This is a genomic window from Sphingopyxis sp. MG (genome assembly GCF_002953155.1).
GTDB classification, from domain to species: Bacteria; Pseudomonadota; Alphaproteobacteria; order Sphingomonadales; family Sphingomonadaceae; genus Sphingopyxis; species Sphingopyxis granuli.
This window is the reverse complement of sequence record NZ_CP026381.1, coordinates 4,013,620-4,071,290: the sequence shown is the minus strand read 5'-3', so window position 1 is coordinate 4,071,290 and position 57,671 is coordinate 4,013,620. Positions and strand designations below refer to the sequence as shown.

Here is a 57,671-nt window from a genome sequence, read left to right as displayed (position 1 = left end):
GGGAACGGGTACTGTTATAGTTCGCTGGCAGGCAGCAATCGATCCACAGCTGCCCGTCAAAGCGCTTCGAACGGGATTCGCACAGAGGCGCGGAGATCTCAAAGGGGTATGGAACTCACCCCTTTGAGATCTCCGCGCCTCTGTGCGAATTTTCTGGAATGCCGGGTTTCGCCGGAAGGCGCCATTGTCTCCCCTCCCGCAGGCGGGAGGGGAGACCGGTGCATCGCTCAGACGACCGTTTCCCACTCCAAAGCCCGCGTCACCGAAATATGCGAAGCCGCTCAAAAGAAAGGGGCCGGGTTTCCCCGGCCCCAGGTCCAGTGCTCCCTGCAGGGATCAGAATTTGAACTGGACGCCCGTCTTGACCGAGTAGCCGTAGCGTTCGACTTCGTCGGTCCGCGACGAAATGCCCTGGAAGACGCGATAGGGTTCGTCGTTGAGGTTCGATCCTTCGAGGAAGATCGTCACATTCTTGACGATGTCGTAGCCGATGCGCGCGTCCCACTGGTTGAACGAGCCGACATACAGATCGGTGTCGGTATCCTCGCCGGGTTCGAGCAGATAGGCCGAGCGGTGGGTATAGGCGATGCGCGCCGACAGCCCGCCCTTCTCATAGGAGAGGAAGGCCGATGCCACCCGGTTCGACTGGCTGGCGAGCGGCAGCCGCTCGTTACCGCGGCCCGGGATACCCTTCGCGCGCGATTTCACGAAGGTGATGCTGCCGCCGATGCTGAAGCCGTCGAGCGGCGCGGGCAGGAAGCTGAGCTCGGTCTGGGCGTTGATCTCGACCCCCTTCACGAACGCGCTGTCGGCATTGACCGGCATCGTCACCTGCGCATCGACGAGCGCCTGTCCGGCAAAGGTGCCGCTCTGCTCGGTGGTCGCCGAATAGATCGGATTCTGGATCGTCTTGTAGAAGCCGGCGATGCTGACGATGCCCTTGCGCCCGATATAATATTCGCCCGCGAGGTCGTAGTTGGTCGAGGTAAGCGGCTTCAGGTTCGGATTGCCCATCGAGACTTCATTGTCGCTGGTGTTGACGACCGTCGTCGGCGCGAGCTGTTCATAGTTCGCCCGCCCGATCGCGCGCGTCACCGCGGCACGCAGGACGAGCGACGGCGTCGCATTCCAGCGCAGGTTGAGACCCGGGAAGAAATCGGTGTAGCTCTGCGACCCGAAGCTATCGTAATCCTTGCCGAGGTCAGCGACGGTCGTCGTGTCGAGAATGTCCTTCGCCGCATAATTGCTCTTCGTCCTTTCCATGCGGACGCCGGGGATCGCGGTAAAGGTGCCGAACTTCAGCGTCGCCATCGCATAGGCGGCGAAAATCTTTTCGCGGATCAGATAGTCGCCGGCAAGGCTATCGCCGACGGTGCCTTCCTCATCCAGCTCAAACCCGGCAAGGTTCGACTGGAAAAAGCTGTCGGCGCTCGGACGGCTGATCGTTGCGCCGAACGGATAGCGACCCTTGAAGATGCTGTCGATCGGCGCGCCCTCAACCTGGTCGAGCGTGAAGTCGTCGTCATAGCCGCCATAAATGACTGATTCTTCGTCGTTGGTCTTGCGCCGCTGCGTATATTTGGTGCCGATCTGAATCGTGCTGTCGTCGCCGATGCCGATCGGGGTGCGGAAATCGGCGCGCGCCTGATAAAGATCCTCGCGCGCGCGGCGATGTTCATAGCTTGTTTCGTCGAATTTATACTGGGTCGGGTCGAACGCCGGCGGATCGGATTGATAGAGCGGGATCGATCCCGACAGGTCGTACGACCCGGTCATCTTCTTGGCCGCGAAGATGATCTCGTCGCGATGCGGGTCGCGCTTGTTGGCCTGGGTATAGCTGCCCTCGACGCGCAGCCAACTCGGGCCGAGATCGAATTCACCGCCGAACGACGAGGTGAATGTGTCCGAATTTTCCTCGCGCGAGCGCAGAGCACGCTTGGCCTTGGCGGCGGCGAAATCGCCGCTGGTCGCGGTTTGGTTGGTGATCTCGTCCTCGTCGAGGTCGACCTGGAAGCCCGGACGCGATTCCTTGTCCTTATATTTGGAATAGAGGAAGCGCGCGAAGACCTTCACCTCGTCGGTCGGGCGCCAGTCGAAATTGGCGACCGCGCCATAGCGCTGACGGCGGGTGTGATAGTCGCGCAGAGTCTGGCGCAGCGGCACGAATTCACCGCCCACCTCCTCCCATTTGCCGCCTGACTGGATGTTCTGCGCCTCGAACTCGCGGTTCGAATAGTTGAGCGCGAAGACGAAGCCGAACTGACGGTCGGGGCCGAAGCGCGACCCGATCGATGCGTCGAACTCATAGGGATGCTTGCCGTTCAGATCATATTTGCCATAGGCGGCGCGCAGGCTGCCGAAGGTGCCCGGCCGGTCGAAAGCGGTCACGGTTTCGATATTGGCGGCGCCCGCGATCGCATTGGCGTCCATGTCGGGGGTCAGCGTCTTCGACACCGTCACTGCGCCGATCAGCGCCGACGGGATGTCGTCGAGCTTCACCTGACGCGAGTCGGGTTCGGGAGCGGCGGCGGTCTGACCGTTCAAGGTCACGTTGAGCAGGTCGGGCGACACGCCGCGGACGGTCAGATAGCGCCCTTCGCCCATGTCGTTCGCGACGCTGAGGCCCGGCAGGCGGCGCAGCGTTTCGGCGACATTCTGGTCGGGCAACCGTCCGACGTCGTCGGCGCGGACTTCGTCGACCTGCGTGTCGGTGTTTCGCTTCGTTTCTAGCGCCGCGCGGTCGGCGGCGCGTCGGCCGGTGACGACGATCGCATCGCCCTGCTCCGCCGCATCCGACGCATCCTGGGCCCAGGCACTCGCCATCGGAACCACCAGACATGTCGTGATCAAAAGCGCCCGTCCGAACCGCCGTGTCATTATGGACTCTCCTCCCCCGGCACGGCTCCCTGCCGCGCTCGTTCGGGCAGCATAATGGCACAATTATTCTATATTGCAAGACAAATAGAATATATCTTGCACAATAGCTTGCGGAGACGCGCGGCAACGGGCGGCGCGGCGCGCGATCTGACACCGGGCTGACGGAAGGATCAGGCGGATAGCGCCCAGCCGACGCGGACTTCAAGCCCGCCGAGCGGCGAGCGCGAGAGAGACAGGTCGCCGCCCGACGCCTCGGCCAGTTCGCGCGCGATGGCGAGGCCGAGCCCGTGGCCTTCGTCGCCCGAATCGAGGCGCGCGCCGCGCAGGATCGCTTCCTCGCGCTGCGCATCATCAAGACCGGGTCCGTCGTCGCCGACGACCAGCATCCGCCGCTCGCCGGTCGCTTCGACCGCGACACGGACGAGGCGGCGCGCATGGCGCGCGGCATTCTCAAGCAGGGGGCCGAGCAGTTCGGCGGCATCGTCGCTCGCGAGCGGCAACGTCGCGCTTTCGTCACAGGCCAGCGAAAAAGCCACGCGCTCGCCTGCCTCGGTCTGCTCGATCACCGCGACGAGCCGCTCGATCAGCGGCAGCGCGATCGTGCTGCGCCCTTCGGGAACGAGGCTGATCCGCGTCCGCGCCAGTTCGCCGCCGATCGCCGCGCGCATCGCCGCGATCGACGAATCGAGACCATCGGCCATCGCCGTCGCTCCGCTCTCGCGCACCCTTGCACTTTGCGCGGCAAGCGCGGCAAGCGGCGTCTTGAGTCCGTGCGCAAGGTCGGCGGCGCGGCGGCGGGCGCGCACCAGATCGGCTTCGCGCGCGTCGGCCAGTGCATCGATCGATTCGGTGAGCGGCGCCAGCTCACGGGGATAGGCGCCGCCCAGACGCGCCCCGGCATCGCGACGCAGCCGCTCGACCTCCTGTCCGACGCGCCGCAGCGGGCGGAGGCCCAGCCCAACCTGCGCCCAGGCCGCAAGCGCGAGGACGGTCCACAGCAATGCGAGGAACAGCGCCATCTCGCGCCCGAACTCGCGCTGCGCCGGAGCCAGCTTGGCGAGGTCGTAGCCGAGCTGAACGATCACCGGCGATTCCCGCGATTGCAGGCGAATCGCGCGTTCCATCAACAGCAGCTGCTGGCCAAAGGGGCCGTCAGCGCGGCGAGTCCGCCACCGGTCGGCGGGCGCCGACACGGTGGTCGGCAGATGACTGTCCCAAAGCGAAATCGAGCGGATCGCGCCGGCAGCGGTCGACGCCTGCCAGTAGAGACCACCGGCTGGAACCGCGAAGCGCGGATCGGCGGGCTCGGACCCCGCAACCGGCACACCATGGGCCAATTGCAGATCGGCGAGGAGCGGCCGCACCTGAACCAGCAGTTCGTCCTCGACGCGCCGCTCGACATGGCCATTGAACAGCCAGGTCATCGCGAACCAGGCGACGATCAGCGCCAGGGCGATCGCCACACCGGCCCCCGTGATCAACCGAAGCCGGAGCGAGCGTCGCGTCACGCGGCGGCGGCCGGCAGGACGTAACCGAAGCCGCGCCGGGTCTGGATGGTGTCGGCGCCGAGCTTGCGCCGCAGTCGCGCGATCAGCGCCTCGATCGCGTTGGCGTTTTCGGTATCGGCGTCGCCATAGAGATGATCGGAAAGTTCGGTTGCGGGCACCGCGCGGCCGGCATGATGGGCGAGATAGTCGAGAAGCCGATACTCAAGCGGCGAGAGCTTGACGAGCGCGCCGTCGAGCGTCGCGGTCATCCGGTGGGTATCGATGCGCAGCGGCCCCGCCTCGATCATCGGGCTCGACCGTCCGGCGGCGCGGCGGATCAGTCCGCGAACGCGCGCCACCAGTTCCTCCATCGCCCACGGCTTTGCCATATAATCGTCGGCGCCCGCCTCGATCCCGGCAACCTTGTCGGTCCATTCACCCCGCGCCGACAGGATCAGGACCGGGAAATTCCGTCCCGCCTCGCGCCAGCGCCGGACCACCGACAGCCCGTCGAGCCGCGGCAGGCCGAGGTCGACGATCGCGACGTCATAATCCTCGACATCGCCGTTGAACCACGCCTGCTGGCCGTCACCCGCAAGGTCGACGACGAATCCCGCCGCGGTCATCCCGCGGACGAGTTCGGAAGCGACGACCGGGTCGTCCTCGACCACCAATGCGCGCATCAATCATCCTCGATCTTGATCACCCGGCCGGTCCTGGCGTCGATTTCGACCTCGCGCACCCTGCCGCCGCCGGTCAGGATTTTCACCTCATATTTGAACCCGAAGGATTCGCGTTCCAGCTTGACCTTGAGCACGTCGCCCGGGACGCGCTCGGTCGCGATCGCCAGGACGCGGGTGATCGGCAGGATTTCGCCGCGCGCCAGCGCGGCGCTCGCCGCGCGTTGGTCGGCCTTGTCATCCTTGTCCTTTGCGGAGATCGCGACGGGGACGGTGAGAGCGGTCACAGCGACCGCAAGGAGAAGTGTCTTTTTCATACGCCCTTCCTGCCACAAGGCCGCTGATAGGAAGCTGACATCACCGACCGCACGGGCGGATCGGCAAATGGCATTGATGAAATAAATTTTCCTATTTATATAGTGTCGATAAATTTATTCCACAATGGAGAGGCCCGTGAAGCGCATCCTGCTGTTATCCACCGCACTGCTGGCGGCCTGCGCCGCGCCCGGGCCGGGCGCCGATACGCCACCCGCCAGCCAGCCATCGCTGAAGCTGGAGAAGGTCGTAATGCTGATGCGGCACGGCATCCGTCCGCCGACGAAGCCCGCCGTCGTCCCGCCGGGCTATTCGTCCGAGACATGGTCCGGCTGGCCCGTCGATTTCGGCCTGCTGACGCCGCGCGGCGCGGCGGGTGTCAAGCTTCTCGGCGAAAGCGACCGCGCCTATTTCGGCGCCCGCGGCCTGTTCCCCGGCGGATGCCCCGCGCCCGGCACGATCGCCCTGAAGGCGAGTTACAAGGAGCGCACGATCGAAACGGCGCGAAGCTGGGCGGCGGGCTTCATGCCCGGCTGCGCCGCGGCGATATCCCACCCCGCCGGTTCCGACGACGACGCGATCTTTCACGGTCTCGACAGCGGCCCGGCGTCGTTCGACGGGAATCGCGCCTATGACGCGGCGCTGGCGCAAGCGCCCGAAGGCGGACTCGCCGCCGAGACCGAACGCCACCGCGGCGAACTGACGCTGCTCGCGAAAGTGCTGAATTGCGCGGTGCCGGCCTGTCCGCTCATCGCCGAACCCAGCCGGCTGGTCGCGCAGCCGCACGATCGCCCCGATCTCGAAGGCCCGCTCGCCGTCGCATCGACGGCCAGCCAGACGCTGCTGCTCGAATATCTGGAGGGCAAGCCGATGGCCGAAGTCGGCTGGGGCCGCGTGAGCCGCGCCGAGATCGAGCAATTGCTGCGCTTCCACCCGCTCAAGTTCCGTTATTCGAACCGTCCCGGCTATATCGCTGCTGCCGCTGCCGCGCCCATCGTGCACGAGATCGTCACGGCGCTCGGTGATCGGAGCCCGGCGCGGCTGACGTTGCTCGCCGGACACGACACCAACGTCGCCGACCTCGGCGGCTTCTTCGACCTGCACTGGCAGGTGCCGAGCTACCCCGCCGACGAAGTTCCACCCGGCAGCGCGCTGGGGTTCGAACTGGTCAGCACGGCCGGGGGCGACCGCTATGTCCGCGCTTTCTATCGCGCGCAGACGATGGACCAGCTGAGGAACCTCGAACCGCTGGGATCGGACGATGCCCTGTTCCGCCGCTATCTCCCCATTCCGGGGTGTGGCGATTCGGTCGCGGCGACCGCGTGCAGCTGGAGCGATTTCGCCCGGATCGCCGCGCCGCGCGGATAGGGCCTATCCGCCGAAGCTGCGCTGGACGGTCAACCCGATAGAGCGGCCGCTGCGCAGCACCCGCAGTTCGCGATAGCGCAGCGCGGCGTCGCCGCGGACGCCGGCATAGATGTCGCGCGTCCGCGTCGCGGCGCTGTCGGTCAGATTCCGGCCGAACAGGCGAAGCGTCCAGCGCGCATCGGGGCGATATTCGATGAACAGATCGAGCCGCCCGGCCAGACGATCGGCCTCGACCTCCTCGACCTTGAACGCGGTCTCGGTGCGCGCGAAGGCATAGCCGCCGCCCCAGCGCAGCTTCCACGCCGGAATGTCATGGGTCAACGCCACCCGCGCCTCGACCGGAAGGTCGCCCGAGATGGGCCGCCGCTCGCCGGTCGCGGGATCGGTCGCCCGGCCGCGCCGCGCGACGAGATCGGCAGTCACCACGACTCCCCTGGCGCCGAACGCGTCCAGCGGCCATTTGAGCGACGCTTCGACGGTATCGCGGCGTGCCGCGCCGATATTGCCGACCGCGTCGTACAGGGTCCCATCGACGACGACGGGAAGCTGGTCGACCAGATCGGATATCCATTCGCGGCGCGCGGCAACGGTGACGGATCCGGCGCCGAAGCGGCGTTCGTAGCTCAGCTCGATGCGCCAGAGGCTGTCGGGCTCCAGATCGGCATTGCCGGCGCTGATCGTTCCGCTGGTCAAGGACGCGGCGCCGACGAAATCGTCGAAATCGAGCTGGCCGACCGCGCGCTCGGCCAGCAGGCGAAACGTCCGGTTCGGCGTCGGCGTCCAGACGAGCCGCGCGCGCGGTTTCCAGAAGGCGAAGGATTTGACGAGGTCGATGTCGCCCGTCTGCGACAGGCGGGACATTTCGTATCTGATGCCGAACTCCGCGACGGTCCGCGCGCCGAGCGGACGGCTGGCGGTCACGAACAATTCGGCGCGGCGTTCGGCAACCCGGACGTTGGCCTGGGGCAGCGGAACCGGCTCGCCGTCCTCTATCAACGCATTCCGGCCATCGAGACTGTTAACCGCGCCCTCGGCGCCGATCTCGATCGTCGCGCCGCCCCGGTGGTGGCGGAGCGCGGCGCGCAGAATCGCTTCGCTGGCGTTCGACCGCTCGTCCGAGACGCTGCTTTCCGACGCGGTGGATTCGCGATCGAGGCCGACCGTCGCCACCGACCGATAGCTTCCGACCAGCTCGAGATCGTCCGCGGGACCGAGCGCGCGTTCGTAGCGCACGCCCGCTTCATAGGTTTGCGCATGCTTGCGCTCGCTGCCGACGATGGCATCGGGCGCGGGGAAAGTGACGGCATGGGCGATATCGGCGAATTTGCGTTTGTCCTGGATCAGCCCGTTGAGACGAAGCGTCCCGCCGAGCAGCGGCTGGCGATAGGCGAGCGTCGCCTGCGCGATGTCGGCGCCCTCGGGCTGCGCATAATCGACGAGGCGCAGCGGCGTGCCGTCGCTCGCAAAGCGGTTGCGGACGCCGAAACCATGCTCGTCATCGATCTCGCGATAGACGGTGGCGAAGAGGTCGATCACCCGCCCGCGCCCGTCGAACGTCGCCTGCGCCGAAATGCGCGGCGCGCGCAGGCCGTGCCGGTAGAGCGCCTGCTCTGCCTCGATCCGGCCGCCGATCGTGCCCGTCTTCACCAGGATGATGTTGGCGAGCAGCGCATAGCCCTGCATGTCGTAGCCCGCCGTCCCGGCGCGTATCAGTTCGATGCGGGCGACGCGCGCCGCTGGAAGCCGCTTCAGGACCGCTTCGAGCGTGTCGGTCTTTCCGGCGGGGCGCTGTCCGTCGATCAGGACATTGCCCGCAACGCCCGAATAGCCGCGCACGTCCGCATTGCCTTCGGCGATCGTGAAGGCCGGAAGCAGCGCCACCATCTCGTAAGCGTTCGAGGGTTGCGTCCGGTCGAAGAAGCGCTGGTCGTAAACCGGGCTGCCAGCGTCCCCGCCGTCCTGCCCCGCCGCCGGCGCGATGGCGCCGGACCCGGCCCACAGAAGCAGCGCGATGCGAATGCCATGACCCATGCGGCGCCGATCCTCCGACAGGCGGCCACCTCGCCCGCCCTCGTAAGGTCCATTGCACCCGTCCCGCTGACATCTGCTCGTCGGTCCATGTCAGTTCGGCGTCAGTTTCAGAAATCCTGGGCCTCAGTAACCTGGCCAGCCCAGGTCCGTAGCCGTGGCCCGTCGGTGATCCGCGTTCAGCCAGCGGGCTGCGACGCGCGGCCGTCGAAATAGCGGCGGACCTCTTTCCGGAATTCCTCGGTCAGGCGCGACGGGCGCGATACGTTCGACACGGCGAAGGCATATTCGTGCGTGATCGGCGGATCGAAGGGGCGCGTGACCAGCGCCGGGTCCAGATAGGGCTTCACGAGCAGTGCATTCAGGATCGCCATGCCGTTGCCGCGCGCCGCGAGCGCGCACGCCGATCCGTGGGTGTGCGTTTCGATGGCGACCACCGGGCGCAGCCCGAAAGCCGCGAAGGCGGCATCGACCTGCGTGCGCCAATAGCGGCCGGCGCCGAGCAGGATCAGCGGATGCTGGCCGATGTCGGCGGGCGTGACGGCGGCGAGCCCCGCCAGCGGATGATCGCGGCGCATCACGCACACCGAACCGTTCGCCACGATCCGCTCGACCGCCAGATCGCTCTCGTCGATCGGCAGCTTCACGAAGCCGCAGTCGACGTAGCGCATCGCGATCATCGTCCGCGCGGTTTCGACACTGCGCGAATCGATGTTGAATTCGACCCCCGGAAAGCGCTCGCGAAAGCGGGAGACGATGTCGGGCAGCACCCCTTCGGCAAAGCTCGGCGGCGCGACGATGCGAACGGTTCCGGCCGAATAGCCCGCGATGTCGCGCACCAGGCTGTTGAAGCGGTCGAGGCTGGCGAGCGTCAGTTCGACCTCCTGCAGCAGCTTGACGCCGTCGGCGGTGGGAACCAGCTTGCCGCGGTCGCGATAGAAGAGGTCGAAGCCCACCTGCGCCTCAAGCTGCGCGATCAGGCGGCTGACCGCGGGCTGCGACAGCGAAAGCCGCTTGCCGGCGGCGGTCGCCGAACCGGTTCGCATGATCTCGGCAAAGACGCGCAGCGCGCGGAAGCTGACATCCTTGTCGGGCTCGACCCCCGCGGGTGCCAGCGGCTTGCGCACCCTCAGCCCGCCCTTGCAGGGACGACGGGCAGCAGGAGGCGCGATCCCGCGCGCGGCCCCAGATGCACGCTGTTTTCGGCCGCGACCGGCGACAGGCCGGGCACGCGCCAGTCGACATTGGGGTTGATGTCGAAATGCGGGAAATTGCTGCCCGCGATCTCGACGCGGATGCGATGCCCCTTCGCGAACAGGTTACTCATCGGGAAAGAGGCGATCCGCACGCGATAGACCTTTCCGGGCTCCATCGGTTCGGGCGCCTCGAACGAATCCCGGAACCGCATCCGCAAGATGCCGTGCGCGATATTGAGCGCATAGCCGTCCGGATAGTCGGCGCTCGACGGATAAACATCAACGATTTTGATCGTAATGTCGGTGTCGGCGGCGGTCGAGCTCACGAACAGATCGGCGACCGCCTGTCCCGTCAGTTCGACGTCGGTATCGAGCGCCGGGGTTTCGAAGACGAGCAGATCGGACCGCTCGGCGAGCGGCCGCCATGGTTCGCGGGCGCCGAAGAAGGCCGGACCCTCGCGCTGATCGTAGCCGCCCGCCTCCATCACCGGCGCGCCCGACGCGATGGCGCCGCCGATCGTCGGCACTGGATGACGCGGATTGTGGACGAAGCTGCGGCGGCCCGGCTCGGCCGGAGGCTGTGCGCGGAGGCCGCCGTCGGGATGCAGGTGGAAGGGCGTCATCGCCATGTCGGGCGGCGGCCATGCCGGCGCGGTGCGCCAGCGCCCGCCGTGGTCGAGCCGCCCGCTCGGCAGCCGCCGCCCCGACCCGCCGCCCATGGTGAACAGATAGACGGGTTCGGGCAGCGGATCGGCGCCCTCCCGTTTCAGGTGGCGGTCGAACCAGCGCCGGCGCAGCGCGACATAGTCGCCGAACAGATGATCGAGCGTCGATTGCGGGCCGAAATCGGCATCGCCGGACCAGGTGAGCGAGCGCTTGCCGTGGGTCCACGGCCCCATGATCAGCTTCACCAGGCCGCGCTTGCGCTGCGACAGCCCGACGAAATTCTCGACCGCGGTCAGCGCGTAGGGATCGTACCAGCTCGACATGTGCACCATCGGCACGTCGGCGAAGGCGTCGTACCAGCCGCGGGCATAGATGCCGCGCTGTTTCCAGAAGTCGGAGAACCCCTCCTCATTCCATTGTTCGAGAATGAAATCCTCATATTCGGGGGCGGCGCTGATCGGCGAATGGCCGGGCCGCCATTTCTCGACCCCGATCCACCGGCGGATGTCGACGGCCTCGAGCGCCGCGCGGCGCGCGGGATCGGCCATCGTCTCGGGCGCGAGCTGCGCGTGTTTCAGCGCCCAGGTGAGCTGCTTGAGCTCATAGGCGCCGCCCTGACGGATGCCGCTGTGATAGGCGCTCGAAAAGCCGCCCGAATCGAGGAACATCGCGGCGAGACCGGGCGGGTCGAGCGTCGCAAGCGCCGCCTGGACATGCGCGCTGTAGGACAGGCCGAGCGTGCCGATCCGGCCGTTGCACCACGGTTGGCGCATGATCCAGGCGAGCGTGTCGGCGCCGTCCTCCGCCTCCGACAGATATTTGCGGAACATGCCTTCGGAGGCATAGCGGCCGCGGCAGTCCTGAAGCACGAAGGCATAGCCGTTCGCCGCGAAGATCCGCGCGATCTCCGGCTTCGAAAGCGGCACTTCGTCGGCGACGGAGAAGTCGGCATGGTTGGTGCCGCGCTTGTCATAGGGGGTGCGTTCGAGCAGCACCGGCAGCGGGGCGTCGATCGCGCCATCGGGAAGATAGACGTCGGTGGCGAGACGGACGCCGTCGCGCATCGGCACCATGACGTTCGGGATGAGGACGCCGGTCACGGAAGCGGCATCGCATAAGTGGCCGGAGCGCCCGGCCCGACCGGCAGTTCGAGGCCGGTCCACAGGCCGACGAGACACAGTCCTGTCAGCCCGATGGCGATCGAGAAGGGCAGCATCAGCGCGATCAGCGACCCGACGCCGAAATCGGCGCGCCAGCGCTGGGCGAGGACCAGCACCAGCACGAAGTTCGACGCGACGGGGGTGACGATGTTGAAGATCGAATCGCCCATCCGATAGGCCGCGGTCGTCATCTCGGGCGAGACGCCGAGCAGCATCAGCATCGGCACGACGATCGGTGCCATCGCGCTCCACTTCGCCGACGCCGACCCGATGACGAGGTCGAACACCGACGACATCAGCAGCAGCAGGATCAGCATCACAGGCGTCGCGAGCTGCTGCGCGCGCAGCCAGTCGGCGCCGTTGATCGCCATCACCGGGCCGAGGTTCGACCAGGCGAACATCGCGATGAAATGGGCGGCGAAGAAGGCGATGACGAGGAACGGGGTCATCGTCGCCAGCCCGCCGGTCATCATCTTCACGACGTCGCGGTGCGAGCGGACCGTGCCGACCGCGGCGCCATAAATCCAGCCGCAGACGAGAAAGAGCAGCATGAAGCCCGCGACGAGCGAGGAATAGAAGGGTTCGAGGCGCGCCGGCCCCGTCGCACCCGCATCGATCAGTGGGCTATAGCCAGGCCACAGCGCCAGCGCCGCGAAGGCAAGGGCGATGACGAGCGCCGCGATCCCGGCGCGGCGCAGGCCCTTTCGCTGGCTCGCTGGGTCGGCCGCATCCTCCATGTCGCCTTCGGGCGGCGGATCGGTCCAGACGCCGAGCCGCGGTTCGACGATGCGGTCGTTCACCAGCCAGGTGATCGGGATCAGGATCAGGCCGAGCGCCGCGGTGAAATACCAGTTGCCGAGCGGATTGAGCATCGGGGCCGGGCCCAGCAGCGCCGCCGCCGATTTGGTGATCCCCAGCATCAGCACGTCGAATTGTCCCGGCAGCAGATTGGCGGCGAAGGCGCCCGAAATGCCGGCATAGGCGATCGCGATGCCCGCGAACGGATGCCGCCCCGCCGCCGCGAAGATGATCGCCGCGAGCGGGATCAGCACGACATAGGCGGCGTCGGCCGCCTGATGCGACAGCAGGCCGATCAGGAAGATGGCGGGGCTGAGGAAGCGGTTCGACACGCCCCGCATCGCGCGCGTCATCAGCGCGGTGAACAGCCCCGACCGCTCGGCGACCGCCGCGCCGAGCATGACGACCAGGATCAGCCCCAGCGGCGGGAAATCCGCCATCGTCTCGGGCATCAGGGTCAGCAGCTTGCGGACATTTTCGGCCGACAGCAGGCTGCTGGCGGTCAGGGTCGCGCCCGTGACCGGGTGGACCGCACTCCAGCCCAGCTGTGCCGCCGCGACCGACACCGCGACGAGCAGCGCGATCAGGCCGAGGAAGATGAAGACCGGGTCGGGAAGGGCATTGCCCCAGCGCTCGACCCGGTCGAGCCATTTCTGCGTCTTGCTGTTCGCTGGCATCGCCGACCCGCCCCGCAATCCCGTTCCGGTGGCCGCGCCGGGGTTCCGGCGCGGCCGTCCGATCACATCTTCACCGAGAAGCTGGCGTAGAGGAAGCGGCCACGCGCGTCATAGGTATAGATGTCGTAGTTGATCGGTGCATTGGCGTAGGAAGCCGGCGGCGCCTTGTCGAACAGGTTGTTGACCCCCAGGCTGAACCGCGCCGCGTCGTCGGCGATGGCGAAGCCGATTTCGAGGTCGGTGTAGACGATCGACCGCGTCCGCGCATCCTTGACCGCGTTCACGACGTCGGTGGTCGGGCCGATGTAGCGCGCGCGCAGCGTCGCGTCGGCAGTGTCGCCGGTCCAGCCGAGCGAGGCCTGTCCCTTCCAGTGCGGATAGGTCGCGCGCGGCGAATCGCCACGCCCCGCGCGTTCGTCGACGATCGGGGCGCCGCCCGCCGGATTGGGCGCGGTCGTCTTGAACGAATGGAGCCAGGAGGCGTCGACCACCGCCGAGATGCGCCCGATGCCCGTGCTGAAATCGTAGCGCAGCGTCGCGTCGACCCCGTCGGTGGTGATCGAGTTGAGGTTCTGCGCGCCCTGCAGCAGTTCGAGGATCGCGCCGGTTCCCGCGTCGCGGCTGACGAGGTCGCAGAAGACGCCGCCGCGCACCGCGCAAAGCTGCATGATCTGGGTCGGCGTCTGCGACGCGATCGCGTCCTTGATCTTGATCTTGTAGTAATCGACCGTCAGCGACAGCCCGCGCACGCCGCGCGGTGAGATGGCGACCCCGGCGCTGAACGTATCGGCGGTTTCGGGCTTCAGGCTGGTGTTGCCGCTGATCACGCCGGGAATCAGGCCGTTGAGATTATAGTTGATCTGGTTGTAGCCCGCCGGCACGCCCGCGCAGCCGGGCAGCCCCGGATTGGCCGCCGCGCCGCCGTTGCAGGGATCGTTGCCCTGGAAGCTCGTCTGGCGCGCGCCCTGATAGAGTTCGAGGATCGACGGCGCGCGGAAGCCCTGCGAATAGGTGCCGCGGAACAATATGTCCTCGATCGGACGATAGCCGACGCCGGCCTTCAGCGTCACCTTGTTGCCGACGGTCGAATAGTCCGAATAGCGGCCGGCCAGGCTCAGTTCGAGGCTTTCGGCGAAGGGCTGGTCGCGGAAGATCGGCACGTTGAGCTCGGCATAGGCCTCGTGCAGGTCATAGCTGCCGACCGTCGCGGTGCGCGTCTGCGAGGTTGTCGTCGCATATTGCGACGCCAGGAAACGCGACGCGGCGTTGACGTAGGCGTCGGGGGCGTCGAAGCCGCGGTTCTGGCGATATTCGTAGCCGACCGCGAGCGCGACGGGCCCCGCGGGCAGGTCGAACAGGTTGCCGGTGACGTTGAAGGCGGCGTTGTAGAGTTCGGTGCGGTTATACTCGCGCGTCGTATAGCGGATATAGGCCGCCTGCGCCTCGGTCATCGGGGCGAAGAGGTTGATCGGCACGCAGCCCGCCGTCGCGGCGCAGGTCGCTGGCGAGCCGAGGCCGAGGAACAGATTATCGTAGTTGATGCCGTTTTCCGCCATCGTGTGGATGCTGTTCTTCGCATAGGAACCGAAGACGTCCCAGCGCCATTCGCCGCCGCCGATCGCGACGCTGCCGTCGACGCCGACCGACAGACGAATCGTCTCGACATCCTGCACATTGTTACGGTTGCCGACGTCGGTCATCACCTTGCGGATGCGCCACGCGCTGTTGGCGCCGAAGGCGAGCGCATTGGCGGCCGGCACGCCGTTGGCGGTGCCGAAGGGATTATACGCCTGATTGTTCGGGATCGCGAAGCCGCGCACCGTTCCCGCGGTGCCGCCGACGTCGAGCAGGACGGGCGAGAAAAGCTGGTTCGACTTGCGCCGGTTGTAGACACCGTCGATCCGGATCGTGACGTCGTCGGCCAGTTCATAGTCGAAGCGGCCATAGACGCCGTAGCGTTCCGACGGCCCCGCCGAATAGATGCCCTGCGCCTGCGTGTTGTAGGCGTCGCCCGGCAGCGCGCCGACGTGAAAGGCATTGTCGGCCAGATTGCCCGCGCCGATCGCCGCGCCCGGATTGAGCACGATCGGATTGGCGGAGCTGGCGAATCCCGCCGCGGTGCCGAAATAGCCGTTGTTCGCGAGACCGGGCAGGATGAACAGGCCGTTGGGATTGTTGCCGACCGCGGTCTGCGGCACCAGCGTCCGCGTCGTCAGCTTGCGCGCGTCGGTGCGGATCGCGCGCGTCCGGGAATAGCTGCCCGACAGGATGATCGAGGCGCGGTCCCATGTCTTGCCGACCGTCAGCTTGCCCCCCAGTTCGGCGCCGTCGCCATGGCTGGTGATTCCGGCGCGGACCGACCCGCGCAACCCGTCGAACGGCTGCACCGTCTTGATGTTGACGACGCCCGCGATCGCGTCGGCGCCGTAGATCGCCGAGGCGCCGTCCTTCAATATCTCGATGCCGTCGATCATCCCCTGCGGCATGGTGTTGAGATCGACGAAGTCGCGGAAGCCGCGCTGGCCGACGCCGTCGACCCAGCGATGGCCGTCGACGAGCACGAGGACGCGATTGCCGCTGCCCTCCGCGCCGCCCAGATAGCGCAGGTTGATCGAGCTTGCGCCGTAGGAGGTGCCCTGCGTGCCGTTCGAATTGAGGCTGACCCCCGCCGACGGCAGCTTCTGGAGCAGGTCGCCGATCGACGAGGTGCCCGACTTGATGATGTCCTCCGACGTCAGCGTCAGGATCGGCCCGACCGAATCGGCATCCTTGCGCCCGATGCGCGACCCGGTGACGATGATGTCGCCGCCGCCCGATGCCGTGGCGGCTTCATCGCCCGATGCCTGCGCCTGCGCGAGCGTCGGCCAGGCCAGGGCGCCGAGGCTGATTCCAGCGGCGGCGGCCAGTTTGGCCAGATGACGGCGCCGAGCGAAGCGAGCGGATGCGATGATCATGATGTCCCCCAGGTTTGTGATTCGTGCATCGGCTTAGGAGGAAGCGCGGCGGCGAAAAATATTATGACACTCGCGGATGCAGTCATAACGAAAGTGCATGAGATTGCCCCGATCCAAACAATCTTTGTATGGCTGATATCAAAGGGGGACGAGTCATGGGGTCGACCGGTTTCGATACGCCAACGCGGCGGCGGCTGCTGAAGGCAGGTTTTCCCCTGATATTCCTGCCGGTCGTGGCGGGAGCCGGGCGTCGCCCGCTGCGCATCAGTCTGCTCGGCCAATCGCTGATCAAGACCGATCTGCGTCGGATCGGCTGGCGGGGCCTGGGCGAATTCCGGCGGATACTGGCGGGACGCGATTTGGTCTTCACCGACCTCGAAACGGTGATCGGCGGACCGCTGGCCGGCCGGTCGACGCGCCCGGCGGACAGCGAGGTGCTCCATGTCGCCGAACCGGAGGTGATCGACTGCCTGCAGGCGATCGGCGTCAATATCGTCGCGACATCGAACAACCATGCCTGGGACCTCGACACCGGCGGCATCGTGTCGACGATCGAGGCGTTGCGGGCGCGCGGGCTGGCCTTTGCCGGGACGGGCCGCGACCTGGCGCAGGCCAGCGCGCCGGGCGTCGCGGGGCGGGTCGCGCTGGTCGCGGCGGCGGCGGGCGCGATCCGCGACGGCGCCGCGGCGACCGCGACGCGGCCGGGCGTCAACGAGTTGCGGCGCGAACTAGGCGGGGCGCTGTTCGCGGCCGACGTCGAACGCTATCTCGGCGCCATCCGCTTCGCCGCGAGCGGCGGCGCGACGGTGATCGCCTATCTTCACAATCATTATTGGGAGCCGCGCAAGTCGGACACGCCGGCGTGGCAGCGCGATCTGGCGCGGCGCGCCGTCGACGCGGGCGCCGCGACCTTCGTCGCGCACGGCGTTCCCGAACTGCAAGGCATGGAATTTCATCGCGGCGTGCCGCTGTTCCACGGACTGTCGTCCTTCATATTCCAGTCCGAAAAGCCCGACGGCGCCTATGGTCCCGAGGCGTGGCAATCGGCGATCGCCGAACTCGACCTTGTCGGCGGCCGGGTCGCGGCGACGCGGCTGGTCCCGGTCCAGCTCGACGCCCACGGGCTCGTCCACGCGGGGCGGCGCGTGCGGGGCAGCCCGCGGCTGGCATCCGCCGCGTCGGCGCGGTCGATCGCCGAGCGGCTGGAGGCGCTCAGCGACCGGCTCGGCGCATCGGCACGCTTCGCGCCGCCCCAGCGGTCGCGCCGCGGCGGCTGGACCGTCAAGGTCGATCCGTCCTAGCGCGCGCCGCGCTCAGGCGGCGGGGGGCGGAAAGACAGGCGCCTTGCTGACCATCGCGGGCAGCGGCCGGCCCATCACGCCGGTGAACCAGCCCGCCGCCTCGACCGCTCCCGGCAGCGCGAGCCCGGTCGCGACGCCGCTGCGTTCGAGCATATAGGCGACATCCTCGGTCGCGACATTGCCCGCCGCGCCCGGCGCGAAGGGGCAGCCGCCGAGGCCGCCGAGCGCCGCGTCGACGCTCGCCGCGCCCTCGCCGACCGCCGCCCAGACATTGGCGAGCCCCGATCCCCGCGTATTGTGGAAATGCACGCGCACCGGCAGCGGCGCGATCGCCTCGCGCACCCGGCCCACCAGTTCGGCGACCTGCGCCGGGACGCCGACGCCGATCGTGTCGGCGAGCGCGACCTCGCGCGGCGCCGCGTCGGCGGCGCGCTTCGCCATCTCGACGACGCGCGCCGCGGCGATCTCGCCCTCGAACGGGCAGCCGAAGGCGGTCGCGATGGTGATCTGGCCGCCGCGCCCCGCCGCTTTCGCCAGCCCGACGATCTCGGCCGCCGCCGCCAGCGATTCGGCCGAACTCTGTCCCTGGTTGCGGATTCCGAACGTATCGCTCGTCACGCACACCGCGCCCAGCTCGTCGATCCGCCCGGTCGCCAGCGCGCGCTCGGCGCCGCGCCGGTTGAGCACCAACCCGATGTAGGTGACGTCGTCGCGGTCGGGGAGCAGCGCCACCAGTTCCTCGGCGTCGGCGAGCTGCGGCACCTTCTTCGGGTTGACGAAGCTCGTCACCTCGATGCGCCGCACCCCATAGGCCAGTGCGCGGCGGACGAGTTCGGCCTTGTCGGCGGTCGCGACCACCGCCGCCTCGTTCTGCAGCCCGTCGCGCGGCCCGACCTCGACCATCTCGACCTTGCGAAACCCCGTCATCGTCTGCCCTTTCCGCATTCGCCATCCCATTGGCGGTTGAAAAATACATAGCACTCTAAGTATATCGAGGCCAAGGGGGGACGACGGATCGCGTCCGGCGTCCTATCATGAAGCGACATCGATGCCGAAAGGAAGATCATGACTGCAACGGGGAAGAGCAAGGGGCCGCTCGACGGCATTCGCGTCGTCGAGATGGGACAGCTGATCGCGGGTCCCTTCTGCGGCCAGCTGCTCGGCGACATGGGGGCCGAGATCGTCAAGCTCGAACCCCCCGGGACCGGCGACCCGATGCGCCACTGGGGCCAGGGCGACAAGCCGAGCTGGTGGCGGGTGATCGCGCGCAACAAATATTCGGTCGCCTGCGACCTGCGGTCGGACGAGGGGCAGCAGCTGGCGCGCGACCTGACCGCCCGCGCCGACATATTGATCGAGAATTTCAAGCCCGGCACGCTCGAGAAATGGAATCTCGACCCCGCCGACCTGCGCGCCGCAAACCCGCGGCTGATCGTCGTGCGCGTGTCGGGTTACGGTCAGACCGGCCCCTATGCGGCGCGCGCCGGCTTCGGCGGCATCGGCGAGGCGATGGGCGGGTGGCGCGCCATCGTCGGCTATCCCGACCGGCCGCCCGCGCGCATGGGCGTCTCGATCGGCGACACCCTCGCCGCGACCTACGGCTGCATGGGCGCGCTCGCCGCGCTCCACCACCGCGAGCGGACGGGCGAGGGCCAGATCGTCGATTCGGCGCTCTACGAAGCCGTGCTGCAGGTGATGGAATCGACCGTGTCCGACTATTCGGTCAGCGGCACCCGGCGCCGGCGCACCGGTTCGACCCTGCCGGGGATCGCGCCGTCGAACGTCTATCCGTGCCGCGACGGCGAATATCTGATCGGCGCCAACGGCGACGCCATCTTCGCGCGCCTCGCCACGGCGATGGGGCGGCCCGAACTTGCGGCCGACCCGCGCTACGCGACCCATCTCGCGCGCGGCGCGCATCAGGAGGAACTCGACGCGCTGATCACCGAATGGACCGCGACGCTGACCGTCGCCGAACTCGAAGCGAAGATGATCGAGTCGAGCGTCCCCGCCGGGCGCATCTATGACGCCGAGGAGATGATGGCCGACCCGCATTTCGCCGCGCGCGAGGCGCTGGTCACGGTGCCCGACGCCGAGTTCGGGGCCGTCACCATGCAGGGCGTCTTTCCGAAGCTGTCGGCGACGCCGGGCAGCATCCGCCGCCCCGCCCCGGTCGCGGTCGGACAGGACACCGACGCAGTGCTCGAACGCTGGCTGGGGCGCGAGGGGTAGGACGCTGGCGCATCGTCATCGCGAATTGAGCGAGGGATAAGGCGCCCCCAAACGACCCGTCATTGCGAGCGGCGGAGCCGCGCGGCAATCCAGAGTGGACTTATGCCGCCCTGGATTGCTTCGCTCCGCTCGCAATGACGCAAGCGGGTCCATTCAAAATCCTCACGCGCCGGAACGGCGGAACCGTCACCCGATCTCGTAGAAGACGTGTCGCACGCCGAAGCCGGTGACCTCGCCTACCCCGACCGCGAGGGTGCCGTTGAGCCAGCCGTAGGTCTCGCTCGCGGTCTCGAACACCGCGGCGATGCGCAGATAATAGCGCGACGGATCGACCGGCGGCTTCGCGGGGTCAGCGAACAGCGCCCGGACGTCGTCGGGGATCAGGCTGCGTCCCGTATAGGTCAGGTAGATGAGGTCGCCCTCGTCCGTCTTCCACACCGCGCGCGCGTCGAAGGTGCCCACCGCCGCATCGCCGATCCGGCCCGAGCGCGGCCAGTTGCCGCCGCCCGGCAGCACTTCGCCGGTGATTCGCGGCCCCAGGATGCGCCCGCCGGTGACATAGCCGACGCGCTGCTCGCCAAAGGGCGACGCCCCGATCGCGATGATGCCGCCGCCGACATCGAACTCCACCGTGCACAGGTGGCGGCTTTCGAGTCCCGCCGGAACCGGCGCCTTATCCTGCTGCGTCATGCTGAATCCTCCTGCCAAAGCTATGGACAGTATAAAACCATTAGTATACTAAGGGTCAATCAGATTGACGGACCCCGAAGGCTATCGGGATGCCGGAACAACGAAAAGGGAGGGTGCATATGAAGTTTCTTCATCCGATTCTGCTATCCGGCGTGGCCCTGGCCGCGATGACCGCGGGCGCGGCACCGGCGATGGCGCAGGCCGCGGATGCCGCCGACACCGCCGCGACCGGTAGCGAGATCATCGTCACCGCACAGAAGCGCGCGCAGAATCTGCAGGATGTGCCGATCTCGATGGAAGTGGTCAGCGGCGAACGCATCGCCGACTTTGCCGCCGTCGATTTCAAGGCGGTACAGAATTACGTCCCCAACGTCTTCGTGCAGCAGACCAACGGCAACGACACCATCTATATCCGCGGCTTCGGCTCGCCGCCGCAGAATTTCTCGTTCGACCAGGCGGTCAGCGTCTATATGGACGGCGTCTATGCGGGCAAGATGCGCCAGGCGCTCAATCCCTTCTTCGACGTCGCGCGCGTCGAGGTGATGCGCGGCCCGCAGGGTGCGCTCTATGGCAAGAACACGCCGGCGGGCGCGGTCAGCGTCGTCAGCGCCGGTCCGACCTCTTCGTTCGAGGGCGGCGTCACCGGCACCTATAATTTCGACCTCGAAGGCTATGACCTGACCGGCTATGTCTCCGGCCCGGTCAGCGACACGCTGAGCCTGCGCGTCGCGACGCGGCTCCAGAATCAGGAAGGCTATATCAAGAATCTCGCCACGGGCCGCGACGACCCGCGCAACAAGTTGCAGCTGTTCCGCGTCAGCGCGCTGTGGGAACCCAGCGACAGCTTCGACATGTCGGCGAAGCTCGAAATATCGAACTACGACCGCATCGGCGGGCTCGGCGTGTCGAGCCCCGTCAATACCAGGCAGCGCCCGAAGCTCGAGCGCTATACCGAGGAATATCCGCTCGGCCGGGAAGGCTACAGCAATCGCTCGGTGCTCGGTTCGGTCATCGCCAATCTCAAGGTCGGCGACCACACGCTGACCTCGATCACCGGCTATTCGTGGTTCAACGGCGACGTCACCAACTATTTCGACCAGCAGACGCCCGCTGGTCCGGTCGTCGAAAATTCGGTCGCCAACAAATATCCCGAGAATTTCCACCAGTTCTCGCAGGAACTCCGCCTGCTGTCGCCGACCGGCGGCACGATCGAATATGTCGTGGGCGCCTATTACGACACCGCGCGCTACAATGTGGATCCCTTTCTCTACTACGACCTGCGCGCCTATAATCTGGTCTCGCTGAACCAGCTCTATTTCCACCAGAAATCGCGCACCCTGTCGGTATTCGGTCAGGCGACCGTGCGTCCGGTCGAAGGCGTGCGAATCATCGGCAGCCTGCGCTACACCAACACGCACAAGGACGGGACGTTCAGCGGCAAGCTGCTCGACGGCCAGATGTTCCGGCCGCTGACCACAGCCAGCGGTTCGATCAGCGAAGGCCTCACCGATCCGTCGATCACGGTCCAGTACGACCTTTCGCGCGACCTGATGGTCTATGCGGTCTATGGCCGCGGGTCGAAGTCGGGCGGCTTCGTGTCGAACACCTTCGGCACCACCGACGCGACCTTCGTCTACAAGCCCGAACGCTCGCGCAACTGGGAGGCGGGCATCAAGTCGACGCTGTGGGACGGCCGCGCGACGCTGAACCTGTCGGTCTACGACACCAAGTTCACCAACCTCCAGACCTCAGGCTACGACCCCGATTCCTCGTCCTACATCACCAAGAACGCGGCATCGGCGACGGCGAAGGGCGTCGAGGCCTCGCTGCGCATCGCGCCGAGCCGCTATTTCGACATCACGGCGTCGGCCGCCTATCAGGACATCAAATATGATCGCTATCCGGACGCCCCCTGCCTGGCCGGCATGACGGGCCCGATCTGCGATCTCAGCGGGCGCCGCCTGCCCTATACTTCGAAGTTCACCGGCAACGTCGCGGTCCACGGCCGCGTCGACGTCAGCGACTACAAGCTCGACGGCACGGCGGTGCTCGGCGGCCGCTCGGGCTTCTTCGACTCCGACGACCAGAGCCCGCTCTATGGCTATCAGGGCGGCTATGCGAAGCTCGACCTGCGCCTGCAATTCGCGCCGCAGGACGACAGCTGGCACATCGCGCTGGTCGGCAAGAACCTGACCGACAAGCTGACCACCGGCAGCGCCTTCCGCCTGCCGGTCCCCATCACCACCTCGGAACGTTCGATCCTGTTCGTCGAACCGCCGCGCAACATCGCGATCGAGGCCGGGGTGAAATTCTAAAACAGGGGGCAGTCCCTGGGGTGAAGGCGGCCCCCTCCGCATCTGCGGAGGGGGCCGTTTTCTATAGAGTGTTCGGTTTTGATTGGATCAAAACCGGCGCTCCGGATTGTCGTCTTGCCGTATTTTCGGAGTCGGCGGGCGGTGAAGACACTCTATGCCGCCGGCGTGTCGTGCCCCCACTGCCGCGTGACGACGCCCTGCTCGCGCCGCACCGCGACCCAGTCACCGCCCGCTAGATCGTCGTCCTCGATCAGGTCGATCACCGCCGCGGCGATGTCTTCGGGCTGGCAGCGGTCGTTGTTGGCGAGGATCGGGGCCATCCAGTCGGCGGCGCGGTCGCCGCCGGTCGTGTGGAGGATCGGCGTGTCGGTGAGACCGGGGAGCACTCCCATGACGCGGACGTTCCAGTCGGCCTTCAGCGCCGCGCAGCAGCGCGTGAACATCATCGCCCCCGCCTTGGTCGTCGCATACATCGCATCGCGAAAGCCGGGGCCGAGCGCGACGGTCGACACGGTGTTGACGATCACCCCGCCGCCGCGCGCCCGCATCGCCCGCGCCGCGATCTGCGTCGCGACGACCAGCGAGGTCAGGTTGACGTCGACGATCCAGCCGATCCGGTCGACGGGCATTTCGGGAAAGGCGTCGGGCCCCGACACGACCCCGGCATTGTTGTGCAGGATGTCGGCATCGCCCTGCGCACCGAACCACGCCGCGACCGCCGCGAGGTCGGCGAGGTCGAGTCGATGCGGAATCGCGTGCGCGCCCAACGCCGCGACCTGCCGCGCGCTGTCCTCCAGCCCCGCGCCGTCGATATCGACGAGCGCGATCTCCGCCGCGCCGCGCCCGGCGAGCATCAGCGCGGTCGCGCGGCCGATGCCCGACGCCGCCCCGGTGACGATCGCGCGTTTTCCCTTGATGTCCATGTATATCTCTCCCGCTGCCGCGCCCGGTCGACCGTAAAGCGCGTTGACAGATAAACTTAAATACCTAAGCATTCCGGCGAAGCAAGAATCACGTTTCGGGGAGAGCCATGACGCAAGCCACCGCGCTGGAAGCAGGCGCCGCGCCGCCCGATCGCGGCCTCGGCCTTCGCCGAACCGTCGCGCTCGCGATGCTGTTCCTCGTCGGGACGATCAACTTCCTCGACCGCCAGCTCCTCTCTGTGCTCGTCGAGCCGATCCGCGCCGAGATGCAGTTCAGCGACACCCAGTTCGGGCTGCTCACCGGCCTTGCCTTCGCGCTCTTCTATGCCGCGATGGGCGTGCCGGTGGCGATGATCGCCGACCGCTGGAACCGCGTGAAGCTGGTCGGCATCGCCTGCGTGATATGGAGCGTCTTCACCGCCGCGTGCGGCATGGTGTCGAATTTCTGGCAACTGGCGGTGATGCGCTTCGGCGTCGGCACCGGAGAGGCGGGCGGGACCGCGCCGTCGCTGTCGGTGCTCGCCGACTATTATCCGCCGGCGCAGCGGCCGTTCGTGTCGGGTCTCTTCACCCTCAACGGGCCGTTCGGGGTCTTTCTCGGCACGGCCTTCGGCGCGTGGGCAGCCGCGCACATCGGCTGGCGCCAGGCCTTTTTCGCGGTCGGGCTCGTCGGGCTCGTCGTCGCCCCGCTGCTCGTCTGGCTGGTGCGCGAGCCGCCGCGCGGGCAGATGGACGCGCCGGCGCGCGTGCCGGCGGACGCCGGGACGGCCACCGACGCCAGCCCGACCTTCGCCCAATGCTTCGCCGCCTTCGTCCGCCGCCCCTCGCTGCGGATGGTGCTGGTCGGCAGCGGGCTCGCCGCCTTCGTCAGCTATGGCATGCTCAACTGGATTCCCGCCTTCCTGATGCGGACGCAGAAGATGCCGCTCGAGGCGATGGCGACCTGGTATGCGAGCGCCGCGGGACTCACCTTCGGCATCGGCATCCTCGGCGGCGGCTGGCTGGTCAGCCGCTTCGCGCGCCGCTCGACGCGGGCCTATGGCACGATCCCGGCGCTCGCGACGCTGATCCTCGTCCCGACGCTGGCGGCGGCGCTGCTGGTCGACGACTGGCGGCTGTCGCTGGCGCTGATGCTGCTGCCGATGGCGGCCTGCACCGTCTATGTGGCGCCCGCGCTGGCGCTGGTCCAGAACCTGACCCCGCCGGGTTCGCGCGCGACATCGGTGGCCCTGCTGCTGCTGATGTTCAACATCGTCGGGCTGGGGCTCGGCCCGCTGTTCGTGGGCATGGTCAGCGACGCGCTGAAGGCGGTGCATGGCGACGAGAGCCTGCGCTGGGCGCTGCTGAGCATCCTGCCCTTCGCCGCCGCGGCCGGGGTCGCGCAATATGCGATGGCCCGCCACCTCGAGGGCGATTTCGCCGAGTGACCCTATTTTCAGGAAACGATCGGGAGACGATGATGGCAGAACAGGACGATATCCGGGCGATGGCCCAGCGCTTCTTCGACGCGATCGAGGCCGGCGACATAGAGACGATGAAGGCCAGCTTCGCCCCCGGTGCCGAGATCTGGCACAACAGCGACGAGGCGATCGTCACCCCCGAGCAGACCGCCGCGACGCTGACCGGCATGGTCGCGCGGATCAAGGACCGCGCCTATGCCGAACGCCAACTCCACGTCTTTCCCGGCGGCTTCGTCCAGCAGCATGTGCTGAAGGGCCGGCGGGTGCACGACGACGTCGCGGTGCGGCTGCCCTGCGCGATCGTCTGCCGCGTCGAGGACGGCAAGATCGCGCGGCTCGACGAATATTTCGATTCGGCGCATGTTGCCGCATTCCGCAAATATGCCGACGCCTGAGGAGGACGCCATGCCCGTGCTGCGCCAGGTCCCCCGGTCCGAAGTGACCGACGAGACCGTCATCGCCTATTACAACCGCCTGTTCGGCGATCGCGACCCGGTCGCCGAGCCGGGCACCGCGACCGGCACGCCCGGCGACTGGTGGACCGTCTATGCGCTCGCGCCCGACATCTTCAAGCATGCGGTCGACGGCTTCGCGGTCTATCGCCATCCGGCGCGCAAGATCGACCCGGTGCTGCGCGAGCTCGGCCAGACGCGCGCGGGCTGGGTGAAGGGCAGCCAGTTCGTCTTTTCGCAGCATTGCAAGTCGCTGCGCGGGCTCGGCGTGTCCGACGAGAAGATCGCCGCCATCCCGCATTGGGCGGTCGCCGACTGCTTCGACGAGCAGGAACGCGCCGTGCTCGCCTATGCCGACTGCCTCAGCCAGGCGGGCGGCCGCGTCCCGCTCGCGGTGTTCGACAAGCTCAAGAGCTTCTGGGACGACGAGCAGATCTTCGAATTCACCTACATCACCTGCCTTTACGACATGCACGCGGTGATCACCCGCGCGCTGCGCATGGAATATGACGCGCGCGAGGAGCCGATCGTCGAGATCGCGGCGCCCGAGGGCTTCAACGCCGCCGACTTCCTGAGCGCCCCGGCGCGCAAGCCCGAATGACCGGGCGAAAGGGTCGTACGAAGAGACGCGGAGCCAACCGTCAAGTTAATTGACGGTTGGCTCCGAACATGCTAGGAATCGTGCCGAGAGGATGGCGATGCAATTCTATAATTCGGTCGGCCCCAACCCCCGCGTCGTGACCCTGTTCATGGCGGAAAAGGGGATCGACATCCCCACGGTCGAGGTCGACCTGCGCGGCGGCGAGAACCGGCGCGCGCCCTATAACAGCGCGGTGAACCCCGCCGGGCAGACCCCCGCGCTCGCGCTCGACGACGGCTCGGTGCTGACCGAGATCACCGCGATCTGCGAATATCTGGAGGAGCTGTTTCCCGCGCCGCCGCTGATCGGCACCACGGCCGAGGAACGCGCACGCACGCGCATGTGGGTGCGCCGCGTCGACCTCAAGATCTGCGAGCCGCTCGCCAACGGCTTCCGCTTCGCCGAAGGGCTGCCGCTGTTCGAATCGCGGATGCGCTGCGTGCCGGAGGCGGCGCCGGGGCTGAAGGCGATCGCCCAGGACGGGCTGCGCTGGCTCGATCCACTGATCGCCGGGCGCGACTTCATCGCCGGCGACCGGCTGAGCCTCGCCGACCTGCTGCTTTTCGCCTTTCTCGATTTCGGTGCCACGGTGGGTCAGCCGCTCGACCCCGCCTGCGCCAACATCGCGCGCTGGTTCGCGGGGATGAAGGCCCGCCCCGGCGCCAACCCGAACTGACTACAGCCGATTGCACGAAGGAGACGGATCATGGCTGCAACCAATAAGGAATTCGAATTTCGCGGCGTCAACCACCTGGCGCTGGTATGCAAGGACATGGCGAAGACGGTCGAATTCTATCGCGACGTCCTCGGCATGCCGCTCGTCAAGACGCTCGACCTGCCGGGCGGGCGCGGACAGCATTTCTTCTTCGACCTCGGCAACGGCGACAGCCTCGCCTTCTTCTGGTTCCCCGAAGCGCCCGAGGCGGCGCCCGGCATCGCGGCGCCCGAGGCGCTGCCGACCCGCGGCAACTTCATGTCGGCGCACGGGTCGATGAACCACATCGCCTTCAACGTGCCCGCCGAGAAGTTCGAGGAATATCACCAGCGGCTGATCGACAAGGGCATCGACGTCACGCCGATCCTCAACCACGACAATTCGGAAACGCAGGTCGCCGACAGCTTCGACGACAGCGTCTATGTCCGCTCGATCTATTTCTTCGACCCCGACGGCGTCTGCCTCGAATTCGCGGCGTGGACGATGGCGAACGGCGAGTTCACCGACGCCGACGTCGCGCACGACCCGCGCCAGGCCGACGGCACCCGGCGCGAGGGATTCGTCCTGCGCAACAAGGCGCTGGCGGCGAACGACGCGGCGCTGGCCGGCGAGATGACGCCCGCCGAATAGGCCCCGTCGATTTGGGAATCCCCTGTGGCCCGGCCGCGCGCCGGGCCCTTTTTTTTTGGCGATTATATCGTTTGCAAATATGAGGCAGGCGTCCCGCCCTCCCCAGCCTTCGTCATGCTGAACTCGTTTTCAGCATCCATGGCCGGATATCTCCTTGTACGCCGCGCTCGCTTCGGGGGCAGGCCAATGGCCCCCCGGATCGGGTCCGGGGCAGGCTCTGAAACAAGTTCGCAATCATCCCCTTCCGACACGTGAGCGTTCCCCGGCGAAAGCCGGGGTCCAGATGGCACAGCGCTGCCTCGCATGGACCCCGGCTTTCGCCGGGGATCACCAGCGTCCCTGTCTCAGGGGTATAAACGCCAAACAAGTTCTGGGTGACGAAGTGAGGAGAATAGTTCCTCGGTATTGGCAAAACGATATAAACACTTTTTTGGGTGGCCATCGAACGCCAAATCGTCGCCCCCGCGAAGCCTGAAGGCTGACGCCGGCGCGATGGCGGCCCCGGCTTTCGCCGGGACGACGGAAATCGGTCCCCGCCATGACGCCGTCAGGGTCGGAAAGCCTTTATCCCACCGCGCGGTCGCGGCCTTCCCAATAGGGCGCGCGCAGTTCGCGGCGCAGCACCTTGCCCGACGGGTTGCGCGGCAGCGCGTCGATGATGTCGACGCTTTTTGGCGCCTTGTAGGCGGCGATGCGCTCGCGCGCCCAGGCGATGACGTCGTCGGCCGCCACCTCGGCGCCGGGCGCCGGGACGATCAGCGCCTTCACCGCCTCGCCCCACCTGGCGTCGGGAACCCCGATCACCGCGACGTCGGCGACGCCGGGGCAGCCCATGATCGCGCTTTCCACCTCGGCCGGATAGACATTCTCGCCGCCCGAGACGATCATGTCCTTGATCCGGTCGTGGACGAAATAATAGCCGTCGGCGTCGCGATAGCCGACGTCGCCGGTGTGCAGCCAGCCGTCGACGACCGTCTCGGCGGTCGCTTCGGGCCGGTTCCAATATTCCTTCATCACGATGTCGCCGCGGATCGCGATCTCGCCGATCTCGCCGTCGCCGAGCGGCCGGCCCTCGCCGTCGAGGATCGCCATCTCGGCCCCCGGCCACGGCTGGCCGCAGGAGGTCAGCTTGCCCGGCAGGTCGTGCGCCGCGGGCGACAGATAGGAGCCGCCCCCCGCCGATTCGGTCATGCCGTAGAATTGCACGAAGTCGCAGCCGAAGACGGCGCGCGCGCGGCGCAGCACATCCTCGGCGATCGGCGAGGCGCCATAGGCGATCGAGCGCAGCCGCGCATAGTCGCCCGTCTCCGCCCCCGGCTGCTGCAGCATCATCTGGATCATCGCGGGCGCGAGGAAGGCGTGCGCGACGCGTTCCTCGCTCAGCATCGCGATCGCATCGCCCGCGGCGAAATCCTTGACCAGCACCAGCCGCCCGCCCTGCGCGAGGCCGGAGAAGCTGACGTTCGTCCCCGCGACATGGAACAGCGGCATGACGATCATCACCGTCTCGTCCTCGTCATAGGCGAAGCCGTCGATCTCGGTCGCCATCTCGAGGAAGCGGCGATAGGTCCGGTTCGCCAGCACCACGCCCTTCGGCCGCCCGGTCGTGCCGCTGGTATAGAGCTGGAGCACGTCGTCGCCGAGCTGCGGCTCGTCGGCGGGTGGCGTCGCGGGCGCGTCGCCGATCCAGGCGTCGAGCGATTCGAACGCCGGATGCGCGCCATAGAGCGCGACGAGGCGCGGCGGGTTCGGCAGTCCGGCGACCGCCGCCAGCGCGGTGTCGAAGAAATCCTCGCCGACGAACAGCAGCTTCGGCCCGGCATCACCCAGGATGAATTCGATCTCGCCCGCCGCGAGCCGGCAGTTGATCGGCGCAAGGCAGGCGCGCGCCCGCGCGGTGCCGAAGAAGAGCGGATACCAGGCGTCGTGATTCTTGGTCAGCACCGACACGCGGTCGCCCGGCACGACCCCTGCGGCGATCAGCGCGTGCGCCACGCGGTTCGACTGCGCGTCGAGTTCGGCGAAGCGGGTCTCGCGGTCGCCGAACTTCACCGCGACCGCGTCGCCGCGCTTGCGCGCCTGCGCCGCCGGTATGTCGGCCAGCGTGCGGATGGCATCCAGGTCAATCATTTCGCTCTCCCACCGTCACTTTGATCTTGAGTTAGATAGAATACTAAGTAAATATTTGACTAGTCCAAAAAGAGAGGATTTGCCTTGGTCGATCACCCCATCCTGCCGACAACCATCGTCGGAAGCTACCCCCAGCCGGACTGGTTGATCGACCGCGAGCGGCTCAAGGCCAGCCTGCCGCCGCGTGTGCGCGCCGAAACGCTGTGGCGCATCCCCGATCCGTGGCTCGCCGACGCGCAGGAAGCCGCGACGCTGATGGCGATCCGCGACCAGGAGGAAGTCGGCATCGACATCGTCGGCGACGGCGAGATGCGGCGCGAAAGCTATTCGAACCGGCTCGCGACCGCGCTGTCGGGGATCGACCGCGAACGGCACGGCACCGCGATCGACCGCACCGGCAACGCGAATCCGGTGCCGCTCGTCTCCGGCCCGATCCGCCGCGTCGCGCCGATCGAGGCACAGGACGCCGCCTTCCTGCGCCGCCATTCGACGAAGCCGGTGAAGCTGACCCTCCCCGGCCCCTTCACCATGACCCAGCAGGCCGAGAACGGCTATTATCCCGACGCGCGGTCGCTGGCGATGGACTATGCCGACGCGGTCAATGCCGAGGTGCGCGACCTGTTCGCCGCCGGGGTCGATGTCGTCCAGCTCGACGAACCCTATCTCCAAGCGCGCGCGGGCGAAGCGCAGGGCTATGCGATCGAGGCGATCAACCGCGCGCTCGACGGGGTCGAGGGCATGACCGCGCTCCACATCTGCTTCGGCTATGCGATGGTCCACCACGGCGCGGGGGCGACCGGACCCAAGCCGAAGGCCTATGATTTCCTCGCCGAGCTCGAAGCCTCCGACATCGACGTCATCTCGATCGAGGCGGCGCAGCCGGGGCTCGACCCCGCGATCCTCGCCGAGCTGCCGTCCAAGACGATCATGTATGGCGTCCTCGACCTCTCGATTCCCGAGGTCGAGACCCCGGAGGTCGTCGCCGGCCGCATCCGCGAGGCGCTGCGCTACGTCGACGCCGACCGGCTGTGGATCGCCCCCGACTGCGGGATGAAATATCACAGCCGCGAGCATTCGCTGGCCAAGCTCAAGGCGATGGTCGACGGCACGGCGCTGGCGCGCGCGGAACTGAAATAGCTTTGCCGTTCCCGCGAAAGCGGGAATCCAGGGTTGGATCAGCCGACGCGCACCCTGGATCCCCGCTTTCGCGGGGATGACAAGGCGTTATTGCGCCGCAAATCACCCGTCGACGAATTCCGTCAGCAGCGGCACCACCACCTCGGGCGCCTCGATCGTGGTCAGATGCCCCGCGCCGGGCACCACCGCCAGCCGCGCGCCGGGAATCGCATCGGCGATCTCCTGATGATGCGCGCGGCTGGTGATGCCGTCCTTCTCGCCCCAGACCAGCAGCGTCGGCACCGCGATCTCGCCGAGCCGCGGGCGGCTGTCGATGCGCGCCATGATCGCGCGCTGCTGCGCGAGGAAGGTGTCGGCGCCGGTGTCGGCCGCCATCCGCCGCGCGATACCGAGCAGCCGCTCGTCGCCGCGCTTCTCCTCGGGGAAGAGGATCGGGATGCGTTCCTCGACCACCTGGTCGAAGCGCCCGCTTTCCACCAGGTCGATATAGCCCTGCCGCCGCGCCGTCTGCGCCGGGCCGTCGGCCGAGGCGAGCGTCGACAGCAGCGCGAGCCGGGCGACGCGTTCGGGCGCGCGGCGCATCACCTCGAAGGCGACGAAGCCGCCCATCGCGTGCGCGATCAGCGCGAAGCGCGGCGGGGCGTTGTCGAGCAGCCGCTGCGCGAAATCCTCGATCCGGTCGTCGCTGCGATTGTCGGCGAGGATGACCTCGCGGTCGGCCCACGCGCCCAGCAGCGGCTGCCAGACGGCGTCGGTCAGAAGCTGGCCGGTGATGAGGACGATGGGGAGAGTCATGGTCTGAATTCCTGAAGCATCGGGGTTCATACCACCCGATGCAGCAACGCTTCACCCGCGCCGAGCCGGCGGATATTCTCGTGCGCGACCGACAGGCTGCGCACCAGCGTCTCGGGCGTCAGCCACGCGATATGCGGCGCGAGCACGACGTTGGGCAGCGCCAGCAGTGGATCGCCCGGCGCCACCGGCTCGCGGTCGAACACGTCGAGCCCGGCGCCGCGCAGATGCCCCGAGGCAAGCGCCTCGACCAGCCGCGCCGCATCGACCAGCTCGCCGCGCGCGGTGTTCACCAGCACCGCGCCTTTCTTCATCGCCAGCGGATCGACGGCGCCGCGCGTCTCGTCGGTCAGCGGCATGTGCAGCGAGACGATGTCGGCCTCGGCGACGATGCGCTCCAGCGGCCAATAGTCGTAGGGCGCGTCGCGGCGGCTGCGCGCCGTGTAGACGACCCTGGCGCCCAGCGCCGCGAGCACCGGCGCTAGCAACTGCGCCGAATGGCCGAAACCGACCAGCCCGACCGTGCGCCCCGCCACCTCGCCGACGCTGTCGAGTTCGGCCGGGTCGGCGCTCCACCCCTCCCCGGCGCGCGTCCGCGCGTCGAAGAAGCAGGTGCGGCGCAGCACCGCCATCATCAGCGACAGCGCCATCTCGGCGACCGCCTGGCTGTTGGTGCCGGGCATGTTGCACACCGCGACGCCGTGGCCCTGCGCCGCGTCGAGCGCGATCGTGTTGACGCCGACCCCCAGCTTCTGGATCAGCTTCAGCTTCGGCGCCGAGGCAATGAAGTCGGGCGTGACGGGAGTCAGGACGTGGAGCAGCGCGGTGATGTCGGGCGCCACCGCGCCGAGCGGTGCCGCCTCGTCGACATGCACCACGACGCCGGGGCCAAAGACCGCGTCGACCGCGTCGCGGAATCCGGGGCTGGGGCGCGCGTGGAGGACGATCATGCCGCGACGGTCCCGATCGGCGCGGCAAAGGCGCCGAAGCCCGCGAACACCGCGTCGGCGCCCATCGCCTCCTCGATCCGCAGCATCTCGTTCCACTTCGCCATGCGTTCGGAACGGGTGAAGCTGCCGACCTTGAGCTGGCCCGCGTCCCAGCCGGTCGCGAGATGCGCGATGGTGACATCCTCGCTCTCGCCCGAGCGCGCCGAGACGATCGCGCCCCAGCCGCGCGCCACCGCCGCGTCGAGCGCGGCCTTCGCCTCGGTCACGGTGCCGACCTGATTGACCTTGATCAGCGCCGCGTTGCACACCGCCGCCTCGCCCGCGCGTTCGACGCGCTCCGCATTGGTGACGAGCACGTCGTCGCCGATGATCTGCACCCGGTCGCCGATCGCCGCGGTCACCGCCGCCATCGCCGTCCAGTCATCCTGTCCCGCCGGATCCTCGATCGACAGGATCGGATAGCGTTTCGCCCATTCGACGATCCGCGCCGCCATCTGCTCGCTCGTCAGCCGCCCGTCGTCGAGCGCGAGGCTGTAGCCCGATGCGTCGCCCAGCTCGTTCGCGGCGATGTCGAGCGAGATGAACACCTCCTCGCCCGCGCGGTGCCCGCTCGCCTCGATCGCCCTGGTCAGCGTGTCGAGCGCATCCTCGTTCGAGTCGAAATTGGGCCACCAGCCGCCTTCGTCGGCGACCCCCGACAGCGGACCCTTCGCCTCCATCAGGCGGCCCGCGGCGCGATAGACGTCGTCGGTGATCTCGAGCGCGCGGCGGAAGCTGCCCGCCTTCGGGCACATCACCATGAAATCCTGCACGTCGGTTCGCCGTCCCGCGTGCGCGCCGCCGCCGAAAATCTGGATTTCGGGCAGCGGAATGCGCACCGGACGCCTGCCCGCCAGATAGCGCCACAGCGGCTCGCGCGCATCGGCCGCGGCCGCGTGGAGCACCGCCATCGACACCGCGACCACTGCATTGGCGCCGAGCCGCGCCTTGTTCGGCGTCCCGTCGAGGTCGCACAGCGCCTTGTCGACCGCCGCCTGATCGCGCGCGTCCATGCCGGCGATCGCCCCCGCGATCTCGGCGCCGATTCCGGCGACCGCGCCATTGACGCCATAGCCACCGAATGCCGTGCCGCCGTCGCGCAGGTCGATCGCCTCATGCGCCCCGCGCGAGGCGCCCGCCGGCGCGATCGCGCGGCCGACCGCGCCCGATTCGAGCAGCACCTCGGCCTCGACGGTGGGCCGGCCGCGCGAATCCCAGAGCTGGCGGCCGGTGACGGAGGCGATACGCGAGGTCATGCAAAAGTCCTTTTCCAGTTGGCGACGAGTGCGTCGACGGGCGCGGGATCGCGCAGCAGCGCCCGCGCCTGATCGCGCACGACGCGCTTGTGTTCGGGGTCGGTCAGATAGGGGGCGGGCGACTTGCCCTCGACGCGCGCGAGCAGCAGCGCGGAGGTGAGCCGGCCGGCGCGCAGCAGCAGCCCGTCCGGCGCTTCCCAGTCGATGCCGGCGCGATAGGCCGCGACCAGCGCCACCGCCGCATCGCCCAGCCGCGCATCGTCCAGCCACACCGCCTTGAGCAGCAGGTGCGTCGTGCAGAAGGCGAGGTCGAAGGCCGGATCGCCATAGACCGCGCATTCGGCATCGAGGAACACCGGGCCGTCGGCGGCGACGAGGATATTCTTGGGACTGACGTCGCCATGTACCAGCGCGATCTTCGTCGCCGACAGCGCGTCGGCGAGGTCGCGCAGCACCGGCGCCAGCTCGGCGTCGTGATCGGCGACGTGCAGCAGGAAGGGATCGACGCGCAGCGCGCGGAACATCGCCTGGGTCGGAAAGGCGTCGCGGTCAGCGGCGCTGTTCGCGGTCGCGGCGTGCACCGCGGCGATCCGCGCGCCCACCATCGCCGCGAAATCCGCATCGACGCGTCCCGCGATCAGTTCGTCCTTCCACACCGGGCAATCGGGCAGGAAGCGCATCGCGAAGCCGTAGTGCGGCAGCTCGGCGAGCACCTCGGGCGCGATGCGCGGATCGACGCCGCGCGCGCGCTTCAGCCAGCGCACCTCGCTCGCGCCGCGCTCTACCGGCGCGTGCCACTCGGCGGCGACGCGGAGCTGTTCGAGCGGGCGTTTGACGACGATCGGCCCCGCCGCCGTCTCGACCTTCCACACGTCGCATGATACGCCGCCGGTCAGCGGTTCGAGCGCCGGCGCCTCCGTCCCGATCAGGCCGGCGCCGCGCAACCCTTCGACGATGTCGGCGCCGGCCGTGTCCACTTACAGCTTCTCCCGGATCCACGCGCCGACGAGGTCGGCGGCATTCTGCCGCTCCTCGATCGAATCCTCGAAATAATGCGCGCCCTTGATCAGTTCGAGCTGCTTGTCGGTCGATCCGAGGAAATCGAAGATCTTGCGCGCATCGCTCGGGAAGACGCCGGTGTCGGCGGTTCCCTGGACGACCAGCGCCGGGGTGTCGTGCTTGGCGAGGTGCGGCTGGCCCTGGCAGGGCGAGGTTTCGAGGCTCCACATGTTGAGCCACGTCCGAATCGTGTTCGCGCGGCCGATGCTCGGCGAGCGGTTAGCGATCGCGGGGTCGCCGCGATAGCACCAGTTGGGCTTGCGGTCCGACGGGTCGATCGCCGGATCGACGCAGCGGATGTCGCCCCAGCAGCGGAACATCGGGAAAATCCGGTCGGGGATTCCGGCATCGTTGAGCCGCTTCAATTCCGCCTTCGCCCAGTCGGTGATCCGCTGGTTGCGCGCGCGCTGCGCGGCGCGATACTTGGCGATGAATTCGTCCGAATAGGGCGGGCCGTTGTCGGGGTTGAACGGATCGAGTTCGGGGTCGGTCAGCGTCGGATCATTCTCGTCGATCACCGACGCGTCCATCCAGTCGGTCAGCACCTCCGGGCGTCCCTGGTGCGCGTTGAAGCTGATGTAGAGGTCGCCCTTCACCAGTTGCGCGAGCGCATCCTGCCCGGCGGAGGGAAGCCGGTCGGTCAGCGTCGGCGCGATCGCTTCGGCCTGATAGGCCCCCATCAGCGAGCCGCCGCCCGAATTGCCGAGGATGACGATCTGTTCGACCCCGGCCTCTTCCTTCAGCCACTTCATCCCGACGCCGATGTCGAGCACCGCATGTTCGAGCAGGAACTGGTCCTCCATCCCGCGATAGCGCGTGTTCCAGCCGAGGAAGCCGAAGCCCTGCCGCGCGAAATAGGGCGCGATATAATGTTCGGAGAAATCGACGTTGTAATGGGTGGCGATGATCGCGACCTTCGGGCGCTTGCCCGCCTCGGTCCAGTAGATGCCCTGGCACGGATGCCCGCCGGCCTGGATGCGCGGCGCGGTCGGCGACACCCTTCCGATGAATTGCGCGTCCAGTCCTTCGATCCCGTTCGGGTCCATTAGTTTCTCTCCTGCTGGTTATATCTCACCATCGTCATCCCGGACTTGATCCGGGATGACGAAAGTGGGGAACATATCAACGGCTGACCTCGAAAGGCAGTTCATAGCCTTCCAGCCCGGCGCGGATCGCCCTTTTGTCGATCTTGCCGGTGGGGCCGAGCGGGATGGCGTCGACGAACAGCACGTCGTCGGGCATCCACCATCTGGCGATCTTGCCGTCGAGAAAGGCCTTGAGGTCGTCGGCCGAAGCCGTCGCGCCGGGTTTCAGTTCGCACAGCAGGATCGGCCGTTCGTCCCATTTGGGGTGCGCGACGCCGACCACCGCGGCGTTGGCGACCGCATCGTGCCCCATCGCGATATTCTCGATCTCGATCGAGCTGATCCACTCGCCGCCCGATTTCACCACATCCTTGGCGCGGTCGGTGATCTGCATATAGCCTTCGGCGTCGATCGTGCTGACGTCGCCGGTATCGAAGAAGCCTTCTTCGTCGAGCACGTCGCCGCCCTCACCGCCGAAATAGCCCGCCGCAATCGTCGGCCCCTTGATCATCAGCCGTCCGGGCGTCCGGCCGTCGTGCGGCAGGCGGTTCCCCGCATCGTCGACCAGCTTCATCTCCAGCCCGCAGAGCAGCCGGCCCTGCTTCAGCTTGTACGCCATCTGCTTGGCGTCGGACTTTGCCGCGACCGACGCGTTCGGGACCGAAACGGTACCGAGCGGCGAGGTCTCGGTCATCCCCCAGCCCTGGATGACGTCGACGCCATAATCGTCGCGGAAGGTGCGGATGATCGATTCGGGGCATGCCGATCCGCCGATCGTCACGCGCTCCAGCGTCGTGAAGCGCTTGCCGTTCTCCTGCATATATTGCAGCAGCATCTGCCACACGGTCGGCACCGCGGCCGAATAGGTGACGCCCTCCTGCTCGATCAGGTTGTAGATCGATTCGCCGTCCATCCGCTGCCCCGGCAGCACCAGCTTCGCACCGACCGCGGGCGCCGAATAGACGACGCCCCAGGCGTTGGCGTGGTACATCGGCACGACGAGCAGCACCGTGTCGCGCGCCGAAAGCGCGAGCGCGTCGCGCTGCAAGGTCATCAGCGCGTGGATGTAATTGGAGCGGTGCGAATAGAGCACGCCCTTCGGATTGCCCGTCGTCCCGCTGGTGTAGCAGAGACCGCAGGCGGCATTCTCGTCGAAATCCCCCCACGCATAGTCAGCCGGATGATCCGCGATCCAGTCGTCGAAGGCGACGGCGGGAAAGCTCGTCTTCGGCAGCGAGGCCGCATCGCAGAAGAAGATCACCTTCTCGATCGACGGCACCTGCGGCAGCAATTCCTCGACAAGGTCGGCGGTCGCCGGGTCGGCGATCAGCAGCCGGTCGCCGGCATGGTTCGCAATATAGGCGATCTGTTCGGGAAACAGCCGCGGATTGAGCGTGTGGAGCACCGCCCCCATCCCCGCCGCGCCGTACCAGGCGGCAAGGTGGCGGGCGCCGTTCCAGCCCATCGTCGCGACGCGGTCGCCGGGCGCGATGCCCTCTGCGGCGAGCGCGTTCGACACGCGCCCGGCGTCGGCGTGGACGGCGGCATAGGTGGACCGGGTGACGCGCCCCTCGGCATCGCGCGACACGATCTCGCGCGCGCCGTGCCAGGCGGCCGCATGATCGATGATGCGATCGACGGTCAGCGGCACATTCTGCATCAGTCCGTCCATGGGCCCGCGGTCCTCCCTCGTTGGTCCGGCCTCCTTGCATCCCCGGCCGGTAAAAGCATAGTATACTAAGTATCTCCGGTTTGCAACGCCGCTCTGCCTTGCTTCGCCCCGTCCCTTCTTCTAGCGTCGCGCCGCCGGCGTCCGACCGGGAAACAGGGGTTCATCGCGGCATTCCATGCGCACCAATCAGCTCATCATCGCACTATTCCAACGCTTCTGCTGGCTCGACGAAGGGTTGCAGTCGCGGCTTCACGATCGCGGCTGGCCCGACATCAGCCGGCCGCAGTCGATGATCATGACCAACATCGCCAGCGGCATCGTGCGCCCGTCGGACATCGCGCGCAACCTCGGCGTGTCGCGTCAGGCGATCCACAGCACGATCAACCAGATGGTCCGGCTCGGCGTCGTCCGGCTGGAGGTCGACCCGCGCGACCGCCGCCACATGATCGTGTCGCTCACCGAACTCGGCGCGCGGATGCGCCGCGACGCACAGCGCGCGATGGACGCGCTCACCGGCCAGCTCGCCGAAAAGCTGGGGCAGGATCGCTTCGACGCGCTGCTCGAAGCGCTCGAGGCCGACTGGGGCGACAATATCGAGCGCCGGCCCGCCGTCGAGCGCGCCTGAAGTCCTAACCCGCCAGTGCGGCTGCGACCGCGACCAGCCGCGCCGCGGTCATGTCGACCAGCGACGCGGGCAGCGCATCCTTCAGCGCGCCTTCGGCGTCGAACGCCGCATGGGCGTTCGGCACCAGCACCTGTTCGGGAATCACCAGCGTCTGCACGGTCGAAAGGATCTGGCGCAGGTGCGCGAGCGCCCGCAGCCCGCCGAACGGGCTGATCGATGCCGCCATCACCGCCGTCGCCTTGCCGCGATAGGCGGTCAGCGCGACGAGCCCCTCGTCGCCGGTCGGGCGCGACGCCCAGTCGATCGCGTTCTTGAGCAGCGGCGGCACCGAACCGTTATATTCGGGCGACACGAACAACAGCCCGTCCTGCGCCGCGAACAGCTGCTTGAGGCGCAGCGCGTCGGGCGGAAAGGCCTCCGCCTCCAGCGCCGCCGAATAGAGCGGCAGGTCGAAGGTCGCCAGATCGACCTCGACCACCTCGGCGCCGTGCGCCGCGAGCCGGGCCGCGGCGAGCCGGGCGAGCGCACGGTTGAACGATCCGGCGCGCGTGCTGCCGGCGATGACTGCGATATGGGTCATGGTCCCTCCCGATCGAAATTGGTTAGTGTTCTAACCTTCAATCGGGGCGGGGGCAACCGCCGACAAACGGATCAGGCGCTGGCGTCCGACAGGATCGTCAGCTTCGCCGTCTCGTCGGCGAGGTTGGCGATGACGCGGCGCATCAGTGCCTGCAACTGCGCGACCTCATCGTCGCTCATCCCGCGCGTCGCGATCTGGTGCACCTCGGCGTTGATCGGCGCGAGCAGGATTTCCAGCTTCTTCGCGTGCGGGGTCAGATAGATGAAGGTCTTGCGCCGGTCCGCGTCGGTCTTGCGGCGCGTGATGAAGCCGGCCTTCTCCAGCCCTTTCAGCGCGACCACCGTCGTCGGCTCGCGCATCCCGACCCGCTCGCTCAACTCGCGCTGGGTGATGCCGTCCTCGCGCCACAGCTGGCGCAGGAAGCGCCACTGTCCCGACGACACGCCGTGCGACAGCGTGCCGCGTTCGAGCAGGCGCGAAAAGGAGCGAAAGGTGATGCGGGCGAGATAGCCGATGCTGTTTTCCGGATTGGTGAAATATTCGGCCGGATAGCGCAATGTCGGATTCGTCTTGGCCAATGCTCTTCCCCCCAATCGGTCCGCGGGCGCGCGGACCCTGCCTGATCGAACGAACCTGAAACCGACCGTAGGGGCCTATGATTCGTCCGGCAATAGTTTCGGCGCGCCGGCAGGGTTGGACAGCGCCGCCGATCCGATATACTTAGTATCCTAAGTTCAAAGGATGAGCCATGCTAAAATTCGATCGGCTGACCGCGACCGCCGCACCGCTCCCACTCGCCAATGTCGACACCGACATGGTCATACCGGCGCGTTACATGACGTCGCTCACCCGCGACGGGCTGGGCCGCCACCTGTTCCACGAACTGCGCTACCGCGACGACGGCGCCGAGCGCGATTCGTTCATCCTCAACCGCGGCCCGTGCCGGAACGCGCAGATATTGATCGCCGACCGCAATTTCGGCTGCGGCTCGTCGCGCGAGCATGCGGTGTGGGCGCTCACCGATTTCGGCATCCGCTGCGTCATCGCGCCCAGCTTCGGCGACATCTTCGCGAACAATGCGCGCAAGAACGGGCTGCTGCTGGTCCGCCTTCCGGACGCGCTGTGCCAGCGGCTGCGCCGCGAGGTCGAACTGGCGCAGTTCGCGCCGATCACCGTCGACCTCGCCGAGCAGCGCATCGACCTCGCCTCCGGCGAATCGCTGGCCTTCGCCGTCGATCCCGATGACCGGCGCACGCTGATGGAGGGGCTCGACGACATCGACCGCACGCTGCGCCACGCCGCCGCGATCGCCCGATTCGAGACCGCCCGCGCGGCGCGTTCGGTCGGGGATTCGTGAATATTCCGGTTTCGACGGAGTCATCCTTTCCTTCGGCATGCTGAACCTGTTTCGGCATCCATGCCCCCGGAAACAAGTTGACGATCATCCCGGTCCGACACGGAATCGTCCCCCCGGCGAAAGCCGGGGTCCATGCGGGGCGGCGCTACGCCATCCGGGCCCCGGCCTTCGCCGGGGAACAGGCTCTTGCCTGACCGATGGGCATATAGGCCAAAGGCGATGAGGGTGGAGCAGCGAAGCTGAACGCCGGCGCACCGCTCAGCGCGGCGCGTCGAGGTCGTCGGGCGCGGCGATCGCGCCCGCCACCGCGCTCGCCGCCGCAAGCGCCGGGCTCATCAGGTGGGTGCGGCCGCCGCGCCCCTGGCGATTCTCGAAATTGCGGTTCGACGTCGCCGCGCAGCGCTCGCCGGGACGCAGCCGGTCGGGGTTCATCCCGACGCACATCGAGCAGCCCGGCTCGCGCCAGTCGAAGCCCGCGGCGCGGAAGACGGCGTCGAGGCCCTCCGCCTCGGCCTGCCGCTTGACCAGCCCCGATCCGGGCACCGCCATCGCGCGGACGTGCGGCGCGACGCGGCGCCCGCGCAGCACCGCGGCGGCGGCGCGCAGGTCCTCGATCCGGCTGTTGGTGCAGCTGCCGATGAACACGCGGTCGAGCCGCTGCCCGGCGATCGGCTGCCCGGGCGTCAGGTCCATATAGGCGAGCGCCCGCGCCGCGGCGGCGCGCGCCTCGGCGCTGGCGAAGCGCGCCGGGTCGGGGACGTGGCCGCCGATTCCGACCACCTGTGCCGGATTGGTGCCCCAGCTCACCATCGGACCGACGGCGGCGGCATCGACCCACAGCTCATGGTCGAAATGCGCGCCCTCGTCGCTCGCCAGCACGCCCCAGCGCGCCAGCGCCGCGTCCCACGCCGACCCCGCCGGTGCGGCCGGGCGCCCCTTCAGATAGGCATGGGTCGTCGCATCGGGCGCGATCAGCCCGGCGCGCGCGCCCATTTCGATGCTGAGGTTGCACAGCGTCATCCGCGCCTCCATCGACAGCGCGCGGATCGCCGACCCGGCATATTCGATGACATGCCCGGTCGCGCCGTCGACCCCCAGCATCGCGAGCAGGTGGAGCGCGAGATCCTTCGCGTGGACGTGCGGCGCCAGCACGCCGTCGACCGTGATCCGCATGTTGCGCGAGCGGCGCTGGCGGATCGTCTGCGTCGCGAGCACATGCTCGACCTCGCTCGTCCCGATGCCGAAGGCGAGCGCGCCGAAGGCCCCGTGAGTCGAGGTGTGGCTGTCGCCGCAGACGATCGTCATCCCCGGCTGCGAGCGCCCCTGTTCGGGGCCGACGACATGGACGATGCCGTTGCGCGGGTCGCCCATCGCGAACTGCTCGACGCCGAAGCGCGCGCAATTGTCGGAAAGCGCCTCGATCTGCGCGCGCGCCTGGCCGTCGGCGACCGCGGCGGGCCCGCCCGCCTGCCCTTCGGTCGGGACATTATGATCGGAAAGCGCGAGCGCCAGTGCAGGCCGCCGCACCGGCCGCCCGGCGGCAGCAAGCGCGGAGAAAGCCTGCGGCGAGGTCACCTCGTGCAGCAGGTGCAGGTCGATGTAGAGCAAGGTCTCGCCATCGTCCTCGGCGACGACGTGCGCGTCCCATATCTTGTCGTAGAGCGTGCGCGGCGCGATCATCGGCGGGCAGCCTTTCCGCGCCGGGCGCGCGCGGCGAAGCGACTCGGGCGCAGCGCGCGCCGGGCCGCCGCCATCCTTTCATCGCCGCCTTTCGATTCTCGCACCGCCGCGCTCCCCCGACGCGCATCCCGCCCACTGGGCGGAGTCGCGCAAAATACTTAGATATCTAACTTGTAGCCAATCCACCCCCGATGTAGCAAGCGCTTTTCCGGGGATTTCCCCTTTTTCAGCCTGATAATACTTAGCACTTGAAGTATATTTTTCCTATGCTAATGGAGCCGTGGGACGTGAGGATCGCAGACCCGTCGGCGCCGGACACAGGCCGAGGCCGCATCGCGAGTGAAGAGGCAAAAAGCCCCCAGGACTCCCGTTCCACCAAGGCAGCGGCCGTATGACGGTCCGCCGCGCAAATGCGCGGGCGGGCGTGTGCGTCCGCCCATCAGGGAGGACATGATGAAAACCGCATTTCTGTTTCTTTCGGTCGCCGCCGTCGCGCTGACGAGCGCGCCCGCCCACGCCCAGTCGGCCGACGAAGGCGCTTCGGGCGGCGGCTTCGGCGACATCGTCGTCACCGCGCAGCGCCGCAGCGAGAGCGTGCAGGACGTGCCGATCTCGATCTCCGCTTTCAACAGCGAGATGGTCGAATCGAGCGGCAGCACCAATATCACCAGCCTCAACGGCATCGCGCCCAACGTCGTGCTGCAGACGCAGGGGCTGGTCGCCAACGTGCCGATGATCTCGATCCGCGGCATGAGCACGGCGGACCCCGATCCCAACGCCGACCCCAAGGTCAGCACGATCATCGACGGCGTCTACATCCCCTTCGTGTCGAGCACGATGCTCGACCTGTTCGACGTCGAGCGCATCGAGGTGCTGAAGGGTCCGCAGGGCGTGCTGTTCGGCAAGAACAACCTGGCCGGCACGATCAACGTCATCACCGCGCGGCCGACCGACGATTTCGGCGGCGAGGCGCGGGTCACGCTCGGCTCGTTCGGGCTGAAGCAGTTCCGCGGCAAGCTCAATTCGGGCCGTTTCGCCGACGACGCGCTGGCGGCCAAGGTCTCGGTCAATTTCCGCGACTATAACGGTTACGCCCGCAACGTGATCACCGGCAACCGCCTCAACGGCGCCAATGTGAAGTCGGTGCGCGGCGCGCTCAACTTCGACCGGGGCGGCGCTTTCGATTCGACGATCGTCGCCGACTGGCTGAAGCAGAAGACCACCGGTCCGGCGCCGCACGTCCTCGACAATGGCGATGCCAACTGGGACCTGCTGCCCGACGTCGTCAAGACCGACGTCCGCAAGGCGGCGGTGCTGTTCGATCCCTATGCCAACACCGAAACCTATGGCGGGTCGTGGACCTCGAACCTCGACGTCGGCTACGGCACGATCACCTCGGTGCTCGGCTATCGCCACCTGACCTATGTCACGCGTGGCGACTTCGACGGGCTGATCGATCCCCGTCCGGCGCTCGACGTCATCCGCGATTTCTCGGGCGAATCGAGGAGCGGCGAGCTGCGCTATGTCTCGCCGGCGGGCGAGCCGGTCGATTTCGTCGTCGGCCTCTATTACCAGACCGACAAGTGGCGGCAGTTCAATACGGTGTTCGCGACCCCCACGACGACGACGTTGGCGCAGCTGCACCAGAACACCGAAAGCTATGCGGTGTTCGCGCTGGTCAACGCGCACCCCGCCGACGGGCTGACGCTGTCGATCGGCGGCCGCTTCAGCCATGACAGCAAGAAATACGACATCGCGACGCAGGTGCGCACGAACACCGCGTCGGTCGGGAACCTGACCGGGGACGCCTATACCCAGGCGGTGATGGCTTCCCTGCTCAGCGGCGCGCAGCTTTCGTCCTTCGCGACCAGCCTCAAGGCGTCGTGGTCCGAATTCACCCCGCGCCTGACCGCCGAATATCGCGTTTCGCCGAGCGCGATGGTCTATGCCAACTATTCGCAGGGCTACAAGGCGGGCGGCTTCAACTCGCGCGGCACGATCGCGGAGAATGTCGGCCCCTATAACCCCGAATATGTCAACGCCTTCGAAGTCGGCGCGAAGACCGACCTGTTCGACCGGCTGCTGCGCTTCAACGTCGCGGGCTTCGTCAACAATTATCGCGACCTTCAGGGGTCGGTGACGAAGATGGGCGCCGTCCGCGCGGAGAATATCACGACCAACATCGCCGCGGCGAAAATCTACGGCTTCGAGGTCGAGACGCTGCTGCGTCCGGCGGACGGCCTCACGATCGGGGCCAACCTCGCCTATCTCCACGCGCGCTATACCGATTTCTGCGCGGACACGAACGGCGTCTTCACCAACGGGGCGCCCGAACCCGGCCAGTGCGGTCCGGCGCAGCCGATCCTGATCAACGGCGTGCCCAACGGCACCTTCGCAGTCCCGACCGATTCGTCGGGTCTCGACCTCGCCAACGCGCCGAAGTGGAGCGGCAGCCTGGCGGTCGACTATGCGATCCCGATGTCGTTCGGCGAGATCAAGCTGCACAGCGACGCGCGCTATTCGTCGCGCTTCAACACCTGGGGCCGCAGCAACCTGCCCGGCTATTACCGCGACGAGGTCGTGCTGCTCAACGCGAGCATCGCGGTCGCGGGCGAGGACGACCGGTGGAAGGTCACCCTCTACGGCTCGAACCTCACCGACCAGAAGGTGATTTCGGGCGCGACCAACGCCGGCGCGACCCCGATCTCGCAATTCTATCAGCCGCCGCGCGAATTCGGGGTCGACTTCGCGGTCAAATTCTGACGGCCATGTCCCGCGGCGCCCCGACCGGCGCCGCGGGATTTTCTGTTTCTGCAAAAGGACCTATACGGGAGAGTCTGATGACCTGGGATCTGGATCGCCGCACGTTCGTCGGCATGGGGGCGCTCGCCACCGCGGGGCTGGCGCTGCCAGCCTATGCGAAGAACGGCCGGAAGCTGAACGTCCTGATGATCGTCACCGACCAGGAACAGAGCATCGCCAGCTATCCCAGGGGGCTGCTCGAAAAGCTGCCCGCGCACCGCGAGCTGCTCGAGCGCGGGATGCTGGTCGAAAACTATCACGTTCACACCACCCCCTGCACCCCGTCGCGCTCGACGATCTTCCAGGGGCACCACACCCAGCAGACGGGGCTGTTCCTCAACAGCGACAACGCCCCCTATCCGGTCGCGGCGGAGACGATGCCGACGCTCGGCCACATAATGCAGGCCGCGGGCTATTACACCAGCTACAAGGGCAAGTGGCACCTCAGCCGGATCAACTTCGACCGCAACTGGACGCGCATTCCGGGCGGCATCTATCCGACCACCGAACATGCGATGGAGAAATACGGCTTCCACGACTACGGCTTCGACGGCGAGGAGGTCGGGCTGACCTGGGACGGCTATCGCGCCGACCGGTTCGTCGCCGGAGACGCGGCGCGCTCGATCTTCGACTATGCGCAGCGCGACAAGGCGGGCGGCAAGCCCTGGTTCCAGGTCGTCGGGCTCGTCAATCCGCACGACATCATGTTCTATGACGCGACCGGCAAGCAGGCCGAAAGCCGCCCCGATCCGAACATCCTGGGGCCGCTGCGCCGCGAGCCGGGCGACCCGCTCTATGCGGTCGACAACAAGTTCGACCTGCCCGAAAGCTTCTACAAGGACGATCTGTCGGGCAAGCCCGAGGCGCATCGCGCGATCGTCCGCCTCAACGACCTCTTCTACGGCGCCATGCCCCACGACGACGAGGAAAGCTGGCACCGCTTCATCAACTATTATTACAACTGCCTGCGCGACGTCGACCGCAGCATCGGCCAGCTGCTCTGGGCGCTCAAGGAAAGCGGCCAGATCGACAACACGATCATCATCTACACCAGCGACCATGGCGAGCGCGCCGGCGCGCACGGGATGCGCCAGAAGGGCGCGACCATGTACCGCGAAGAGGTCAATATCCCGATGATCGTCGCCCACCCCGATTTCGCGGGCGGGCGCACGACACGCGGGCTGATGGGCGCGATCGACCTCGCCCCGACGCTGATGAGCCTCGCGGGGCTGTCGGCGGACGAGCAGAAGACCCGTTTCCCCGGCCTGCCCGGGCTCGACGTCTCGGGGCTGCTCGCGGCGCCCACCGCGCCGACCGAGCGCGACCGGCAGGGGCATCTCTTCAACTATGCGGTCGCCCATTATTGGGAGCCGACGTCGGTCGCGGCCGACCGCGCCGCCAACCTCCCGTCGGGCGAGCCCGATTACGGCAAGCGCTTCGATCTGTCGAAGCGCCGCCTGCACCGCGGCATCCACGATGGCCGCTACAAGTTCGCGCGCTATTTCGCGCCGGCGCATCACCACACGCCGACCGACTGGAAGACGCTGACTGCGATGAACGACCTCGAACTCTACGATACGAGCTCCGACCCCGGCGAGATGGTCAACCTCGCGAACGACCCGAAGCACAAGGCGACGGTGCTCCGGCTCAACAAGATGGTCAACGCGCTCGTCGCGCGCGAGGTCGGGGCCGACGACGGCCGCGAATATCCCGGGCCGACGGAGATGTACAACCAGCCCGCCTGACCCCCGCGCCCCTGCGATCGCTTCGGATCGGCGCCGGAATCGAGCGAATCCCGCTGGGCTTTGCCGGCGTCCGCCCGCAGCATCGCGGGCGTGAGCGACAGCGGCGGCCATATCCATCTCGTCCTGCCCGACCCGGTCGAGCGCGCGGCCTGTTTCCGGCTGCTGGCGCGCGGCGCCAATCGCGTGGTGCGCAGCTTCGCCAGCGCCGACGCCTGGCTGGAGGCGCAGGACGGTGCGCGCGGCGGCATCCTGCTGCTGCGCTGGCGCCAGCCCGGCCCGACGAGCGGCGCCGCGCTGCTCGACCGGATCGCCGGGCGCGGCGACCTCATCGCCTTCGTCGCCGCCGAGCGGCTCAGCTTCGACGAAGCGCGCGCGATCCTGCGCGCGGGCGCGCGCGACCTGCTGCCCGCGCCGCTCGACCCGCGGCTCGTCCGCCGCACGGTGGAGGCGGCGCTCGACGAGTGGCGCGAACGCGAACGCGCCGCCGCGCGGCACCGCGAGGCCGCCGCCCGCCTCGCCGCGCTGACCCCGCGCGAGCGCGACATATTGGAGGCGGTCGCCGCCGGGCTCGGCAACAAGGCGATCGCGCGGCGCTTAGACCTCAGCCCGCGCACCGTCGAGGTGCACCGCGCCAGCATGATGCGCCGCGCCGGCGCCGCCAGCGTCGCCGAGTTGCTGCGGCTGCATTTCACCGTCGAGCAGGAGGGCGCGCGCGGCGGCAATCCGGTCCATTTCGGCGCAGGCGCGGCCGGCGGTGCCGCGCCCCGCCTATAAGGAGATCGAACGGCGGTCCGCCCTTGAGTTGGTCCCCATCGGCGTCGCCGTTCGTCTGCACGGGCCCAACCCCACCTGGACCGTGCGTCCCACGCGTGCCGGCGGAGGAGGTTCCACCTCCGCCGGCCGCAACCTAAAGCGGCGTGCCGTAAATCTGCATCACGCCCAATCGTTCGGATTCATGGCTCGATGCTCTACCCCGCCACCAGCGCGCGCTGCTCGGCGCGGCCCATCGCCAGCAGGATCGGGTCCGACGCCTGCCGCTCGGCAAAGGCGGCCTTGCTCGTCAGCCCCTGCCAGCCGATGCCGATCAGCGCCTGCGCGATCGCGCCGCCCAGCGTGTCGCCGGGGCCCGGCAGGATGATGACGTCGGGCGCATATTCCTTCATCGCCACCTGCACCGACAGCGCGAAATCATAGGGCGCGAGGATCTGGTGTCCGAAGCTGTAGTCCCACAGCATCGCCGGGTCGGCCGAGAAGCGCCGCCAGATATGCCCGCGCCCATCGACCAGCGGCAGCGCGGGCCGGCCGAACAGCGCCGCCGGCAGTTCGGCACGCGCGCGTTCGGCGCTGCCCGCCATCAGCGGCGTGTGGAACGGCCCGTGCCCGGCGAGCCGCAGCGGGTCGCGGCCCGGCGTCGGCGGCGCCTCTGCCAGCAGCGCGGCGAGCCCGTCCTCGTTACCCGCGAACACCAGCATCCCGGCAAGGTCGATCGACAGCGCCAGCGCATGCCCCGGCCGCGCGTCGGTCGCGGCGGCGAGCGCGAGCAGCGTGTCGCGCAGCCCCGGCACCGGCCGCCAGTCCGCATCGACGATCTGGAGCAATATCTGCCCGCCCGGCCCGTGCGCCTGGCTGTTGAGCCCCATCGCATTGGCGATGCGGAAACCGTCGGCGACCGACACCGCACCGCCGATCGCGAGCGCGCTGTACCAGCCCATCGAATTGCCGAGCGCCGCGACGACGTCGTAGCGCTCGCGGTCGATGCTCAACCAGTCGAGCAGCGTCGCGGCATAGATCAGCGGCGCCGCGACGTCGCCGCGCATATGCGTCGCGACGCTGAAGCGGTCGGCGCCGTCGAGCTCGCTCACCGTCGGCTGCCCGCGCGCGCGGCGCTGCGCGTCGAAATTGGCGATGAGGTCGGCGAAGCGTGCGCCGTGCAGCCGCGCGATGCTGCCCAGTTCGCCCTTGCCATAGGTGCCGCGCCCCGGCGCGACAACGATCGCGGTCCTCTTATTCGCGGTCATCCTGCCCTCCGTTCGTGCTGAGCTTGTCGAAGCACCGTTCTTCTCTTTCTTCTCTCTTCGGTTCAAAACAAGGACAGCCCTTCGACACGCTCAGGGCGAACGGATCTGAGGATCAGTCTCTGGCTAAAAGCTCCCGCGCCGCCGCGACGATCGAGTCCCGGCTCGGCAGCGTCAGCGTCGACGCCTTGCCCAGCGGGATGAAGCTGTCGTCGGCGGCGATCCGCGCGAGCCGCTTGCCCGGTGCGCGCTCGGCGAACAGCGCCATCAGCGCCTCGCTCTGCGACCCGGTGATCCGGCATTCGTCGACGATCAGCACCCGCTCCGCCGCGCCGGTCGCGGCGAGCAGCGCGTCGGCGTCGAGCGGCGCCAGCCAGCGCAGGTCGATCACCCGCGCCGCGACGCCCTCGGCGGCGAGCAGCTTTTCCGCCTGCCGCGACAGATAATATCCGTTGCCATAGGTGACGATGGCCAGATCGGTCCCGTCGCCATGCACCCCCGGCTCGCCCAGCCGGATCGGCACGCTTTCGCCCGGCGCCTCGTAGACGCTGGTCCACAACCCGTCGCCCTCCGCGTGCAGATCGCGGGTCATGTAGAGCGCGATCGGCTCGACGAACACCACCACCCGCTGCTCCTCGCGCGCCAGCCGCACGCATTCGCGCAGCATCGCCACCGCGTCGCGGCCGTTCGATGGCACCGCCAGGATCAGCCCCGGAATGTCGCGGAACACCGCCAGGCTGTTGTCGTTGTGGAAATGGCCGCCGAACCCCTTCTGATAGCCGAGCCCGGCGATGCGGATCACCATCGGGTTCGCATATTGGCCGTTCGAGAAGAAGCTGAGCGTCGCCGCCTCGCCGCGGATCTGGTCCTCGGCATTATGGACATAGGCGAGGAACTGGATCTCGGGCATCGGCAGGAAATCATTGTGCGCCAGCCCGATCGCGAGGCCGAGGATCGCCTGTTCGTCGAGCAGGGTGTTGACGACGCGCGCCGAACCGAAGCGCTGGTGCAGCTTTGCTGTGACATTGTAGACGCCGCCCTTCGGCCCGACGTCCTCGCCCGCGACGACGATCTCCTCGTGCGCGAGCATCAGGTCGGCAAGCGCCCACGACAGCAGCCGCGCCATGTGCATCGGCTTGTCCATCTGCGCGGCGTCGCCGCCGAACAGCGCCGCGCGATCCTCGGCCGACGGCGCGTTCGCCCGCGCGCGCTCGCGCCTCGGCGGGATCAGGTTTTCCATCACCCCGGCGGCGGTCGTGATCTTCGGCCGCCGGATCGCCGCCTCGGCCTGCCGCGCCAGCGTCGCGCCGATCTCCTCATAGGCCTCGGCGACCTCGGCCGCGGTCATCCAGCCGCGTTCGGTCATCAGCGCCGCGCCCGCCAGCAGCGGATCGCGCGCCTCGTCGGCCTCGATCAGCGCTTTCGGCAGATAGGCGCCCTGCACGTCCGACCCGGCATGGCCATAAAGCCGCACCGTGCGCATATGGAGGAACACCGGCTTGCGGGTGCGGCGCGCGAAATCCGCCGCTTCCCTCGCCCCGGCATAGGCGGAGACGAGGTCGCTGCCGTCGCACGCGATATAGTGCAGCCCCGCGCGCTGGCGGAACTGCGCCGCGATCCAGCCGTCGGGGGTGCGCGTCGAAATGCCGATACCATTGTCCTCGCACAGGAAGATCAACGGCAGCGGCGTCCGCTGATACGCCGCCCAGCCCGCGGTGTTGAACGCGCCCTGTGCGGTCGAATGATTGGCCGAGGCGTCGCCGAAGCTCGCGAGCACCACCGCGTCGTCGGGCAGCGGCAGGCCGGTGCGCCCCAGCCGCCGCGCGATGCCGATCGAAAAGGCGGCGCCGACCGCCTTGGGCAGGTGCGAGGCGATGGTCGAGGTCTGCGGCGGGATGGACAGCGGCTTCGACCCGATCACCTTGTGCCGCCCGCCCGAAATCGGGTCCTCGGCCGACGCCGCGAAGCTCAGCAGCATGTCCCAGTCGGACGTCTGCCCCGGGAGCTGGCGCGCGCGCTGGAGCTGGAAGGCGTTCGAGCGATAGTGGAGGAACGCCATGTCGGTGACGCGCAGCGCCGCCGCGACCGCGGCATTGCCCTCGTGCCCCGACGACCCGATCGTGTAGAAACCCTCGCCGCGCGCCTGCAGCGCGCGCGACAGCCGGTCCATCTGGCGGCTGGTGAGCTGCGACAGGAAGATGTCGGTCGCCTCGGCGCGCGACAGGCCGACGGCGCCCGGATCGGGGGCATCGGCGCGATCGGGCAGCGCGCCCGCCGCCAGCGCCGCGAGGAATTTTTCATGCACCGCCTGTGCCGCGTCCACGCCGATCCTCCTGCTGCGCCTTCGCCATCCGGTTACACCTGTAACCATCGCCGCCTTTGCCGTGCGGTCCCCGGCGGCGCAAGCATCTCTTGCCTTGTCGCGCCGCCTCGCGCTACCACCTGTCGCGATGAGCGAGCGGCGCGGGGCCTGTTTTTTCCCATGATGGCATTGGCAATCGCCCAGGCGTCGGCGGCCGCCCAATCCGCTGCCCCATCCGCTGCGGCATCCGACCGGGGATGGCTGCTCGACCCCGAACTGATCGGTCCGGGCTTCGGCCAGACGATGGCGTCCGGCAGCATCCAGACCAGCATCCCGCCCCCGCCGCCGGTTCCCGAAACGCCCACATGGCTGTTGGCGATCGGCAGGGCGCTCGCCCGCTTCTTCGAATGGAGCGCGCCCGCCGGCAAGCCTTTGCTGTGGATCGCGGTGGCGCTGCTCGCGCTGGTTCTCCTCTATCATTTCGTTCCCGCCTTCGCGCGCGTTGTCGATGCGCTGCGCCGCCGGCGCGGCGACGCGCCCGCGCCCGACCCGGTGGGAACGGCCGAGGCGGGCGCGGCGCGCGTGCTGCTGGCGGAGGCCGACGCGCTCGCCGCGGCGGGCCGCTATGCCGAGGCGGTCCACCTGCTGCTCTTCCGCAGCGTCGAGGACATCGCGGGCCGCCGCCCCGGCCTCGTCCGGCCCGCGACGACCTCGCGCGCGCTCGCGGGGGCGCGCGACCTGCCCGGCGCGGCGCGCGACGCCTTCGGGCGCATCGCCCGCGCGGTCGAGATCAGCCTGTTCGGCGGCCGGCCGATCGACGCCGCCGCGTGGGAGCAATGCCGCACCGCCTATGCCGAGCTGACCGTCCCGCGCGCCTGGGCGCGGACATGAGTGCGGCGCCGGACGCCGAAGGCGGCTTCGATCCGCGCCTGATCGCGGGGGTGGTGGCGATCGGCGTCGTCGCCTTCATCGCGCTGTGGGCGCTCGTCGCGCTCGGCCCCCAGCTTTCGAGCGGCAACGACGGCGGCGGCCACGCGCTGTCGCGCGCTGCGCCCGGCTATGCCGGGATCGTCGACCTGATCGAACGCGCGGGCGGCGATGTCGAGCTGCGCCGCCAGCCCGGTCCGCGCACGGGCTATTCCGACCAGCCGCTGCTGATCCTGACCCCGACGCATCGCACCCGACCGGACGAACTGCGCGCACTCGCCGACCGGCAGGGCGGCCGGCTGCTCGTCATCCTGCCCAAGTGGCAGGCGATGCGCACGCCCGGGCAGGGCGGCAAGCCCGGCTGGGTCGCGCAGGCCTATCGCAGCGCGCCCTCTACGCGCCTGGTCGAGGCGCTCGTCGGCCCGGTGCGCTTCGATGCCTCGAAGGCGGGGCCGCGGGCGGTAGCCGCCGACGTCGCGGGGCGCCGCTTCACCGCGCATCTTCCCGACCGCGCGCAGACGATCGCAGGCGATGCCCTCGAAACGCTGGTCGCGGCCCCCGACGGCGGTGCGGTAATGGCGCGCGCGACCGACCGCGACCTCTATATTCTTGCCGACCCCGACCTCGTCGACAATCTCGCCTTCGCCTCGCGCCAGAAGGCCGAGGGCGCGGCGCTGCTGATCGACGCGGTCGCCGAGGATGCCGATGCCGACGGCTTCGCCTTCGACCTGACGCTGAACGGCTTCGGCGGCCAGCGGTCGCTGCTCCGCTTCGCCTTCGTGCCGCCCTTCATCGGCATCACCCTGTGCCTGATCGCGGCGGGGCTGCTCGCGCTGTGGCAGGCCTGGATGCGCTTCGGCCCGACGCTGCGCCCGCAGCGCGCGATCCCGGTGTCGAAGGCGGCGCTGATCGCGAACAGCGCCGACCTGATCCGCCAGGCGCGGCGCGAGCTCGACGGCGCCGACGCCTATGTCCAGGGCCAGCGCCGCGCCATCGCGCGGCGGCTGCACGCGCCCCCCGGCCTCGACGCCGCGGCGACCGACGCCTGGATCGACCGCCGGATGCGCGCCGACGGCCCGCGTTTCTCGGTCCTCGCACGGCGCCTGCCGCTGGCGCGGGGCCGCCACGATTTCCTTGCAGACGCACAGGCGCTGCATGCCATCAGGAAGGATCTTCTCCGTGACAGCTAGCTCCATCGACAGCGTCCACGCCCTCGGGGCCGCGATCGAGGCAGAGGTCGCCAAGGCGGTGATCGGCCAGGCCGATCTGACGCGCATGGTGACGATCGCGCTGCTCGCCGGCGGCCACGTGCTGCTCGAAGGCCCGCCGGGCACCGCCAAGACGCTGCTCGCGCAGGCCTTCGCGCGCGCGGTCGGGCTCGATTTCGGGCGCATCCAGTTCACCCCCGACCTGATGCCGGGCGACATATTGGGGTCGAACCTGTTCAACTTCCAGACGTCGAGCTTCACGCTGACCAAGGGACCGATCTTCACCGAGCTGCTGCTCGCCGACGAGATCAACCGGACCCCGCCCAAGACGCAGGCGGCGCTGCTGGAGGCGATGCAGGAACGGCGCGTGACGCTGGGCGGCGAGCCGCACGCACTCAGCCCGCGCTTCACCGTCCTCGCGACGCAGAACCCGATCGAGCAGCAGGGCGTCTATCCGCTGCCCGAGGCGCAGCTCGACCGCTTCCTGTTCAAGCTGGTCGTCGACTATCCCGACGCCGACGCCGAACGGCGCATCGTCACCGAGCATGGCGGCCGCTTCCGCACCCCGGCGGTCGCCGATTTCGGGGTCGAGCGGATCGCCGACGCCGACGCCATCGCCGCCGCGATCGACGCCACCGCGACGGTCCGCCTCGCCGACGAGATCGTCGACTATATCGTCCGCCTGATCCGCGCGACGCGCGCCAGCCCCGACCTCGAATGCGGGGCGAGCCCGCGCGCCGCGACCCTGCTCGCGCGCGGGGCGTGCGCCGCGGCGGCGCTCGACGGGCGCGACTATGTGATCCCCGACGACGTCCAGCGCCTCGCGGCGGGGGTGCTGCGTCACCGTGTCATCCTGTCGGCGGCGGCCGAGATCGAGGGCCGCGACGTCGAACAGGTCGTCGCCGCGCTGCTTGAACGCGAAGAGGTGCCGCGATGATCTACCCGACCCGCCGGGCCATCTATCTGCTACTGCTCGGCGCCCCCGCGGCGCTGCTGCTCGGGCTGGCGCGGCCCGAACTGTGGCTCGTCGCGCCGGGATGGATCGCGGTCATCCTTGCCTGCCTCGCGCTCGACGCGCTCGCCGGGCCGCATCCGCGCCGGTTGGCGCTCGACGCGCGGATTCCGCACCAGGCGGGAGTGGGGGACCCGTTCGAGCTGGCCTTCACCGCGGCGGGCGGCGCGGTGCCGCCGCGCGCCGACATGGCGCTCGCGCTCGACGAGCGGCTGGCGCCCGGCGGCCGCATCGCCGCGACGATGCGCGCGGGCGGCGCGGGCGCGATGGGCGGGGCGCTGTCGGCGACGCTGACCCTCGCGGCGGCGCGGCGCGGGCCGGCGCCGGTCGAGACGCTGTGGCTGCGCTGGGCGGGGCCGCTCGGGCTCGCGTGGAAACAGCGTCGCTTCCCGATCGGGCACGTCGTCGCGGTCGTCCCCAGCCTGCGCGCGGTGCGCGAGGAGGGGGCGCGGCTGTTCCGGCGCGGCGACTGGTTCGGGCTGCGCCGCCAGCAGCTGCGCGGCGAGGGCAGCGAGTATGAGGCGCTCGCCGAATATCATCCGGGGATGGACCGCCGTGCGATCGACTGGACCGCCTCGGCGCGCCACGGCCGCCTGCTCGCGAAGGAATATCGCGTCGAGCGCGACAACCGGCTCGTCCTGGCGATCGACGCCGGGCGGACAATGGCCGAGCCGGCGGGCGGCATGCCGCGCGTCGACCGCGCGGTGTCGGCGGCGATGCTGCTCGCCTATGCGGGGCTCAAGCTCGGCGACCGGATCAGCCTCTTCTCCTTCGCCGCGCAGCCACAGGCGCTGACCCCCGCCTATATGCACACGCGCGATTTTCCGGCGCTGCAGCGCGCGGCGAGCCGCATCGACTATGCGCCGGTCGAAAGCAATTTCACCCTCGCGCTGGCGACGCTGTCGGCCGGGCTCGACCGCCGCTCGCTGATCGTCCTGTTCACCGAATTCACCGACGCGACGAGCGCTGACCTGATGATCCGCGCCGCCGGGCGGCTGGTGCGCAAACACCGGCTGCTGTGCGTCGTGCTGCGCGACGAGGAGCTGGAGAGCGAGGAACGCCGCCGCCCCGAACAGGCGTCGGACGTCACCCGGTCGAACGTCGCCGCCGCGATGCTGCGCGACCGCCAGCGCGTCATCGCGCGGCTCCAGCGGCTGGGCGTCGAGGTGATCGAGGTGCCCGCCGACGCGATGGGTGCCAGCGTCGTCGAGGCCTATCTGGCGATCAAGCGCCAGGGCAGCCTGTGATGCCGCCCGCGATCCCGGCCCCCGAAGCGCTCGCCCGGCTCGACACGCCGAATTTCTCGACCAGCCGCTTCCGCGCCGAGCGCGAGGCCGACTGGATCGCCTTCGAAACCCTGCTCGGCCGGCTCGAACGCAAGGGCGCGAAGGCGCTGACCAGCGACGAGCTGCTGCAACTGCCCTCGCTGTACCGCGCGACGCTGTCATCGCTGTCGATCGCGCGCGCGACCAGCCTCGACCGCGCGCTGCTCGACTATCTCGAATCGCTGTCGATGCGCGGCTATTTCCTGATCTATGGCGTGCGCGAGACGCGCTGGAGCCGGGTGCGGCGCTTCTTCCGCACCGACTGGCCCGCCGCGGTCCGCGCGCTGTGGAAGGAGACGCTGATCGTCGCGCTCGTCATCCTGCTCGGCGCGCTGACCAGCTGGACGCTCGTCGCGCACAATCCCGAATGGTATTTCAATTTCGTACCCGAAGAGATGGCGGGCGGGCGCGACCCGCGCGCCACGGCCGAATTCCTGCAGGCGACGATCGGCCACGGCAAGGCGGCGGACGAACAGAACAGCGGGCTGCACATCTTCGCGACCTATCTGTTCACGCACAACAGCCGCGTGTCGATCCTGTCCTTCGCGCTCGGCTTTGCCTTCGGCGTGCCGACGATGATGCTCGAATATTATCAGGGGATCGGGCTCGGCGCGATGCTCGCGCTGTTCACGGGCAAGGGGCTGGGGGTCGATTTCGGCGGCTGGCTGTTCATCCACGGCACGACCGAGCTGTTCGCCGCCGCGCTCTCCGGCGCCGCCGGGCTGCGCATCGGCACCGCGATCCTCTTCCCCGGCGCGCGCGGCCGGCTGCAGGCGGCGTCGGAGGCGGGGCGCACCGCGGGCAAGGTGATGGTCGGCGTCATCCTCATGCTGCTCGCCGCCGGCCTGCTCGAAGGCTTCGGGCGGCAGCTCGTCACCGATACGCTGCTGCGCTACGGCATCGGGACGGCGATGCTGCTCTTCTGGCTCGCCTATTACTACCTCCCGCGGCGAAAGGACGCCGCATGACCGCCGCCGCGCGCCCGCGGCGCGACAAGGTCCGCGCCTTCGTCACGCCCGAAGGCGTCGACCTCGAACTGCGGATCGCCAGCGCGTCGCTGCGCTTCGGGGCGTTGCTGATCGACCTCATGCTGCTGCTCGCGGCGCTGGTCGTCTTCACGCTGCTCATGGTCTGGGCAGGCTTCGCGTCGCGCTCCGACCTGCTGATCAGCATCTGGCTGCTCGGCGCCTTCGTGCTGCGGACCTTCTGGTTCGTCGGCTTCGAACTGGGCCAGCGCGCTGCGACCCCCGGCAAGCGCGCGATGGGTATCCGCGTCGTCGCGCGCGACGGCGGGCGGCTGACCGCCGATGCGGTGATCGCCCGCAACCTGATGCGCGAGCTGGAGATTTTCCTGCCGCTGATGATGATCGGCTTCGGCGCGGCGGAGGATATGGTGTCGGGCTGGACCGCGCTGGCGGGGGTGCTGTGGTCGGCGACGCTCAGCCTTTTCCTGCTGTTCAACCGCGACCGGATGCGGATGGGCGACCTGATCGCGGGCACCTGGGTGGTGATGGCGCAGCGCGCGAAGCTCGACCGCGACATGGCGGCGGGGACGGAGGCGGGCGACGCCCTGCGCTTCACCGATGCTGAGCTCTCGGTCTATGGCATCTTCGAACTGCAGGAACTCGAACGCGTGCTGCGCGGGCGCGACGCGCGGGTGATGCGCGAGGTCGCCGACACGATCCGGCACAAGATCGGCCGGCCGATCGCCGAAGAGGATGACGTCTTCCTGCTTTCCTATTATCGCCAGCTCAAGACCCGGCTCGAACGCAAATTGCTGTTCGGCAAGCGACGCGAGGATAAATATGCCAGCGACTGACACCCTCTCCCTTTCGGCCAGCGAGGCGCTCGCCCGCCGCCGTTCGGTGCGCGCCTTCACCGACCGGCCCGTCGACCGCGCGCTGCTCGCGCGGATCTTCGAGATCGCACAGCGCGCGCCATCGGGCGGCAACCTCCAGCCGTGGCAGGCGACCGTCGTCACCGGCGAGCGCTGGCAGGCGGTGCAGGACGCGGTCGCGGCGCGTATCGTGATGGGGCGCGAGGGGTTCCAGCCCGAATATGACATCTATCCCCGGGGGCTCACCGATCCGTGGGACAGCCGCCGCTTCGGCGTCGGCGAGGCGCTTTACGCCTCGCTCGGCATCGCGCGCGATGACAAGGCGGGGCGGATCGCCCAGTTCCAGCAGAATTACCGCGGCTTCGGCGCGCCGGTGATGCTCTTCCTCCATTGCTCGCGGATCATGGGGCCGCCGCAATGGGCCGACATGGGGATGTGGCTGCAATCGGTGATGCTGCTGCTCGTCGAGCACGGCCTTGCGAGCTGCCCGCAGGAATGCTGGGCGATGTATGGTGCGACCGTGCGGGCCGAACTGGGGCTTGGCGACGACCAGATTCTCTTCTCGGGCCTCG

At 68.4% G+C, this 57,671-nt stretch carries 47 protein-coding genes (2 of these 47 only partly in view); 23 read left to right on the top strand and 24 right to left on the bottom strand.

Annotation, left to right across the window (positions count from 1 at the left end):
- Positions 1 to 20 carry the 3' portion of an inositol 2-dehydrogenase gene (gene iolG / locus C3E99_RS18750; protein WP_104960234.1) on the top strand. Its footprint begins 964 nt before the window's first position, so the window shows 20 of its 984 coding nt (coding positions 965-984); its start codon lies beyond the left edge, outside the window; its stop codon occupies positions 18 to 20.
- Between the two features lie 316 nt (positions 21 to 336).
- Here iolG and C3E99_RS18745 read toward each other — a convergent pair whose 3' ends face one another.
- The 4 genes from C3E99_RS18745 to C3E99_RS18730 all read right to left on the bottom strand — a co-directional run bounded on the left by C3E99_RS18745 (position 337) and on the right by C3E99_RS18730 (position 5,361).
- Positions 337 to 2,823: a TonB-dependent receptor gene (locus C3E99_RS18745; RefSeq protein ID WP_158682367.1), complete on the bottom strand. Its 2,487-nt coding sequence runs from the start codon at positions 2,821 to 2,823 to the stop codon at positions 337 to 339.
- Positions 2,824 to 3,047: 224 nt separating this feature from the next.
- Positions 3,048 to 4,340: a sensor histidine kinase gene (locus C3E99_RS18740; protein WP_199775037.1), complete on the bottom strand. Its 1,293-nt coding sequence runs from the start codon at positions 4,338 to 4,340 to the stop codon at positions 3,048 to 3,050.
- Between the two features lie 41 nt (positions 4,341 to 4,381).
- Positions 4,382 to 5,047, bottom strand: coding sequence for a response regulator transcription factor (locus tag C3E99_RS18735; RefSeq protein WP_067106828.1), 666 nt, complete (start codon positions 5,045 to 5,047; stop codon positions 4,382 to 4,384).
- The gene (locus tag C3E99_RS18730) at positions 5,047 to 5,361 is read right to left on the bottom strand and encodes a PepSY domain-containing protein (RefSeq protein WP_067106825.1); all 315 of its coding nucleotides are present in this window, start codon (positions 5,359 to 5,361) and stop codon (positions 5,047 to 5,049) included. Before C3E99_RS18730 ends, C3E99_RS18735 begins: the two co-directional genes overlap by 1 nt.
- A gap of 136 nt (positions 5,362 to 5,497) precedes the next feature.
- On the opposite strand from C3E99_RS18730, the gene C3E99_RS18725 reads away from it, so the two are divergent.
- Positions 5,498 to 6,727: a histidine-type phosphatase gene (locus C3E99_RS18725; RefSeq protein WP_158682366.1), complete on the top strand. Its 1,230-nt coding sequence runs from the start codon at positions 5,498 to 5,500 to the stop codon at positions 6,725 to 6,727.
- Positions 6,728 to 6,730: 3 nt separating this feature from the next.
- On the opposite strand, the gene C3E99_RS18720 is transcribed toward C3E99_RS18725, so the two are convergent.
- The 5 genes from C3E99_RS18720 to C3E99_RS18700 form a co-directional block, all read right to left on the bottom strand.
- Positions 6,731 to 8,758 carry a TonB-dependent receptor plug domain-containing protein gene (locus tag C3E99_RS18720; RefSeq protein WP_104960231.1) on the bottom strand — a complete coding sequence of 676 codons (2,028 nt, stop codon included), beginning with the start codon at positions 8,756 to 8,758 and terminating at the stop codon, positions 6,731 to 6,733.
- Positions 8,759 to 8,934: 176 nt separating this feature from the next.
- Positions 8,935 to 9,882, bottom strand: coding sequence for a LysR family transcriptional regulator (locus tag C3E99_RS18715; RefSeq protein ID WP_199775036.1), 948 nt, complete (start codon positions 9,880 to 9,882; stop codon positions 8,935 to 8,937).
- A gap of 2 nt (positions 9,883 to 9,884) precedes the next feature.
- Positions 9,885 to 11,717: a CocE/NonD family hydrolase gene (locus C3E99_RS18710; RefSeq protein ID WP_199775035.1), complete on the bottom strand. Its 1,833-nt coding sequence runs from the start codon at positions 11,715 to 11,717 to the stop codon at positions 9,885 to 9,887.
- A complete protein-coding gene (locus C3E99_RS18705; protein WP_067106813.1) occupies positions 11,714 to 13,252 on the bottom strand; it encodes an AbgT family transporter in 1,539 nt (512 codons plus the stop codon). Before C3E99_RS18705 ends, C3E99_RS18710 begins: the two co-directional genes overlap by 4 nt.
- 62 nt (positions 13,253 to 13,314) lie before the next feature.
- The gene (locus C3E99_RS18700; RefSeq protein ID WP_076073481.1) at positions 13,315 to 16,206 is read right to left on the bottom strand and encodes a TonB-dependent receptor; all 2,892 of its coding nucleotides are present in this window, start codon (positions 16,204 to 16,206) and stop codon (positions 13,315 to 13,317) included.
- A 155-nt stretch (positions 16,207 to 16,361) separates the two neighbouring features.
- Here C3E99_RS18700 and C3E99_RS18695 point away from each other — a divergent pair, with 155 nt between their 5' ends.
- On the top strand, positions 16,362 to 17,507 hold the full coding sequence (locus tag C3E99_RS18695; protein ID WP_158682365.1) for a CapA family protein: 1,146 nt from the start codon (positions 16,362 to 16,364) through the stop codon (positions 17,505 to 17,507).
- Between the two features lie 12 nt (positions 17,508 to 17,519).
- Here C3E99_RS18695 and C3E99_RS18690 read toward each other — a convergent pair whose 3' ends face one another.
- Entirely contained in the window at positions 17,520 to 18,434 is a 915-nt protein-coding gene (locus C3E99_RS18690) for a hydroxymethylglutaryl-CoA lyase (protein ID WP_076077438.1), read from the bottom strand.
- 138 nt (positions 18,435 to 18,572) lie between these two features.
- On the opposite strand from C3E99_RS18690, the gene C3E99_RS18685 reads away from it, so the two are divergent.
- Positions 18,573 to 19,739, top strand: a complete 1,167-nt coding sequence (locus C3E99_RS18685) for a CaiB/BaiF CoA transferase family protein (protein ID WP_076073479.1) — start codon at positions 18,573 to 18,575, stop codon at positions 19,737 to 19,739.
- 186 nt (positions 19,740 to 19,925) lie between these two features.
- Here C3E99_RS18685 and C3E99_RS18680 read toward each other — a convergent pair whose 3' ends face one another.
- On the bottom strand, positions 19,926 to 20,429 hold the full coding sequence (locus C3E99_RS18680) for a DUF3237 domain-containing protein (RefSeq protein ID WP_067106800.1): 504 nt from the start codon (positions 20,427 to 20,429) through the stop codon (positions 19,926 to 19,928).
- Between the two features lie 119 nt (positions 20,430 to 20,548).
- Between C3E99_RS18680 and C3E99_RS18675 the strand changes: the two genes are divergently transcribed.
- Positions 20,549 to 22,744 carry a TonB-dependent receptor gene (locus C3E99_RS18675; protein WP_076073478.1) on the top strand — a complete coding sequence of 732 codons (2,196 nt, stop codon included), beginning with the start codon at positions 20,549 to 20,551 and terminating at the stop codon, positions 22,742 to 22,744.
- Between the two features lie 152 nt (positions 22,745 to 22,896).
- Here C3E99_RS18675 and C3E99_RS18670 read toward each other — a convergent pair whose 3' ends face one another.
- Entirely contained in the window at positions 22,897 to 23,667 is a 771-nt protein-coding gene (locus tag C3E99_RS18670; RefSeq protein ID WP_076073477.1) for an SDR family NAD(P)-dependent oxidoreductase, read from the bottom strand.
- A 107-nt stretch (positions 23,668 to 23,774) separates the two neighbouring features.
- On the opposite strand from C3E99_RS18670, the gene C3E99_RS18665 reads away from it, so the two are divergent.
- The 5 genes from C3E99_RS18665 (at position 23,775) to C3E99_RS18645 (ending at position 27,564) form a co-directional block, all read left to right on the top strand.
- Complete coding sequence (locus tag C3E99_RS18665; RefSeq protein WP_076073476.1) at positions 23,775 to 25,094, top strand: spinster family MFS transporter; 1,320 nt, start codon at positions 23,775 to 23,777, stop codon at positions 25,092 to 25,094.
- Positions 25,095 to 25,123: 29 nt separating this feature from the next.
- Positions 25,124 to 25,522, top strand: a complete 399-nt coding sequence (locus C3E99_RS18660; protein ID WP_083674939.1) for a nuclear transport factor 2 family protein — start codon at positions 25,124 to 25,126, stop codon at positions 25,520 to 25,522.
- Between the two features lie 10 nt (positions 25,523 to 25,532).
- Positions 25,533 to 26,180, top strand: coding sequence for a carboxymuconolactone decarboxylase family protein (locus tag C3E99_RS18655; RefSeq protein ID WP_067106899.1), 648 nt, complete (start codon positions 25,533 to 25,535; stop codon positions 26,178 to 26,180).
- A 97-nt stretch (positions 26,181 to 26,277) separates the two neighbouring features.
- Complete coding sequence (locus tag C3E99_RS18650; protein WP_076077433.1) at positions 26,278 to 26,895, top strand: glutathione S-transferase family protein; 618 nt, start codon at positions 26,278 to 26,280, stop codon at positions 26,893 to 26,895.
- A 30-nt stretch (positions 26,896 to 26,925) separates the two neighbouring features.
- Positions 26,926 to 27,564 carry a VOC family protein gene (locus C3E99_RS18645; protein ID WP_082737042.1) on the top strand — a complete coding sequence of 213 codons (639 nt, stop codon included), beginning with the start codon at positions 26,926 to 26,928 and terminating at the stop codon, positions 27,562 to 27,564.
- 564 nt (positions 27,565 to 28,128) lie between these two features.
- Here C3E99_RS18645 and C3E99_RS18640 read toward each other — a convergent pair.
- Positions 28,129 to 29,694, bottom strand: a complete 1,566-nt coding sequence (locus C3E99_RS18640) for a long-chain-fatty-acid--CoA ligase (protein WP_076073475.1) — start codon at positions 29,692 to 29,694, stop codon at positions 28,129 to 28,131.
- 84 nt (positions 29,695 to 29,778) lie between these two features.
- On the opposite strand from C3E99_RS18640, the gene C3E99_RS18635 reads away from it, so the two are divergent.
- Complete coding sequence (locus C3E99_RS18635) at positions 29,779 to 30,831, top strand: cobalamin-independent methionine synthase II family protein (protein ID WP_076073474.1); 1,053 nt, start codon at positions 29,779 to 29,781, stop codon at positions 30,829 to 30,831.
- 102 nt (positions 30,832 to 30,933) lie between these two features.
- Here the strand turns inward: C3E99_RS18635 and C3E99_RS18630 are convergent, their stop codons facing one another.
- From C3E99_RS18630 to C3E99_RS18605, 6 genes are all read right to left on the bottom strand, one after another.
- The gene (locus C3E99_RS18630; protein ID WP_067111178.1) at positions 30,934 to 31,626 is read right to left on the bottom strand and encodes an alpha/beta fold hydrolase; all 693 of its coding nucleotides are present in this window, start codon (positions 31,624 to 31,626) and stop codon (positions 30,934 to 30,936) included.
- Positions 31,627 to 31,652: 26 nt separating this feature from the next.
- A complete protein-coding gene (locus tag C3E99_RS18625; protein ID WP_076073473.1) occupies positions 31,653 to 32,573 on the bottom strand; it encodes an NAD(P)-dependent oxidoreductase in 921 nt (306 codons plus the stop codon).
- A complete protein-coding gene (gene eno, locus C3E99_RS18620) occupies positions 32,570 to 33,868 on the bottom strand; it encodes a phosphopyruvate hydratase (protein ID WP_076073472.1) in 1,299 nt (432 codons plus the stop codon). Before eno ends, C3E99_RS18625 begins: the two co-directional genes overlap by 4 nt.
- Positions 33,865 to 34,845: a phosphotransferase family protein gene (locus C3E99_RS18615; RefSeq protein ID WP_076073471.1), complete on the bottom strand. Its 981-nt coding sequence runs from the start codon at positions 34,843 to 34,845 to the stop codon at positions 33,865 to 33,867. Before C3E99_RS18615 ends, eno begins: the two co-directional genes overlap by 4 nt.
- Complete coding sequence (locus C3E99_RS18610; RefSeq protein ID WP_104960227.1) at positions 34,846 to 35,973, bottom strand: alpha/beta hydrolase; 1,128 nt, start codon at positions 35,971 to 35,973, stop codon at positions 34,846 to 34,848. It abuts the gene before it with no gap.
- A gap of 76 nt (positions 35,974 to 36,049) precedes the next feature.
- A complete protein-coding gene (locus C3E99_RS18605) occupies positions 36,050 to 37,684 on the bottom strand; it encodes a long-chain-fatty-acid--CoA ligase (protein WP_076073469.1) in 1,635 nt (544 codons plus the stop codon).
- A 175-nt stretch (positions 37,685 to 37,859) separates the two neighbouring features.
- Between C3E99_RS18605 and C3E99_RS18600 the strand changes: the two genes are divergently transcribed.
- Complete coding sequence (locus C3E99_RS18600; protein ID WP_067111196.1) at positions 37,860 to 38,309, top strand: MarR family winged helix-turn-helix transcriptional regulator; 450 nt, start codon at positions 37,860 to 37,862, stop codon at positions 38,307 to 38,309.
- A gap of 4 nt (positions 38,310 to 38,313) precedes the next feature.
- Here C3E99_RS18600 and C3E99_RS18595 read toward each other — a convergent pair whose 3' ends face one another.
- Together C3E99_RS18595 and C3E99_RS18590 are read right to left on the bottom strand one after the other, a co-directional pair.
- The gene (locus C3E99_RS18595; RefSeq protein ID WP_104960226.1) at positions 38,314 to 38,889 is read right to left on the bottom strand and encodes an NADPH-dependent FMN reductase; all 576 of its coding nucleotides are present in this window, start codon (positions 38,887 to 38,889) and stop codon (positions 38,314 to 38,316) included.
- A 71-nt stretch (positions 38,890 to 38,960) separates the two neighbouring features.
- Positions 38,961 to 39,467 carry a MarR family winged helix-turn-helix transcriptional regulator gene (locus C3E99_RS18590; protein ID WP_076073466.1) on the bottom strand — a complete coding sequence of 169 codons (507 nt, stop codon included), beginning with the start codon at positions 39,465 to 39,467 and terminating at the stop codon, positions 38,961 to 38,963.
- A gap of 170 nt (positions 39,468 to 39,637) precedes the next feature.
- Here C3E99_RS18590 and leuD point away from each other — a divergent pair, with 170 nt between their 5' ends.
- Positions 39,638 to 40,246 (top strand): 3-isopropylmalate dehydratase small subunit, encoded by a 609-nt coding sequence (gene leuD, locus C3E99_RS18585; protein ID WP_076073465.1) that lies wholly within the window; start codon positions 39,638 to 39,640, stop codon positions 40,244 to 40,246.
- Positions 40,247 to 40,504: 258 nt separating this feature from the next.
- On the opposite strand, the gene leuC is transcribed toward leuD, so the two are convergent.
- Positions 40,505 to 41,926 carry a 3-isopropylmalate dehydratase large subunit gene (gene leuC / locus C3E99_RS18580; RefSeq protein ID WP_076073464.1) on the bottom strand — a complete coding sequence of 474 codons (1,422 nt, stop codon included), beginning with the start codon at positions 41,924 to 41,926 and terminating at the stop codon, positions 40,505 to 40,507.
- A gap of 453 nt (positions 41,927 to 42,379) precedes the next feature.
- Between leuC and C3E99_RS18575 the strand changes: the two genes are divergently transcribed.
- From C3E99_RS18575 to C3E99_RS18565, 3 genes are all read left to right on the top strand, one after another.
- Positions 42,380 to 44,689, top strand: coding sequence for a TonB-dependent receptor (locus tag C3E99_RS18575; RefSeq protein WP_158682364.1), 2,310 nt, complete (start codon positions 42,380 to 42,382; stop codon positions 44,687 to 44,689).
- A 77-nt stretch (positions 44,690 to 44,766) separates the two neighbouring features.
- Entirely contained in the window at positions 44,767 to 46,473 is a 1,707-nt protein-coding gene (locus tag C3E99_RS18570; protein WP_076073462.1) for a sulfatase-like hydrolase/transferase, read from the top strand.
- A 90-nt stretch (positions 46,474 to 46,563) separates the two neighbouring features.
- Positions 46,564 to 47,247, top strand: coding sequence for a response regulator transcription factor (locus C3E99_RS18565; protein ID WP_076077431.1), 684 nt, complete (start codon positions 46,564 to 46,566; stop codon positions 47,245 to 47,247).
- Positions 47,248 to 47,441: 194 nt separating this feature from the next.
- On the opposite strand, the gene C3E99_RS18560 is transcribed toward C3E99_RS18565, so the two are convergent.
- On the bottom strand, positions 47,442 to 48,491 hold the full coding sequence (locus C3E99_RS18560; protein ID WP_076073461.1) for an acyl carrier protein: 1,050 nt from the start codon (positions 48,489 to 48,491) through the stop codon (positions 47,442 to 47,444).
- Between the two features lie 112 nt (positions 48,492 to 48,603).
- Positions 48,604 to 50,811 carry a dehydrogenase E1 component subunit alpha/beta gene (locus C3E99_RS18555; RefSeq protein WP_076073460.1) on the bottom strand — a complete coding sequence of 736 codons (2,208 nt, stop codon included), beginning with the start codon at positions 50,809 to 50,811 and terminating at the stop codon, positions 48,604 to 48,606.
- A gap of 159 nt (positions 50,812 to 50,970) precedes the next feature.
- Here C3E99_RS18555 and C3E99_RS18550 point away from each other — a divergent pair, with 159 nt between their 5' ends.
- The 7 genes in view from C3E99_RS18550 to C3E99_RS18520 are tightly spaced (each overlapping or abutting the next) and all read left to right on the top strand, a layout consistent with a single transcriptional unit that may run on beyond the window.
- Positions 50,971 to 51,681 carry a DUF4129 domain-containing protein gene (locus C3E99_RS18550; protein WP_104960224.1) on the top strand — a complete coding sequence of 237 codons (711 nt, stop codon included), beginning with the start codon at positions 50,971 to 50,973 and terminating at the stop codon, positions 51,679 to 51,681.
- Complete coding sequence (locus C3E99_RS18545) at positions 51,678 to 52,907, top strand: DUF4350 domain-containing protein (protein ID WP_076073459.1); 1,230 nt, start codon at positions 51,678 to 51,680, stop codon at positions 52,905 to 52,907. The genes C3E99_RS18550 and C3E99_RS18545 overlap by 4 nt, the downstream gene beginning before the upstream one ends.
- Entirely contained in the window at positions 52,897 to 53,862 is a 966-nt protein-coding gene (locus tag C3E99_RS18540; protein ID WP_234002540.1) for an AAA family ATPase, read from the top strand. The genes C3E99_RS18545 and C3E99_RS18540 overlap by 11 nt, the downstream gene beginning before the upstream one ends.
- The gene (locus C3E99_RS18535) at positions 53,859 to 55,184 is read left to right on the top strand and encodes a DUF58 domain-containing protein (protein WP_076073457.1); all 1,326 of its coding nucleotides are present in this window, start codon (positions 53,859 to 53,861) and stop codon (positions 55,182 to 55,184) included. Before C3E99_RS18540 ends, C3E99_RS18535 begins: the two co-directional genes overlap by 4 nt.
- Positions 55,184 to 56,230 (top strand): stage II sporulation protein M, encoded by a 1,047-nt coding sequence (locus C3E99_RS18530; protein WP_104960223.1) that lies wholly within the window; start codon positions 55,184 to 55,186, stop codon positions 56,228 to 56,230. The genes C3E99_RS18535 and C3E99_RS18530 overlap by 1 nt, the downstream gene beginning before the upstream one ends.
- On the top strand, positions 56,227 to 57,081 hold the full coding sequence (locus tag C3E99_RS18525) for an RDD family protein (protein WP_076073455.1): 855 nt from the start codon (positions 56,227 to 56,229) through the stop codon (positions 57,079 to 57,081). Before C3E99_RS18530 ends, C3E99_RS18525 begins: the two co-directional genes overlap by 4 nt.
- Positions 57,068 to 57,671: the 5' portion of a nitroreductase gene (locus C3E99_RS18520; RefSeq protein ID WP_076073454.1), read on the top strand. Its footprint extends 98 nt past the window's final position; only the first 604 of its 702 coding nucleotides appear in the window; it begins with the start codon at positions 57,068 to 57,070; the stop codon falls past the right edge of the window. The genes C3E99_RS18525 and C3E99_RS18520 overlap by 14 nt, the downstream gene beginning before the upstream one ends.

Coding starts and splice junctions, on each gene's coding strand:
- C3E99_RS18745 (WP_158682367.1), bottom strand. CDS start 2,823: ATGGCGAGTGCCTGGGCCCAGGATGCGTCGGATGCGGCGGAGCAGGGC.
- C3E99_RS18735 (WP_067106828.1), bottom strand. CDS start 5,047: ATGCGCGCATTGGTGGTCGAGGACGACCCGGTCGTCGCTTCCGAACTC.
- C3E99_RS18730 (WP_067106825.1), bottom strand. CDS start 5,361: ATGAAAAAGACACTTCTCCTTGCGGTCGCTGTGACCGCTCTCACCGTC.
- C3E99_RS18720 (WP_104960231.1), bottom strand. CDS start 8,758: ATGGGTCATGGCATTCGCATCGCGCTGCTTCTGTGGGCCGGGTCCGGC.
- C3E99_RS18705 (WP_067106813.1), bottom strand. CDS start 13,252: ATGCCAGCGAACAGCAAGACGCAGAAATGGCTCGACCGGGTCGAGCGC.
- C3E99_RS18700 (WP_076073481.1), bottom strand. CDS start 16,206: ATGATCATCGCATCCGCTCGCTTCGCTCGGCGCCGTCATCTGGCCAAA.
- C3E99_RS18695 (WP_158682365.1), top strand. CDS start 16,362: ATGGGGTCGACCGGTTTCGATACGCCAACGCGGCGGCGGCTGCTGAAG.
- C3E99_RS18690 (WP_076077438.1), bottom strand. CDS start 18,434: ATGACGGGGTTTCGCAAGGTCGAGATGGTCGAGGTCGGGCCGCGCGAC.
- C3E99_RS18685 (WP_076073479.1), top strand. CDS start 18,573: ATGACTGCAACGGGGAAGAGCAAGGGGCCGCTCGACGGCATTCGCGTC.
- C3E99_RS18680 (WP_067106800.1), bottom strand. CDS start 20,429: ATGACGCAGCAGGATAAGGCGCCGGTTCCGGCGGGACTCGAAAGCCGC.
- C3E99_RS18675 (WP_076073478.1), top strand. CDS start 20,549: ATGAAGTTTCTTCATCCGATTCTGCTATCCGGCGTGGCCCTGGCCGCG.
- C3E99_RS18670 (WP_076073477.1), bottom strand. CDS start 23,667: ATGGACATCAAGGGAAAACGCGCGATCGTCACCGGGGCGGCGTCGGGC.
- C3E99_RS18665 (WP_076073476.1), top strand. CDS start 23,775: ATGACGCAAGCCACCGCGCTGGAAGCAGGCGCCGCGCCGCCCGATCGC.
- C3E99_RS18660 (WP_083674939.1), top strand. CDS start 25,124: ATGATGGCAGAACAGGACGATATCCGGGCGATGGCCCAGCGCTTCTTC.
- C3E99_RS18655 (WP_067106899.1), top strand. CDS start 25,533: ATGCCCGTGCTGCGCCAGGTCCCCCGGTCCGAAGTGACCGACGAGACC.
- C3E99_RS18650 (WP_076077433.1), top strand. CDS start 26,278: ATGCAATTCTATAATTCGGTCGGCCCCAACCCCCGCGTCGTGACCCTG.
- C3E99_RS18645 (WP_082737042.1), top strand. CDS start 26,926: ATGGCTGCAACCAATAAGGAATTCGAATTTCGCGGCGTCAACCACCTG.
- C3E99_RS18640 (WP_076073475.1), bottom strand. CDS start 29,694: ATGATTGACCTGGATGCCATCCGCACGCTGGCCGACATACCGGCGGCG.
- C3E99_RS18630 (WP_067111178.1), bottom strand. CDS start 31,626: ATGACTCTCCCCATCGTCCTCATCACCGGCCAGCTTCTGACCGACGCC.
- C3E99_RS18625 (WP_076073473.1), bottom strand. CDS start 32,573: ATGATCGTCCTCCACGCGCGCCCCAGCCCCGGATTCCGCGACGCGGTC.
- eno (WP_076073472.1), bottom strand. CDS start 33,868: ATGACCTCGCGTATCGCCTCCGTCACCGGCCGCCAGCTCTGGGATTCG.
- C3E99_RS18610 (WP_104960227.1), bottom strand. CDS start 35,973: ATGGACCCGAACGGGATCGAAGGACTGGACGCGCAATTCATCGGAAGG.
- C3E99_RS18605 (WP_076073469.1), bottom strand. CDS start 37,684: ATGGACGGACTGATGCAGAATGTGCCGCTGACCGTCGATCGCATCATC.
- C3E99_RS18600 (WP_067111196.1), top strand. CDS start 37,860: ATGCGCACCAATCAGCTCATCATCGCACTATTCCAACGCTTCTGCTGG.
- C3E99_RS18595 (WP_104960226.1), bottom strand. CDS start 38,889: ATGACCCATATCGCAGTCATCGCCGGCAGCACGCGCGCCGGATCGTTC.
- leuD (WP_076073465.1), top strand. CDS start 39,638: ATGCTAAAATTCGATCGGCTGACCGCGACCGCCGCACCGCTCCCACTC.
- leuC (WP_076073464.1), bottom strand. CDS start 41,926: ATGATCGCGCCGCGCACGCTCTACGACAAGATATGGGACGCGCACGTC.
- C3E99_RS18575 (WP_158682364.1), top strand. CDS start 42,380: ATGAAAACCGCATTTCTGTTTCTTTCGGTCGCCGCCGTCGCGCTGACG.
- C3E99_RS18570 (WP_076073462.1), top strand. CDS start 44,767: ATGACCTGGGATCTGGATCGCCGCACGTTCGTCGGCATGGGGGCGCTC.
- C3E99_RS18560 (WP_076073461.1), bottom strand. CDS start 48,491: ATGACCGCGAATAAGAGGACCGCGATCGTTGTCGCGCCGGGGCGCGGC.
- C3E99_RS18550 (WP_104960224.1), top strand. CDS start 50,971: ATGATGGCATTGGCAATCGCCCAGGCGTCGGCGGCCGCCCAATCCGCT.
- C3E99_RS18545 (WP_076073459.1), top strand. CDS start 51,678: ATGAGTGCGGCGCCGGACGCCGAAGGCGGCTTCGATCCGCGCCTGATC.
- C3E99_RS18535 (WP_076073457.1), top strand. CDS start 53,859: ATGATCTACCCGACCCGCCGGGCCATCTATCTGCTACTGCTCGGCGCC.
- C3E99_RS18530 (WP_104960223.1), top strand. CDS start 55,184: ATGCCGCCCGCGATCCCGGCCCCCGAAGCGCTCGCCCGGCTCGACACG.
- C3E99_RS18525 (WP_076073455.1), top strand. CDS start 56,227: ATGACCGCCGCCGCGCGCCCGCGGCGCGACAAGGTCCGCGCCTTCGTC.